Annotated in this window: 47 protein-coding genes and 1 pseudogene (1 of these 48 cut by a window edge); 32 read left to right on the top strand and 16 right to left on the bottom strand. The window is 64.0% G+C overall.

The window, feature by feature from the left end; translation table 11 throughout:
- The 3 genes from ACFY9W_RS13230 to ACFY9W_RS13240 form a co-directional block, all read right to left on the bottom strand.
- Positions 1-265, bottom strand: a 265-nt coding sequence (locus ACFY9W_RS13230) for a hypothetical protein (protein ID WP_391130812.1), incomplete at its 3' end; no start/stop codon positions are given.
- 630 nt (positions 266-895) lie between these two features.
- Positions 896-2,389 (bottom strand): CoA-acylating methylmalonate-semialdehyde dehydrogenase, encoded by a 1,494-nt coding sequence (locus ACFY9W_RS13235; protein WP_391130815.1) that lies wholly within the window; start codon positions 2,387-2,389, stop codon positions 896-898.
- Positions 2,390-2,462: 73 nt separating this feature from the next.
- Positions 2,463-3,809, bottom strand: a complete 1,347-nt coding sequence (locus ACFY9W_RS13240) for an aminotransferase class III-fold pyridoxal phosphate-dependent enzyme (protein WP_391130818.1) — start codon at positions 3,807-3,809, stop codon at positions 2,463-2,465.
- 118 nt (positions 3,810-3,927) lie between these two features.
- On the opposite strand from ACFY9W_RS13240, the gene ACFY9W_RS13245 reads away from it, so the two are divergent.
- The 5 genes from ACFY9W_RS13245 to ACFY9W_RS13265 all read left to right on the top strand — a co-directional run bounded on the left by ACFY9W_RS13245 (position 3,928) and on the right by ACFY9W_RS13265 (position 8,280).
- The gene (locus ACFY9W_RS13245; protein WP_391130821.1) at positions 3,928-4,845 is read left to right on the top strand and encodes a LysR substrate-binding domain-containing protein; all 918 of its coding nucleotides are present in this window, start codon (positions 3,928-3,930) and stop codon (positions 4,843-4,845) included.
- A gap of 90 nt (positions 4,846-4,935) precedes the next feature.
- Positions 4,936-5,598 carry a TetR family transcriptional regulator C-terminal domain-containing protein gene (locus ACFY9W_RS13250; RefSeq protein WP_391130824.1) on the top strand — a complete coding sequence of 221 codons (663 nt, stop codon included), beginning with the start codon at positions 4,936-4,938 and terminating at the stop codon, positions 5,596-5,598.
- 9 nt (positions 5,599-5,607) lie between these two features.
- Entirely contained in the window at positions 5,608-6,192 is a 585-nt protein-coding gene (locus ACFY9W_RS13255) for a YigZ family protein (RefSeq protein WP_391130828.1), read from the top strand.
- 367 nt (positions 6,193-6,559) lie between these two features.
- Entirely contained in the window at positions 6,560-7,246 is a 687-nt protein-coding gene (locus ACFY9W_RS13260; RefSeq protein ID WP_391130831.1) for an SDR family oxidoreductase, read from the top strand.
- A gap of 86 nt (positions 7,247-7,332) precedes the next feature.
- Entirely contained in the window at positions 7,333-8,280 is a 948-nt protein-coding gene (locus tag ACFY9W_RS13265) for an adenosine deaminase (RefSeq protein ID WP_391130834.1), read from the top strand.
- A 19-nt stretch (positions 8,281-8,299) separates the two neighbouring features.
- Here the strand turns inward: ACFY9W_RS13265 and ACFY9W_RS13270 are convergent, their stop codons facing one another.
- Entirely contained in the window at positions 8,300-9,013 is a 714-nt protein-coding gene (locus ACFY9W_RS13270; protein ID WP_391130836.1) for a transcriptional regulator, read from the bottom strand.
- A gap of 456 nt (positions 9,014-9,469) precedes the next feature.
- Here ACFY9W_RS13270 and ACFY9W_RS13275 point away from each other — a divergent pair, with 456 nt between their 5' ends.
- The gene (locus tag ACFY9W_RS13275; RefSeq protein ID WP_080640992.1) at positions 9,470-9,667 is read left to right on the top strand and encodes a hypothetical protein; all 198 of its coding nucleotides are present in this window, start codon (positions 9,470-9,472) and stop codon (positions 9,665-9,667) included.
- Here the strand turns inward: ACFY9W_RS13275 and ACFY9W_RS13280 are convergent.
- The gene (locus ACFY9W_RS13280) at positions 9,618-10,799 is read right to left on the bottom strand and encodes a Bcr/CflA family efflux MFS transporter (protein ID WP_391130840.1); all 1,182 of its coding nucleotides are present in this window, start codon (positions 10,797-10,799) and stop codon (positions 9,618-9,620) included. The genes ACFY9W_RS13275 and ACFY9W_RS13280 overlap by 50 nt on opposite strands.
- A gap of 91 nt (positions 10,800-10,890) precedes the next feature.
- Positions 10,891-11,088 carry a heavy-metal-associated domain-containing protein gene (locus ACFY9W_RS13285; protein ID WP_012270354.1) on the bottom strand — a complete coding sequence of 66 codons (198 nt, stop codon included), beginning with the start codon at positions 11,086-11,088 and terminating at the stop codon, positions 10,891-10,893.
- Positions 11,089-11,232: 144 nt separating this feature from the next.
- Here ACFY9W_RS13285 and ACFY9W_RS13290 point away from each other — a divergent pair, with 144 nt between their 5' ends.
- The 5 genes and pseudogenes from ACFY9W_RS13290 to ACFY9W_RS13310 all read left to right on the top strand — a co-directional run bounded on the left by ACFY9W_RS13290 (position 11,233) and on the right by ACFY9W_RS13310 (position 16,588).
- On the top strand, positions 11,233-11,619 hold the full coding sequence (locus ACFY9W_RS13290; protein ID WP_391130844.1) for a hypothetical protein: 387 nt from the start codon (positions 11,233-11,235) through the stop codon (positions 11,617-11,619).
- A 52-nt stretch (positions 11,620-11,671) separates the two neighbouring features.
- The gene (locus ACFY9W_RS13295) at positions 11,672-14,071 is read left to right on the top strand and encodes a heavy metal translocating P-type ATPase (protein ID WP_391130846.1); all 2,400 of its coding nucleotides are present in this window, start codon (positions 11,672-11,674) and stop codon (positions 14,069-14,071) included.
- Complete coding sequence (cueR, locus tag ACFY9W_RS13300; protein ID WP_391130849.1) at positions 14,068-14,478, top strand: Cu(I)-responsive transcriptional regulator; 411 nt, start codon at positions 14,068-14,070, stop codon at positions 14,476-14,478. Before ACFY9W_RS13295 ends, cueR begins: the two co-directional genes overlap by 4 nt.
- A gap of 322 nt (positions 14,479-14,800) precedes the next feature.
- Positions 14,801-15,730, top strand: a pseudogene (locus tag ACFY9W_RS13305) (cache domain-containing protein); the annotation flags it as partial.
- A 129-nt stretch (positions 15,731-15,859) separates the two neighbouring features.
- Positions 15,860-16,588: a methyl-accepting chemotaxis protein gene (locus ACFY9W_RS13310; protein WP_391131145.1), complete on the top strand. Its 729-nt coding sequence runs from the start codon at positions 15,860-15,862 to the stop codon at positions 16,586-16,588.
- Positions 16,589-16,719: 131 nt separating this feature from the next.
- On the opposite strand, the gene ACFY9W_RS13315 is transcribed toward ACFY9W_RS13310, so the two are convergent.
- Together ACFY9W_RS13315 and ACFY9W_RS13320 are read right to left on the bottom strand one after the other, a co-directional pair.
- Positions 16,720-17,499, bottom strand: a complete 780-nt coding sequence (locus ACFY9W_RS13315; protein ID WP_391130852.1) for a helix-turn-helix domain-containing protein — start codon at positions 17,497-17,499, stop codon at positions 16,720-16,722.
- Between the two features lie 208 nt (positions 17,500-17,707).
- Entirely contained in the window at positions 17,708-18,985 is a 1,278-nt protein-coding gene (locus ACFY9W_RS13320) for an acetyl-CoA C-acetyltransferase (protein ID WP_391130855.1), read from the bottom strand.
- Between the two features lie 117 nt (positions 18,986-19,102).
- On the opposite strand from ACFY9W_RS13320, the gene ACFY9W_RS13325 reads away from it, so the two are divergent.
- From ACFY9W_RS13325 to ACFY9W_RS13360, 8 genes are all read left to right on the top strand, one after another.
- Positions 19,103-20,455, top strand: a complete 1,353-nt coding sequence (locus ACFY9W_RS13325) for a 3-oxoacyl-ACP reductase (protein ID WP_391130858.1) — start codon at positions 19,103-19,105, stop codon at positions 20,453-20,455.
- Between the two features lie 2 nt (positions 20,456-20,457).
- Positions 20,458-21,309, top strand: a complete 852-nt coding sequence (locus tag ACFY9W_RS13330) for a MaoC/PaaZ C-terminal domain-containing protein (RefSeq protein WP_391130861.1) — start codon at positions 20,458-20,460, stop codon at positions 21,307-21,309.
- 156 nt (positions 21,310-21,465) lie between these two features.
- Positions 21,466-21,771 (top strand): MazG-like family protein, encoded by a 306-nt coding sequence (locus ACFY9W_RS13335; RefSeq protein WP_391130864.1) that lies wholly within the window; start codon positions 21,466-21,468, stop codon positions 21,769-21,771.
- Complete coding sequence (locus tag ACFY9W_RS13340; RefSeq protein ID WP_391130866.1) at positions 21,768-22,517, top strand: methyltransferase; 750 nt, start codon at positions 21,768-21,770, stop codon at positions 22,515-22,517. Before ACFY9W_RS13335 ends, ACFY9W_RS13340 begins: the two co-directional genes overlap by 4 nt.
- Before the next feature lie 22 nt (positions 22,518-22,539).
- A complete protein-coding gene (locus ACFY9W_RS13345) occupies positions 22,540-23,175 on the top strand; it encodes a DUF4136 domain-containing protein (protein ID WP_391130868.1) in 636 nt (211 codons plus the stop codon).
- A 19-nt stretch (positions 23,176-23,194) separates the two neighbouring features.
- Positions 23,195-23,764 carry a DUF4136 domain-containing protein gene (locus ACFY9W_RS13350; protein ID WP_391130871.1) on the top strand — a complete coding sequence of 190 codons (570 nt, stop codon included), beginning with the start codon at positions 23,195-23,197 and terminating at the stop codon, positions 23,762-23,764.
- A 271-nt stretch (positions 23,765-24,035) separates the two neighbouring features.
- A complete protein-coding gene (locus tag ACFY9W_RS13355; protein WP_391130874.1) occupies positions 24,036-24,506 on the top strand; it encodes a prepilin peptidase in 471 nt (156 codons plus the stop codon).
- Between the two features lie 119 nt (positions 24,507-24,625).
- Positions 24,626-25,399, top strand: a complete 774-nt coding sequence (locus ACFY9W_RS13360; protein WP_391130876.1) for a response regulator — start codon at positions 24,626-24,628, stop codon at positions 25,397-25,399.
- Between the two features lie 138 nt (positions 25,400-25,537).
- On the opposite strand, the gene ACFY9W_RS13365 is transcribed toward ACFY9W_RS13360, so the two are convergent.
- Both ACFY9W_RS13365 and pbpC read right to left on the bottom strand, forming a co-directional pair.
- A complete protein-coding gene (locus ACFY9W_RS13365) occupies positions 25,538-27,193 on the bottom strand; it encodes a POTRA domain-containing protein (RefSeq protein WP_391130879.1) in 1,656 nt (551 codons plus the stop codon).
- A gap of 92 nt (positions 27,194-27,285) precedes the next feature.
- Entirely contained in the window at positions 27,286-29,628 is a 2,343-nt protein-coding gene (gene pbpC / locus ACFY9W_RS13370) for a peptidoglycan glycosyltransferase PbpC (RefSeq protein WP_391130881.1), read from the bottom strand.
- 77 nt (positions 29,629-29,705) lie between these two features.
- Between pbpC and ACFY9W_RS13375 the strand changes: the two genes are divergently transcribed.
- The gene (locus ACFY9W_RS13375; RefSeq protein ID WP_009685776.1) at positions 29,706-29,999 is read left to right on the top strand and encodes a hypothetical protein; all 294 of its coding nucleotides are present in this window, start codon (positions 29,706-29,708) and stop codon (positions 29,997-29,999) included.
- A gap of 135 nt (positions 30,000-30,134) precedes the next feature.
- Here the strand turns inward: ACFY9W_RS13375 and ACFY9W_RS13380 are convergent, their stop codons facing one another.
- Positions 30,135-35,036 carry an MG2 domain-containing protein gene (locus ACFY9W_RS13380; RefSeq protein ID WP_391130884.1) on the bottom strand — a complete coding sequence of 1,634 codons (4,902 nt, stop codon included), beginning with the start codon at positions 35,034-35,036 and terminating at the stop codon, positions 30,135-30,137.
- Between the two features lie 279 nt (positions 35,037-35,315).
- Between ACFY9W_RS13380 and ACFY9W_RS13385 the strand changes: the two genes are divergently transcribed.
- On the top strand, positions 35,316-36,653 hold the full coding sequence (locus ACFY9W_RS13385; protein WP_391130887.1) for an MATE family efflux transporter: 1,338 nt from the start codon (positions 35,316-35,318) through the stop codon (positions 36,651-36,653).
- 159 nt (positions 36,654-36,812) lie between these two features.
- Here ACFY9W_RS13385 and speA read toward each other — a convergent pair whose 3' ends face one another.
- The 4 genes from speA to ACFY9W_RS13405 all read right to left on the bottom strand — a co-directional run bounded on the left by speA (position 36,813) and on the right by ACFY9W_RS13405 (position 41,153).
- Positions 36,813-38,726: an arginine decarboxylase gene (speA, locus tag ACFY9W_RS13390; protein WP_391130890.1), complete on the bottom strand. Its 1,914-nt coding sequence runs from the start codon at positions 38,724-38,726 to the stop codon at positions 36,813-36,815.
- A gap of 151 nt (positions 38,727-38,877) precedes the next feature.
- On the bottom strand, positions 38,878-39,249 hold the full coding sequence (locus tag ACFY9W_RS13395; RefSeq protein ID WP_391130893.1) for a translation initiation factor Sui1: 372 nt from the start codon (positions 39,247-39,249) through the stop codon (positions 38,878-38,880).
- Positions 39,250-39,546: 297 nt separating this feature from the next.
- Entirely contained in the window at positions 39,547-40,083 is a 537-nt protein-coding gene (locus ACFY9W_RS13400; protein WP_391130896.1) for an NUDIX domain-containing protein, read from the bottom strand.
- 2 nt (positions 40,084-40,085) lie between these two features.
- On the bottom strand, positions 40,086-41,153 hold the full coding sequence (locus ACFY9W_RS13405; RefSeq protein ID WP_391130898.1) for a DUF2333 family protein: 1,068 nt from the start codon (positions 41,151-41,153) through the stop codon (positions 40,086-40,088).
- Positions 41,154-41,401: 248 nt separating this feature from the next.
- On the opposite strand from ACFY9W_RS13405, the gene ACFY9W_RS13410 reads away from it, so the two are divergent.
- The 6 genes from ACFY9W_RS13410 (at position 41,402) to accC (ending at position 49,546) form a co-directional block, all read left to right on the top strand.
- Complete coding sequence (locus tag ACFY9W_RS13410) at positions 41,402-42,760, top strand: diguanylate cyclase (protein ID WP_391130901.1); 1,359 nt, start codon at positions 41,402-41,404, stop codon at positions 42,758-42,760.
- 1,426 nt (positions 42,761-44,186) lie between these two features.
- Positions 44,187-44,966: a methyl-accepting chemotaxis protein gene (locus tag ACFY9W_RS13415; RefSeq protein ID WP_391131148.1), complete on the top strand. Its 780-nt coding sequence runs from the start codon at positions 44,187-44,189 to the stop codon at positions 44,964-44,966.
- Between the two features lie 237 nt (positions 44,967-45,203).
- Entirely contained in the window at positions 45,204-46,976 is a 1,773-nt protein-coding gene (locus ACFY9W_RS13420) for a protein-disulfide reductase DsbD (protein ID WP_391130904.1), read from the top strand.
- A 179-nt stretch (positions 46,977-47,155) separates the two neighbouring features.
- Positions 47,156-47,611, top strand: a complete 456-nt coding sequence (gene aroQ, locus ACFY9W_RS13425) for a type II 3-dehydroquinate dehydratase (RefSeq protein ID WP_003255330.1) — start codon at positions 47,156-47,158, stop codon at positions 47,609-47,611.
- Between the two features lie 97 nt (positions 47,612-47,708).
- Positions 47,709-48,173: an acetyl-CoA carboxylase biotin carboxyl carrier protein gene (gene accB / locus ACFY9W_RS13430; protein ID WP_391130908.1), complete on the top strand. Its 465-nt coding sequence runs from the start codon at positions 47,709-47,711 to the stop codon at positions 48,171-48,173.
- 17 nt (positions 48,174-48,190) lie between these two features.
- On the top strand, positions 48,191-49,546 hold the full coding sequence (gene accC, locus ACFY9W_RS13435) for an acetyl-CoA carboxylase biotin carboxylase subunit (RefSeq protein ID WP_198751441.1): 1,356 nt from the start codon (positions 48,191-48,193) through the stop codon (positions 49,544-49,546).
- 174 nt (positions 49,547-49,720) lie between these two features.
- On the opposite strand, the gene ACFY9W_RS13440 is transcribed toward accC, so the two are convergent.
- Positions 49,721-51,574, bottom strand: a complete 1,854-nt coding sequence (locus ACFY9W_RS13440; RefSeq protein ID WP_391130912.1) for a sigma 54-interacting transcriptional regulator — start codon at positions 51,572-51,574, stop codon at positions 49,721-49,723.
- A 284-nt stretch (positions 51,575-51,858) separates the two neighbouring features.
- Here ACFY9W_RS13440 and ACFY9W_RS13445 point away from each other — a divergent pair, with 284 nt between their 5' ends.
- The 5 genes from ACFY9W_RS13445 to ACFY9W_RS13465 all read left to right on the top strand — a co-directional run.
- Positions 51,859-52,914, top strand: a complete 1,056-nt coding sequence (locus tag ACFY9W_RS13445) for an NAD(+)/NADH kinase (protein ID WP_391130915.1) — start codon at positions 51,859-51,861, stop codon at positions 52,912-52,914.
- 22 nt (positions 52,915-52,936) lie between these two features.
- Positions 52,937-53,914, top strand: a complete 978-nt coding sequence (locus ACFY9W_RS13450) for a thiamine pyrophosphate-dependent enzyme (RefSeq protein WP_391130918.1) — start codon at positions 52,937-52,939, stop codon at positions 53,912-53,914.
- Positions 53,915-53,947: 33 nt separating this feature from the next.
- A complete protein-coding gene (locus ACFY9W_RS13455; protein WP_391130921.1) occupies positions 53,948-54,970 on the top strand; it encodes a pyruvate dehydrogenase complex E1 component subunit beta in 1,023 nt (340 codons plus the stop codon).
- A complete protein-coding gene (locus ACFY9W_RS13460) occupies positions 54,967-56,073 on the top strand; it encodes an acetoin dehydrogenase dihydrolipoyllysine-residue acetyltransferase subunit (protein ID WP_391130924.1) in 1,107 nt (368 codons plus the stop codon). Before ACFY9W_RS13455 ends, ACFY9W_RS13460 begins: the two co-directional genes overlap by 4 nt.
- Before the next feature lie 357 nt (positions 56,074-56,430).
- Positions 56,431-57,103: the 5' portion of a C13 family peptidase gene (locus ACFY9W_RS13465; RefSeq protein WP_391130926.1), read on the top strand. 1,061 nt of this gene lie beyond the right edge of the window; the window shows 673 of its 1,734 coding nt (coding positions 1-673); the start codon lies at positions 56,431-56,433; the stop codon falls past the right edge of the window.

Genomic DNA, 57,103 nt, shown 5'->3' on the forward strand with positions numbered 1-57,103 from the left:
TTGTGATGCTGATAATCTTTTTGACTATCAGTCCGTACTCACAAGCACCCACACGAATTGCTTGATTCAATTTGTTAAAGAGCGTTTGGTTAAGAGCTTTTCGTCTCAACCGAGGCGCGCATTCTACGCTTTCCTCAGAGCCTGTCAAGCGTTTATTTTGAAGTTTTTTGCGAGAAACTCGTTTAGCTTCAAACACTTGGCTCGCTGCGATCTCTCGTAGCGGGAGGCAAATCATACAGCGTTTAGAAGCGCTGTCAACCACCATCTTAACCGCTTGCGATCATTCGATCGTAGCCCTCTCAGCGCCTTCCGAATCGGCTAACTCATTGAATCTCAAGGAGTTTGTCGTTCCGTTGTCGCTGGAAGTGGGGCGCATTATAAGGGGATTCGAGAGGGCGTCAACCTTTAATTTCATTTAATTGAAATATAAGGGGAAAAGACCGCATCAGGGCTACCAGGTGCTCGCCACAACCCCTTCGGCGCCTATCAGATCGAGCGCCGCCCGCGCGGCGCATCGCGACGCAAGGCCGCTCCCACATCTGTTTCGGGCCAGTTACTCCTGCCTCCTCCGCACTCGCACCCTGGGTGCATGGCTGGGAATTGCAGAAAAGCAGAGGCGACACCTTCGATATTGAAGGGGACAGACAAAGGGGGCGCGTGCCAATGGCACAGGCAGGACTGGCCCGAAACAAATGTGGGAGCGGCCTTGCGTCGCGATGCGCCGCGCGGGCGGCGCTCGATCTCACAGGCGCTGCATATGTTGTGGCGGACACCTCAAACCCAACACTATCTATAAACAGGCCCATCGCCGTTCTGCCCCAGCAACAGCCAAAAACCCAAAACCCAAAAAACAAAGCGGGGAGGCCTACCGGCCTCCCCGCTTTAGTTACCCGCCTTAAAGGCTAGGGAAGGCAAATTGCGATGCCTCATGGCTGGCCCGCTGCGGCCAGCGCTGGGTAATCGCCTTGCGACGGGTATAGAAGCGCACCCCGTCCGGGCCGTAGGCATGCAGGTCACCGAACAGCGAACGCTTCCAGCCACCAAAGCTGTGATAAGCCACCGGCACCGGCAGCGGTACGTTCACACCGACCATGCCCACTTCGATCTCGTCGCAGAACAGGCGAGCCGCTTCACCGTCACGGGTGAAAATGCAGGTACCGTTGCCATACTCGTGATCGTTGATCAGCTGCATGGCCTGCTCCAGGCTGTTCACGCGCACCACGCACAGCACCGGGCCAAAGATCTCTTCTTTATAGATGCGCATTTCCGGAGTCACCTTGTCGAACAGGGTGCCACCGACGAAGTAACCATCTTCATTACCGGCTACGCGGAAACCACGGCCATCCACCACCAGCTTGGCGCCAGCAGCAACACCGTCACCGATGTAACCCACTACCTTGTCGCGGGCAGCAGCAGTCACCAACGGGCCCATGTCCAGGCCGCACGAGGTGCCAGCACCAATCTTCAGCGCCTTGATCTGCGGCTCCAGCTTGGCAATCAGGGCATCGGCTACCTGGTCGCCCACGCAAACGGCCACCGAAATAGCCATGCAACGCTCACCGCACGAACCGTAGGCTGCGCCCATCAATGCGCTCACGGCGTTGTCCAGGTCAGCATCGGGCATCAGCACCGCGTGGTTCTTCGCGCCACCCAGGGCCTGTACACGCTTGCCGCGCTTGGTGCCTTCGGCATAGATGTACTCGGCGATCGGCGTCGAACCAACGAAGCTCAGCGCTTTTACTTCCGGCGCTTCGATCAGCGCATCCACCGCTTCCTTGTCGCCGTGCACCACGTTCAGGATGCCTTTCGGCAGGCCGGCTTCCAGCAGCAGCTGGGCAATGAACAGCGTCGAGCTTGGATCACGCTCGGAAGGCTTGAGGATGAAGGCGTTACCGCAAGCGATGGCCAGCGGGTACATCCAAAGCGGCACCATGGCCGGGAAGTTGAACGGGGTGATACCAGCGACCACTCCCAGCGGCTGGAAGTCGGACCAGGCATCGATGTTCGGGCCGACGTTGCGGCTGTACTCGCCTTTCAACACTTCTGGCGCTGCACAGGCGAACTCGACGTTCTCGATGCCGCGCTTCAGTTCGCCAGCGGCGTCTTCCAGGGTCTTGCCATGCTCTTCGCTGATCATCTGCGAGATCTTGGCTTCGTTCTGCTCCAGCAGTTGCTTGAAGCGGAACATTACCTGGGCGCGCTTGGCCGGCGGGGTGTTGCGCCAGGCCGGGAAGGCTGCCTTGGCAGAATCGATTGCTTCCTGCACGGTCGCGCGGCTGGCCAGCTCGACCTTGCGTACCGCCTGGCCGGTGGACGGGTTGAAGACATCGGCGGTGCGCTCGCCCTTGGTAACCAGCTCGCCATGAATCAGGTGCTGAACAATGCTCATGCAAAACTCCAGATAAAGAAGGTAGAAGCAGGCGCGCTACATATGCACGCGCCTGGCATCAAAATCGGAAAGATCAGTCGATCAGGTTCAGGTTTTCGCCCACAGCATCAAACAAGCGATCCAGTTCCTGCGGCGTGGTGTTGAACGTTGGGCCGAACTGCAGGGTGTCGCCACCAAAGCGTACATAGAAGCCTGCTTTCCACAACTTCATCGCCACTTCGTATGGGCGGACGATGGCATCACCGTCACGGGCGGCGATCTGGATGGCGCCGGCCAGGCCGTGGTTACGAATATCGACGACGTTCTTGGTGCCCTTCACGCCGTGCAGCAGCTTCTCGAAGTGCGGCGCCAGCTCGGCGGCGGACTGCACCAGGTTTTCCTTCTGCAGCAAGTCCAGCGCGGCGATACCAGCGGCACAGGCGACCGGGTGGGCCGAGTAGGTATAGCCGTGCGGGAATTCCACCGCGTATTCCGGGGTCGGCTGGTTCATGAAGGTCTGGTAGATCTCGCTGCTGGCAATTACCGCGCCCATCGGGATAGCGCCGTTGGTCACCTGCTTGGCGATGCACATCAGGTCCGGCGTAACACCGAAGGCTTCAGCGCCGGTCATCGCCCCCATGCGGCCGAAACCGGTGATCACTTCGTCGAAGATCAGCAGGATGTTGTGCTGGGTGCAGATTTCACGCAGGCGCTTCAGGTAACCCTTCGGCGGCGGCAGTACCCCGGCCGAACCGGCCAGCGGCTCGACGATGACTGCCGCGATGTTGGAGGCATCGTGCAGCTCGATCAGCTTGAGCATTTCGTCCGCCAGGGCAATACCGCCCTCTTCCGGCATGCCCTTGGAGAAGGCGTTCACCGGCAGCACGGTGTGAGGCAGGTGATCGACATCCAGCAACTGACCGAACAGCTTGCGGTTACCGTTGACGCCACCCAGGCTGGTGCCCGCGATGTTCACACCATGGTAGCCACGGGCACGGCCGATGATCTTGGTCTTGGTGGCCTGGCCTTTCAGGCGCCAGTAGGCACGTACCATTTTCAGCGCGGTGTCGGCGCACTCGGAGCCCGAGTTGGTATAGAAGACGTGGTTCAAGTCACCCGGCGTCAGCTCGGTGATTTTCTCCGCCAGCTGGAACGACAGCGGGTGGCCGAACTGGAACGCAGGGGAATAATCCAGGGTACCCAGCTGGCGGGTCACCGCTTCGGTGATTTCCTTGCGGGTATGCCCGGCACCGCAGGTCCACAAGCCAGACAAGGCATCGAAAATCTTGCGCCCCTGGTCGTCGACCAGGTAGTTGCCTTCTGCCGCCACGATCAAACGTGGGTCGCGGTGGAAATTGCGGTTGGCGGTGTAGGGCATCCAGTGCGCATCCAGCTTGAGCTGGCTGGCGATACCGGCTGTAGCGGTTTCGGGCATGTTCATCGGCGGTTCCTCGGAAGACGATTAGGCAACGATGGATCTTGTTGCAGCTAAATTGGCACGCGGATAAAGTCTGAAAAAGCCTACATTTCTAATCTTCAGACAGGCCACGACTAAACTAATGAGCCGACGCCCCGATCCACTCGCCCAAGTCAGCGACTTCGACATCCGCTTGCTGAAGATCTACCGCAGCGTCGTCGAGTGCGGCGGCTTTTCGGCCGCCGAAAACGTACTGGGCATTGGCCGCTCGGCCATCAGCCAGCAGATGAACGACCTCGAACAACGCCTTGGCCTGCGCCTGTGCCAGCGCGGCCGCGCCGGGTTTTCGCTGACCGAGGAAGGCCGCGAGGTTTACCATTCAGCCCTGCAACTGCTCAGCGCCCTGGAAAGCTTCCGCACCGAAGTCAACGGCCTGCACCAGCATTTGCGCGGCGAGCTGAACATTGGCCTGACCGACAACCTGGTCACCCTGCCGCACATGCGCATTACCCATGCCCTGGCCGAACTCAAGGACCGCGGCCCCGACGTGCGCATCCAGATCCGCATGATCGCCCCCAGCCAGGTTGAACACGGTGTGCTCGATGGCAGCCTGCATGTGGGCGTGGTACCCCAGACCAGCCCGCTGTCGGGCCTTGAATACCAGCCGTTGTACAGCGAACGTTCGCTGCTGTATTGCGCCGTTGGCCATCCGCTGTTCTATGCCGATGACCTGCAGATCGATGACGACCGCCTCAACAGCCAGGAAGCCATCACCCCAACCTTCCGCCTGCCGGCCGAGGTTCAAGCCCATTACCAGGCGCTGAACTGCACGGCCAGTGCTTCGGACCGCGAAGGCATGGCGTTCCTGATCCTCACCGGGCGCTACATCGGCTACCTGCCAGACCATTACGCCATGTTCTGGGTGCAGCAAGGCCGCTTGCGTGCCCTCAAGCCTCAACAGCGCTTCTATGACTTGAGCCTCAGCTGGGTAACACGCAAAGGCCGGCGGCCTAACCTGGTGCTGGAAAGCTTCCTCGAGAGCCTGGCAGCGACACGTTGATGCCAGTCTCTGCCGCAAATGCTTGTCACTTCGGCGCAGGCAGGTAATCTTGTCCGACAGCCGCAGCCACTGACCCGTACGGAATCGTCCATGACCCTAGAAGTCCCTGCGCACCGCCTCTCCGCCTCGGGCAAGCCCGCAGGCCGCATTCGCCAGATGAACGAACAGGCCATTATCCAGGCCGCCGAGGACGAATTCGCCCGCCATGGTTTCAAGGGCACCAGCATGAATACCATCGCCCTCAAGGCGGAGTTGCCCAAGGCCAACCTGCATTATTACTTCACCAACAAGCTGGGCCTGTACATTGCCGTGCTCAGCAACATCATCGAGTTGTGGGACAGCACCTTCAACGCCTTGAGCGTCGAGGACGACCCGGGGGAGGCCCTGAGCCAGTACATCCGCACCAAGATGGAGTTCTCGCGGCGCAACCCGCAGGCCTCGCGCATTTTCGCCATGGAAGTGATCAGCGGTGGCACCTGCCTGACCGAGTACTTCAGTGCCGATTATCGTGAATGGTTCCGCGGCCGGGCCGCCGTGTTCCAGGCCTGGATCGACGCCGGCAAGATGGACCCGGTCGACCCGGTGCACCTGATCTTCCTGCTCTGGGGCAGTACACAGCACTACGCTGACTTCGCCACCCAGATCTGCCAGGTCACCGGCCGCAGCCGCCTGACCAAACAAGACATGGAAGACGCAAGCAACAACCTTATCCACATCATTCTGAAGGGCTGCGGCATCAAGCCGGCTGTGTGACCGTCATTTATGCCTTCTACCCTGCTTGACCTCTGCGAATACCGCGAGGAAATCCGCAAAAGCCGCTTCATCACCCTTGCCGGGCCGATCAGCAGTGCCGCCGAAGCGATGAGCTTCATCGAACGCCACAGCGACCTGGCCGCCACCCACAATTGCTGGGCCTGGAAGCTCGGCGCGCAGTACCGCAGCAGCGATGACGGCGAACCCGGCGGCACTGCCGGGCGGCCGATTCTGGCAGCCATCGAAGCGCAGGATTGCGACCAGGTGGTGGTGCTGGTGATTCGTTGGTATGGCGGTATCCAACTGGGTACCGGCGGCCTGGCCAGGGCCTATGGCGGCGGTGCCAACAAGTGCCTGCAGCAGGCGCCCAAGCGGCTGCTGGTGCAGCGTAGCGAATTCACCTGCAGTTGCAGCTTCAGCGAACTGGCACTGGTAAAACTGCGCCTGGCAGAGGTTGACGGCCTGGTGCTCGATGAACAATTCACGGCCAATGGCGTCAACCTGCTGATTGCGCTCGGCGACGCCCACCTGGCACCGCTACAGCAGCAACTGGCCGACCTGAGCCGCGGGCGCATCCTGCTCGAAGCACGCTGAACATTGCCCACAACAACTGTGGGCCCGCCTGTGGATAAGCTTGGGGCAGTCCCTTGCAGCCTGCGTCTTTAAAGGCGCGCAGAGCTTTGAACATATTTTGATCACCGCTTGATGACAACCGCAAACTGCTGAAAGCTCAAGAGTTATCCCCAACACCAAGCCAGCCTGGCCTGCTCGCGTCGCCCTCGGCTTGCACACAATAACTGTGGAACAGCCTGTGGATAACCCGTGCGCCAACAGGCGAAGCGCCCGGCTACAAGCGCTGTGGCAACCTTGATCAATTTTTAGCCACTGATCCGGTGAGCGCACACGCCTGCCGTAACGTATGCTCAATTCCTTTTTCCTACACCGATAAAGGAATGTTCCTATGGCTAATTCAAGAACTGCCCTCATCATCGGCGCCTCGCGCGGGCTTGGCCTGGGCTTGGTGCAACGCCTGCACGAAGACGGCTGGAACATCACCGCCACCGTCCGCAACCCGCAGCAGCCCGGTGCGCTGGCGGACGTACCCGGCGTGCGCATCGAGCAGCTGGAAATGAACAACACCGCCCAGCTCGATGGCCTGAAGCAGCGCCTGCAAGGCCAGGTGTTCGACCTGGTGTTCGTCAACGCCGGCGTCATGGGCCCCCTGCCGCAAGACCTGGAGGCGGTAAGCAACAACGACATCGGCGACCTGTTCATGACCAACGCCGTTGCACCGATCCGCGTGGCCCGTCGCCTGGCAGGCCAGGTACGTGAAGGCAGCGGCGTGCTGGCCTTCATGAGCTCGATCCTGGGCAGCGTGACCATCCCCGACGGCGGTGAAATCTGCCTGTACAAAGCCAGCAAAGCAGCGCTGAACTCGATGATCAACAGCTTCGTCGTCGAACTGCAGCGCCCCGACCTGTGCGTACTGGCCATGCACCCGGGCTGGGTCAAGACCGACATGGGCGGCGAGAACGCCGAAATCGACGTGCTCACCAGCACCCGCGGCATGCTCGACCAGATCAACGCACAAAGCGGCAACGGCGGCCTGCGCTTCATCAACTACAAGGGTGAACCCTTGGTCTGGTGATTCACCGGGTCGCAGCCTGGCCGGGCGCAATGCCCGGCCAGGCCCTGTAGAATGGCGGCAACCGTACCTGATTGAGATACCCCTATATGTATGACTGGTTGAACGCCCTGCCCAAGGCCGAACTGCACCTGCACCTGGAAGGCTCGCTGGAGCCCGAGTTGTTGTTCGCCCTGGCCGAGCGCAACAAGGTCGCCCTGCCCTGGGGCGATGTGGAGACCCTGCGCAGCGCCTATGCCTTCAACAACCTGCAAGAGTTCCTCGACCTTTATTACCAGGGCGCCGACGTGCTGCGCACCGAGCAGGACTTCTACGACCTGACCTGGGCCTACCTGCAACGCTGCAAGGCGCAGAACGTGATTCACACCGAACCGTTCTTCGACCCGCAAACCCACACCGACCGCGGCATCCCTTTCGAAGTGGTGCTCAATGGCATCAATCAGGCGCTGAAGGATGGCCGCGAGCAACTGGGTATCAGCAGTGGCCTGATCCTCAGCTTCCTGCGCCACCTCAGTGAAGAGGAAGCGCAAAAAACCCTCGACCAGGCTTTGCCGTTCCGCGATGCGTTCATCGCCGTTGGCCTGGACAGCTCGGAAATGGGCCACCCACCGAGCAAGTTCCGGCGCGTGTTCGACCGTGCCCGCAGCGAAGGCTTCGTGGCCGTTGCCCATGCCGGTGAAGAGGGCCCGCCCGAGTACATCTGGGAAGCGCTGGACCTGCTGCACATCAAACGCATCGACCATGGCGTGCGCGCCATCGAGGACGAGCGCCTGATGCAACGCATCATCGAGGAACAGATCCCGCTCACGGTGTGCCCGCTGTCCAACACCAAGCTCTGCGTGTTCGACCACATGAGCCAGCACAACATCCTCGACATGCTCGAGCGCGGCGTGAAAGTCACAGTCAACTCGGACGACCCGGCCTACTTCGGCGGCTACGTCACGGAAAACTTCCACGCCCTGCACACCCACCTGGGCATGACGCAAGACCAGGCGCGACGCCTGGCGCAGAACAGCCTGGATGCCCGGCTGGTCTGATTGAACGACGGCGTTGCGTTCAACCGACCTGCAACGTCGCCACGCGGGCGATGCGATTGATCTGCTGGATACCCAGCGCCGAGATATGCAGTGCCCGCGTGTCCTCTGCCTCACGCATCCAGCCAGATTGCAGGAACAGCCTGAACAAAGCCTGGCCCAGCACGCCCCCCAGGTGCGGCGCCTGGTCGTTCCACTCGGTACAGCGGCAGATCACACAGCCGCGTTGCTGGTCTGGCGCCAGGGCATCGATGTAAACCCCGACAAGCGCCAACTGCGCTCGCCCCTCATCACTCACCATCAGTTGCCTGCCGCTGCCCTCCAGCCAACCGGCCACTATCATGCGGTGATACAACTCACCGGCCATCTCACCGCCCAGGTGGTCACCGCAGCGGCGCGCCCTGCGCATCGACATGGGCAGCGGTGAAGCCGGCGCCTTCGCCCGCTCGCCCCTGGTGCTTTCCAGTTGCACGCTGGCCAAGGCCTCGACCGCCGCCCCTACCTGCGGGGTCGCCAGCCGGAAGTAGCGTTTGCGGCCCCGAGCTTCATGCCTGAGCAAACCGGCCGACGACAGCAGCGAAAGATGAGCGCAGGCTGAAGACGACGTCAGGCCAGTCATAATCGCAAGTTCATTGGCCAGCCGTGGCGTACCGTCAATCAATGCCCACAACATGGCACTGCGTTTGGGGTCGGCCATCAGGCTGGCAATCTGGCTGATACTGCTGGCTGCGTTCATGTCCCTGTAACTCCCTGCAAGTTCACGGTGTGGATGCGATGGCCAACCCTGGCAGGGAAGCCCCTCTCGCTGGCACTGGCCTGGTTCGCCAGTATAAGCCGCTAAAAACGCCGCTTAGACGGCCACGCGCCGCAGCCTCTGCAACAAATAACCACTGGGTATGCCTACCCATGGCAAGCAGCGAACAGGTGCCGAAAAGTGGCGCGAGTCCCGGTCAGCCAGCGCGCCGATCGCACATGCCTGCGTGCTGAAATATCTTGATGAAAAAAGGCTTGCTGCAATTTCAGATACGGCCCACAGCCGTCTTCCGCAAATAGCGCGAGATAAAGCGAAGGTTCCGCAGACTTGCGGGCGTTACGCCCTTCGACCGTCAGTCAGGACACCGAGCCAGCTCATGGCAGCCGGGGAAGGCGGCGCTACACTTGAGCGGCTCCCCCCCTCTGGAGGTATGCCGCGATGAAAATTGTCGTCAGTGCATCGAGCCGCAACCCTGCCTGCCCCTGGCAGGTCCAGCTCGATCAACACGTGGTCAGTTTCCGCAGCGAGGCCGAGGCGCGGGCCTTTGTAGCCACGCTGGAAACCCGCCTGCAGGCACCTCACCCGCTTATGCGGGACGCTTGGCCTGCAAGCGCCGGGTCAGCAGCGCGACACTGACCGCCAGTGCCCCGCACAGGCTGATCACCAGCGCCATCGGCACCGCACTGCCATCATGCAGCAGCCCGACCAGCGCCGCCGCGCCTGCGGCAACGCTGAACTGCACACAGCCCATCAATGCCGAGGCGCTGCCGGCCCGTGCACCCTGCCCGCTCATGGCGCATGCAGAGGCGTTAGGGATGATGCAGCCAAGGCTGGCAATGCAGACGAACAGCGGCACCAGCAACGGCCACAACTGCGTTGGCCGCAGCGCCGCCACGCCCAGCAGCACCAGGCCCGCAGCCAGATACAGCCACACGGCACGCGCCAGCAGGAAAGCCGGCCCACGTTTGGCCAGCAAACGGGCATTCACCTGTGCCACCAGGATAAAGCCCGCAGCATTGCTACCGAAGAACCAGCCGTAATGCTCGGCCGGTACGTCATAGAGCTTGATGAACACGAAAGGCGAACCGGCGATGTAGGCAAACATACCGGCGATGGCGATACCACCGGTCAAGGCATGGCCCAGGAACACGCGGTCAGCCAGCAGGCGCAAATACTGGCGCAGCGCACCGGACAACGGCTGACGCGGTATGTGCGCAGGCAGGCTTTCCGGCAGGCCCAGGCTGACCGCCAGCAGGCAGCCTGCACTGAACAGGCTCAGTACCAGGAAGATCGACTGCCACCCGGCCAGGTTGACCAGCACCCCACCCAGCATCGGTGCCAGGATCGGCGCCAGGCCCATCACCAGCATCAGTTGCGAAAACACCTTGGCCGACGCCACCGGGTCGCACTTGTCGCTGACGATGGCCCGCGACAGCACCATGCCGGCACAACCGCCCAATGCCTGGACGAAGCGCGCCAACACCAAAGTGTCGAGGTTAGGGGCGTAGGCACAGGCCAGTGACGCCAGGGTGAACAGGGTCACCCCGAACATCAGCGGTTTGCGGCGCCCAAAGCGGTCAGCAACCGGCCCGTAGGCCAACTGGCCGATGGACAGGCCCAGGAAGTAGGCGGCCAAGGTGGCCTGCACGTGTTTTTCATCGGTAGCGAACGCCTGTGCCATGGCCGGGAAGGCGGGCAGGTAGAAGTCGATCGCCAGGGGCCCGAACGCACTGAGTGCGCCCAGGATGAGCACCATTCGCAGGTTCATCAGGAATCCATAGCAGGCTAAGCAAGTGGGTGATTCTACCTGCTGTGGACCCCTTCAGTATGAAAACATTTGCAACAAACCAGGTAAGTCTTCAGGCAAGTTCGGCCTGGTAACCTTCATCCCGAATGGCCGTAAGAATTTGCTCCTGGGCCAACTCACTCTGTACTCGCACCTGTTTAGCCGCCAGGTCGATCTCGACCTTGGCCGCAGCATCCTGCTCCTGCACTGCCCGGGTCACGGCTTTCACGCAATGGCCACAAGTCATGCCTTGTACATTGAACACTTGCATGGGGGACTCTCCTTCAGGTTTTCAACAAGTCTCAAGCTTGCCATCGGGGCAAGGTCAAGCACTGCCAACAACAGCCGGGCTGGAAATCCGCGACGGCGTCGGCCAAGCTTCGCGTTTGACGATCAGGCAAGCAGGAGACTTTTCATGTTCAGGGCAGCATTGGGCGTCGTCGGGCTATTGAGCGCGCTGGCTGCGGTGCCACCGGCCAGCGCCGAGGGCAACTCGGACTACAGCGTACTGATCATTTCCAGGGAGCGCCTGGAGGTGGCCACCAGTTGCGAAATTGGCGTCTACCTCAACGACCAGCTCTCCGGGCGCGTGTTTCAGGAGCAATCCACCTCGTTCAACCTGCCACCCGGCCCGGTGGATGTGCGCCTGCGCCTGCTACCAGGGCAGATGCCAGGCTGTGCAGCGGGCATCGAAGACCAACGCAGTACACGTTTGAACCTGCAGGCGGGCCAGATCAACAAATACCGCATCGCCATGGGGCAATATGGGCTGGAGTTGAAGCGAGCCGGCCTGGGCTATTGACCTTACCTGTGTGGCAAGGTTGATGCTGGAGGCCTGTCCAAGGAGGAGAGCCATGCCCGCATCCACCACTTACGACCTGCCGATCTCCGGCATGACCTGTGCCAGCTGTGCCGGCCGAGTCGAGCGCGCCTTGCGCAAGGTCACCGGCGCTGAACAGGTCAGCGTCAACCTCGCCACCGAACAGGCCCGGGTCCAGGCCCCGGCCAACAGCCTGCCCGCCCTGGTCGACGCCGTACGCGAAGCCGGCTACGGCGTGCCCACCCGTACCGTCGAACTGCAGATTGGCGGCATGACCTGCGCCAGTTGCGTCGGCCGCGTAGAGCGCGCCCTGGGCAAGCTGCCCGGAGTCGAGCAGGTCAGCGTCAACCTGGCCAGCGAACGCGCGCACCTCGAAGTGCTCGCGGCCCTCGACAACAATCTGCTGATCGGCGCCGTTGAAAAAGCCGGCTACAGCGCCAGCTTGCCGCAAGCGGCCAACGACGACCAAAGCGCTGCCCAACGCCGCCTGCGCAATGAGCGCTTGGCAGTCGGTGCAGCCTTGCTGCTGGCCCTCCCGCTGGTCTTGCCAATGCTGGTGCAACCGTTCGGCCTGCACTGGATGTTGCCGGCATGGGCACAGTTCCTGCTGGCCACGCCGGTGCAGTTCATTCTCGGCGCCCGCTTTTATGTAGCGGCCTGGAAGGCCGTGCGCGCCGGGGCCGGCAACATGGACCTGCTGGTGGCCCTGGGCACCAGTGCCGGGTACGGCCTGAGCCTGTACCAGTGGGCACAGGCCCCCGCCGGCATGGCCCCGCACCTGTACTTCGAAGCCTCCGCAGTGGTCATTGCCCTGGTGTTGCTGGGCAAGTACCTGGAAAGCCGTGCCAAGCGCCAGACCGCCAGTGCCATCCGCGCCCTCGAAGCCCTGCGCCCGGAACGGGCCTTGCGTGTGGTCGATGGCCGTGAGGAAGACGTGGCCATCGCCCAGTTGCGCCTGGGTGACCTGGTCCTGGTCAAGCCCGGCGAACGCTTCCCGGTCGATGGCGTGGTCGAAGACGGCAGCAGCCATGCCGATGAGGCCCTGATCAGCGGCGAGAGCCTGCCGGTGCCCAAGCAACCTGGCGACAACGTAACCGGGGGCGCCATCAATGGCGAAGGCCGGTTGCTGGTGCGCACGCAGGCGCTGGGCACCGAAACCGTGCTGGCCCGAATCATCCGCCTGGTCGAAGACGCCCAAGCCGCCAAGGCGCCGATCCAGAAGCTGGTCGACCGGGTCAGCCAGGTGTTCGTCCCAGCCGTGCTGGTGCTGGCCCTGATCACCCTGATCGGCTGGTGGCTGGCCGGCGCACCGCTGGAAACCGCACTGATCAACGCTGTCGCCGTGCTGGTCATCGCCTGCCCTTGCGCCCTGGGCCTGGCCACGCCTGCAGCAATCATGGCCGGGACAGGGGTCGCCGCCCGCCACGGCATCCTGATCAAGGACGCCGAAGCCCTGGAGCGTGCCCATGCAGTGAACCGCGTGGTTTTCGACAAGACCGGTACCCTTACCTCCGGCAGCCCCCGGGTGGTCCACAGCCAGGCACAGGCGGGCAGCAGTGCCGACCTGCACCGCTTGGCCGGCGCCCTGCAGCGTGGCAGTGAGCACCCACTGGCCAAGGCGGTGCTGGATGCCTGCGCCGAACAAGGGCTGGATGTGCCGAGCGTTATCGACAGCCAGTCGCTGACCGGGTGTGGCATCGCCGGGCGCGTGGAGGGCCGCGAGCTAGCGCTGGGCAACCGCCGCCTGCTCGACGAAAGCGCCCTGCAACCCGGTGACCTGGCTGCCAAGGCCCAGGCCTGGGAAGCCGAGGGGCGCACCTTGTCGTGGCTGATCGAACGCGGCGCGCAACCGCGTGTACTGGGCCTGTTCGCCTTTGGTGACAGCCTCAAGCCCGGTGCCGCGCAAGCCATCGACACCCTGCATGCACAGCACATCAGTAGCCACCTGCTGACCGGCGACAACCGCGGCAGCGCCAAAGTGGTTGCCGATGCCCTGGGCATCGACGACGTGCACGCCGAAGTGCTGCCCGCCGACAAGGCGGCTACTGTGGCCGCGCTCAAGCAGGATGGCGTGGTCGCCATGGTCGGCGATGGCATCAACGATGCCCCGGCACTGGCCGCCGCCGACATCGGCATTGCCATGGGTGGCGGTACCGACGTGGCCATGCAGGCCGCCGGTATTACCCTGATGCGCGGTGACCCACGCCTGGTACCCGCAGCCCTGGAGATCAGCCGCAAGACCTATGCGAAAATTCGCCAGAACCTGTTCTGGGCGTTCATCTACAACCTGATTGGTATCCCGCTGGCCGCGCTGGGGTACCTCAACCCGGTACTGGCTGGCGCCGCCATGGCCCTGTCCAGCGTCAGCGTGGTCAGCAACGCGCTGTGGCTCAAGGCGTGGAAACCCACCAGCAGCAACCAGGAGACACCATGAACATCGGCCAGGCCGCCCGCCGCAGCGGGCTCAGCACCAAGATGATCCGCTACTACGAATCCATCGGCCTGCTAAAGCCTGCCACACGCAGTGACAGTGGCTACCGCCTGTACCAGGCCGAAGACTTGCACAGCCTGGCCTTCATCAAGCGGTCCCGCGACCTGGGCTTTTCCCTCGAAGAGGTCGGCAAGCTGCTGACCCTGTGGCAGGACCGCCAACGAGCCAGCGCCGATGTAAAGGCGCTGGCCCTGCAGCACATCGATGAGCTGAACCGGCGTATCGAGGAATTGGTGAGCCTGCGCGATACCCTTGGCGAGCTGGTTTCGCATTGCCAGGGGGACGACCGCCCGGACTGCCCGATCCTCAAGGACCTGGCCAACGGTGCTGCTGGCAGCTGCTGTCACTGAGCTGTCAGCGGGGTTTGGTATGCCATATACGTCCAAACGCGACCGAATAGTCACCAAGTACGACTTTATCCAATAAATACGGGCGTTTTCCTACATAAAACCCGGATGCTGCCGATGCAGTTGCTACCTGCCTCGTGTGTCGACAATAAAAATTCCGGGAGCGTCGATGAGCATCAAACAGAAACTGACCTGGGCATTCGCGGTCATCGCCGGCTTGCCCATCGTCCTTGTGGCCACCCTGGTGGTCCTCAACCTGCGTGGTGAAGCCCGCGACGGATTCCTCGATGGCAGCAGCCGGGAAATCCGCCAGGTCAGCAACGCGATGAACATCTTCTTCCAGGGTATCAACCAGAACGTCGAGTACCTGGCTGCGCAACCCATGGTCGCCGCCACCGGCAGCAACCTGAACAAGTTCACCAGCGCCAACCCGTCCTACGAACTGGGCGAGCAGGACAAGCAACTGCTGGACTTCTTCACCCGCCTGGCAGACTCGCACCCCAACTACGCCTACGTGTCCTACGGGGTCAGTGACGGCGGCTACGTCGGCTGGCCGGCCGGGCAAAAGTTCGTCAACTACGACCCGCGTCCACGCCCTTGGTACCAGCTGGCCATGGCCAACCCGGGCAAGACCGTGCGCACCGGCGCCTACTACTGGGCCGCCGACGACGCGGTGCTGGTCAGCACCGTGCGCGCCGTAGCCAACCAGCTGGGCAACCCCGGTGGTGTGGTCAACATTGACGTGTCGCTCAAGGGCCTGACTGAAATCGTCAAGCAGATCAAGCTGGGCGAAAGCGGCTACCTGATGCTGGTGGAAAGCAATGGCAACGTGATGGTCGACCCACGCGACGCCGGCCACAACTTCAAGCAACTGGCGAGCTTTGGCGACGGCTATGCCGAGTTGGCCAAGGCCGGCAAAGGCCTGGTCGAGGTCGAGCTCAATGGCGTGCGCTACATGGCCAACGTCTACCCCGACGAGCAACTGGGCTGGACCTTCATCGGCCTGATCGAACAAAGCGAAGTGATGCAGACCACTACCCGGCTGACCTGGCTGATCGGTGCCATCGCCGTAGTGCTGGCCGCGTTGTTCGCCGTGGTCGGAGCTACCTTCGCCAAGCTGATCGTGCGCCCGATCAACAGCGTTACCAACGGCCTGGAAGACATTGCCCAAGGCGAAGGTGACCTGACCCGCAATCTGGAAATCCGTGGCCGCGACGAAACCGCGCAACTGGCCAGCTGGTTCAACCAGTTCCTGGGGGCCATTCGTAGCCTGATTCAGCACATCGGTGCGGCCGCCGGCAAAATCCTCAGCACCTCCACCAGTTCCACCCGTGTCTCCAGCGACATGGCCGAGGCCGCAGGCCGCCAGCGCGAAGCCGTGGACATGGTGTCCACCGCCTTCCACGAAATGGTCGCCACCGCCAACGAAGTGGCTCGCTCCTGCAGCCAGGCGGCGCAGTCGGCAGACAGCGGCCAGCAGCAGGCCCGTGAAGGCCAGCAGCAGATCGATGCTGCGGTAAACAGCGTCGATCGCCTGAGCCAGGAAATCGAACAGTCGGCGCAGTCGATCCAGCAACTGGAGCGCGACAGTAACGCTATCCAGTCGATCCTCGGCACCATCCGCTCGATTGCCGAGCAAACCAACTTGCTGGCACTGAACGCCGCCATCGAAGCCGCCCGGGCGGGTGAGCAGGGCCGTGGCTTTGCCGTGGTGGCAGACGAAGTGCGGGCCCTGGCCAAGCGCACAGCCGACTCCACCGCAGAAATCGACGGCCTGCTGGGCAACCTGGCCAGCCGCACCGCAGAAGTGGCCGAGCAGATGCATGCCAGCCTGGAAGTGTCGCAGCAGTCGGTGAGCCGCATTGGCCTGGCCCGCGACAGCTTCGGGCAGATCCGGGAGTCGGTGGACGTGATCCGCGACATGAACACGCAGATCGCCACGGCAGCCGAGGAACAGCACCAGGTGGCCGAGGACATCAACCGGCACATCAGCCAGATCCACGGGGACGCGCAACTGGTGGCCGAGCTGGCCCAGGCGGCCCGGCACGACTCCGAGAGCCTGGCAGGGCTGTCCAACGAGCTGGATGCGCTTGTGCGCAGGTTCCGTACCTGATTGATGCACTACCTGTACCGGCCCTATCGCCGGCAAGCCAGCTCCCACAGGTACTGCACAGCCCCTGAGGGCAGCGGGGTCCTGTGGGAGCTGGCTTGCCGGCGATAGGGCCGGTACAGGCTGTACAATACCTAGAGTTTCAACTCCCCCGGAGTGGCCCCAAACAACTGCTTGAACGCTGCAATGTAAGCCGAGGTGGAGTCATACCCACACCCCAGCGCCGCCTCGGTCACACTCTCCCCCGCCTCCAGCAACGCCAGCGACGACAGCAACCGCATGCGCTGGCGCCAGTTACGAAAGCTCAAGCCGGTCTCGCGCCGGAACAGCCGCATCAGCGTCTTCTCCGAACACCCCAGCTCCCGCGCCCACTGCTGCAACGTCTGCGCCTGGTCCGGCGAGGCGATCAAACCGTTGCACAGCGCCAGTAACCCCGGATGGCGTGGCAACGGTAGCGAAAACCCGACTTCAGGCAAGGCCCGCAACTGGTCAAGCAGCACCGCCACCAGGCGCGCCTCGGCGCTGTCACCCTCGGGGTAATCCGCCGGGAACAGGCAGAACTGCTTGATCAGCTCGCGCGCCAGCGGCGTCACTTCCAGCACCCGGCATTGCGCCGGCGCCCACGGGCAGGCATCGCGGCGTACGTACAGGCTGCGCATCTCGGCCTGCATCGATGTCACCACTTCGTGCTCGGCATCGGCAGGAATCCACACGCCCCATTGGGGCGGAGCAAAGTAGCTGCCGTCACGGGTGTAAATGCCAAGTACGCCACTGATGGCGTAGGAAAACTGCACCCAATCGTGCTGGTGGCGAGTGGTCCAGGACCCCGCGCCGAGGCTTTCGGCACGGGCATAGAGGGGCCTGGGCAGGTGGTCCAGCGCAGGAATGGCGCGGGGGTGTCCGATGATCGGCATGGCGGCTTCTTGTAGTTCTGAGCAGACAAGCCTAACAGCTCACTTATAGTCAAGTCAGGCGCAGTCCCGATGTGGGAGACTCTTATTCAAAATCTGAAAGCCTGCGCGATCCCTGTGGGAGCGGGCTTGCCCGCGAACACCGGCAAAGCCGGTGCCATCCACTGCGTTGCCTGTTTCGCGGGCGCGCCCGCTCCCACAGGAAATCCGGTCATCGCTCAACGATGACTGTGACCCCCTGCCCACCCGCCGCACAAATCGAAATCAGCCCCCGCCCCTTCCCCGCGGTCGCCAGCAACTTCGCCAGGTTGGCCAATATCCGCCCCCCAGTCGCCGCAAACGGGTGCCCGGCCGCCAGCGAGCTGCCTTTCACATTCAGCTTGCTCCGGTCAATCGCCCCAAGCGGTGCATCCAGCCCCAACCGCTCCCGACAGTAGTCAGCATCTTCCCAGGCCCTGAGCGTGCACAGCACTTGGGCAGCGAAGGCTTCGTGAATCTCGTAGTAGTCGAAGTCCTGCAACGTCAGGCCGTTGCGCGCCAGCAAGCGCGGCACGGCATACACTGGCGCCATCAACAGCCCTTCGCGACCGGTGACGAAGTCCACTGCCGCAGTTTCGCCATCGATCAGGTAGGCCAACACCTCCAGGCCCTGCTGCGCGGCCCATTCCTCGCTACCCAGCAACACCACCGAGGCCCCGTCGGTCAGCGGAGTGGAGTTACCCGCCGTCAGCGTGCCTTGGCCACTGCGATCAAAGGCGGGTTGAAGCCGGGACAATTGTTCAAGGGTCAGGTCGGAACGCAGGTTGTTATCCCGTGTAAGCGACAGAAACGGCGTCAACAGGTCATCCTGCCAGCCCTCGGCATATGCGGCAGCCAGCTTCTGGTGGCTGTGCAGCGCCAGCTCATCCTGCTCGGCGCGGCCAATGCGCCAGGCCTGGGCCATGCGCTCACAATGCTCCCCCATCGACAGCCCGGTGCGCGGTTCGCCATTGCGTGGCAACTCGGGCTTCAGGTGGTGAGGGCGCAATTGCAGGAAGGGTTTCAGCCGCTCGCCCAGGCTCTTGCCACGGTTCGCCGCTAGCAGGATATGGCGCAAACCTTCGCTAACCGCAATCGGCGCATCCGAGGTAGTGTCCACACCACCGGCGATGCCACTGTCGATCTGCCCCAGGGCAATCTTGTTGGCCACCAGCAGCGCCGCCTCAAGCCCCGTGCCACAGGCTTGCTGAATGTCATAGGCCGGCGTCTGCGGCGACAGGCGCGAACCCAGCACACATTCGCGGATCAGGTTCATGTCCCGCGAGTGCTTCAGCACCGCACCCGCTACCACCTCACCCAGCCGCAGCCCATGCAGGCGGTAGCGTTCAATCAGCCCTTCGAGGGCGACGGTGAGCATCGCCTGGTTGCTGGCCGTGGCGTAGGCGCCATTGGAGCGGGCAAAGGGGATGCGGTTGCCGCCCAGGATCGCGACCCGGCGAAGTGAACGCATGTGCTTGTTCCTCCTGAAACATTTTGATCCGTACAGCCTAGGTGTTTTTACCGCATTCGAACGACCTTGCCACAAAGTTGGTCCACACTTTCAAGCTTGCCTTTGCGGAGACCCACTATGAGCGATCGCTACCTCGGTTTTGCCAACTCCAACCTCGGCCGCCGCCTCGTGGACGCCCTTGGCCTGCCACGCCCGGCGCCACTGGAGCGCTGGCAGGCCGGCCGCCTGCGCCCGGTGGAGGGGGCACTGGTACTGGGTGGCGGGCCACTGGCAAGCCAGGTGGAAGCCATCGCCCCACGCCTGACCGACGAGGTTTACCGCTTCAATGCCGACAACCTGCAGGCCGACGCCTGGGTGGCCGGACTGGGGCCGAAAATTCAGGCCGTGGTGTTCGATGCCGGTCATTTGTCCGACAGTGATTCACTGAAGCAGTTGCGCGAATTTTTCCAGCCGTTGCTGCGTAGCCTGGCGCCCTGTGCCCACGTGGTGGTGCTGGGCCGTGCGCCAGAAAGCCTCGACAACCCGCTGGCCAGCGTTGCCCAGCGGGCCCTTGAAGGCTTCAGCCGCTCGCTGGCCAAAGAGCTGCGCAATGGCGCAACGGCCCAGCTCCTGTATGTGGCTCCCGGTGCCGAAAACCAGCTGGAGGGCGCCCTGCGCTTCTTCCTTTCGCCCAAAAGCGCGTTCATCTCTGGCCAGGTACTGCGCCTGGAAGCCTGCACCCAGCAGGTGGAGGACTGGACCCGCCCACTGGCCGGCCGCCGCGCACTGATCACCGGGGCGGCGCGCGGCATCGGCGCTGCCATTGCCGAAACCCTGGCGCGGGACGGCGCCGATGTGCTGCTGCTCGATGTGCCACAAGCCAGCCAAGACCTCGACGCCCTTGCGGCACGCCTGGGTGGCAAGGCATTGCCACTGGATATCTGCGCCAGCGACGCGGCAACGCAACTGCTCGCGGCCCTGCCCGACGGCATCGACATCGTGGTGCACAACGCCGGCATCACCCGCGACAAGACCTTGGCCAACATGACCCCGGAATACTGGGACGCGGTCATGGCGGTCAACCTCAAGGCCCCGCAAGTACTGACCCAGGCGCTGTATGACAACGGCGCCCTGGGCGAAAACGCACGCATCACCCTGCTGGCCTCGGTCAGTGGTATCGCCGGCAACCGTGGTCAGGCCAACTATGCCGCAAGCAAGGCCGGGCTGATCGGCCTGGCCCAGGCCTGGGCACCCCGCCTCGCCGAGCGCGGTGGCAGCATCAACGCAGTGGCCCCCGGTTTTATCGAAACTCACATGACAGCCGCCATGCCCATGGGCCTGCGCGAGGCCGGGCGGCGCCTGAGCTCGCTGGGCCAGGGAGGGCGCCCGCAGGACGTCGCCGAAGCCATCGCCTGGCTCAGTCAACCTGGCTCCGGCGCGGTGAACGGCCAGGTGCTGCGGGTGTGCGGCCAAGCATTGATGGGGGCCTGAGCATGAGCCGACACTGGCACGACCTGCACAGCCCGGCTTCGCGCGCCAGCCTGTACCTGCGTGCAGCCAGCAAGCGCGCGATCAGCGGTGACCGCCTGCCGGACGATGGCCTGCGCTGCTTCATCCGGGTCCAGCCGGGCAACCTGAGCGCCTATCGCAAACTCTGCCACTTTCCCGACGATGGCCGCCTGCCGGGCACTTACCCCCATGTCATGGCGTTCACGTTGCAATTGCAGTTGATGACCGGCCCGGGCTTCCCCTTTCCGCTGCTGGGCCTGGTGCATCTGTACAACCGCATCGAAGTTCTGCGCCCGCTTGGCGGTATCGAAGGGCTGCGTTTCTCGGTGCATGCACACAACCTGCAACCCCATGCCAAGGGCGGCACCTTCGACCTGGTCACCGAAGCGGAGGATGGCATCGGCCTGCTGTGGCGCGAAACCAGCCGCATGCTGGTGCGCGGGCTGAAGCTGGAGGGCGAAGCAGCAGAACCGGCCGACGGTGAGCCTGCGCCATTGCCGCAGGCCTCCCGCTGGTACGCCGACAGTGACATCGGCCGGCGTTATGCCAAGGTGTGCGGGGACTACAACCCTATCCACCTGAGTGCCGCCAGTGCGCGGCTGTTCGGCTTCCCCACGGCCATTGCCCATGGCATGTGGAGCAAGGCCATGGCCCTTGCGGCGCTGCGCGGGCATTTGCCGCACAGTGGCTACGCCTTTGAAGTGGACTTCCGCAAACCGGTGCGATTGCCGTCGGAGGTGGTGCTCAGTGCCAGTGAGGCCGGGGATGCCGGCACCTTGCGGCTGGATGGGCATACGGAGGTGCTGCATTTGGTCGGGCGCTGGGATCGGCTTTAGGGCCTCATCGCCGGCAAGCCAGCTCCCACAGGAGTAGTGCTGGCTCAGGCCTGTGATAATCCTGTGGGAGCTGGCTTGCCGGCGATGGGCCGCAACGCGGCCCCCTTGCTTTGCATCGGGCCTGGGCAGAAGCTATGCAGCATTAGGAGACCCCCGATGAACCTGCAAGAACTCACCCAACGCCTGCACCAGATCCGCGACAATAACGACTGGCGCGGTTTCCACAGCCCGAAGAACCTGGCCATGGCCGCCAGCGTCGAAATGGCCGAGCTGGTGGAAATTTTCCAATGGCTGAGCGAAGACGAATCGCGCCAGCTGCCTGACGACAAACTGGCCCACGTTGGCCAGGAAGTCGGTGATGTAGTGCTTTACCTGTTGCTGCTGTGCAGCGAGCTGGGCCTGGACATGGACCAGGTGGTGCGGGCCAAGCTGGCCGACAGCGAGAGGCGCTTCGCCCGATGAACGACCGTCACTTCGATGAACTGGCCACCCGCTTTGCCGAGAAGATCTACGGCGGCGCCAAAGGTGCAATCCGCCTGGCCGTGCTACAGGCCGACCTGGCCGAGGCACTGCCCGACCGCCCCCTGCGCATCCTCGATATCGGTGCCGGGTTGGGCCACATGGCCTTGTGGCTGGCCCAACGTGGCCATCACCTGACCTTGGCCGAACCCGCCGCCCCCATGCTTGACGGCGCCCGGGCACGCTTCGCCGAGGCCGGCCAGGCCGCCACGTTCATCCAGGCCCCCTGGCAAGACCTGCTTGGCCAGCTCACCGAACCCTACGACCTGGTGCTGTGCCACGCCGTGCTCGAATGGCTGGCAGAGCCCGAAAGCATCCTGCCCGTGCTGCACCAGCTCACGGCGCCCGGCGGGTGGCTGTCACTGGCCTTCTACAACCGCGACGCACTGGTCTATCGCAACTTGCTCAAGGGCCATTTCCGCAAGTTGCGCAGCAACCGGCTGGAAGGTGAAAAGCAGAGCCTGACCCCACAGAAACCGCTTGATCCACGCGAGCTCAAGGCGCACCTTGGCCCTATATGGCAGGTTGAAAGCGAGAGCGGTGTGCGGGTGTTCCACGACTACATGCCCAAAGAGTTCCAGGGCAAGGCCGAGCTGCTCGACCTGCTGGAAATGGAACTGGCCTACCGCCGTCACCCAAGCTTCGCCGGGCTTGGCCGCTACCTGCACTGGGTGTGCCGCCCCCGCTAACCCGCCCCGTCGGGAGGAATACATGCCGTACCGTCTGTTGTGCCTGGCCCTGCTGCCGCTTGCCTTGGCTGGCTGCCAGGGCAGCAACCCCTATGTCGCCAGCAGCCGCCCGTTGCCGCCGGCCCCCGCCCAGGCGGCCAACACCTTCGACAGCAGCGCCTACCCGGCACCCGCCCGGGATTACGGGCGCTACCGCAGCTGGAGCTGGCGCAACGGCCAACTGCCCAGCGGCTCGGCCAATGCCGACCCGGCGCAACTGGCCGATGCCGTCAGCGGCGCACTCGACCAGCATGGCCTGCGCCCTGCCCGAGGGGCATCCGGCGACCTGCTGGTAAGCGCCGACATGCGCCTGGAAAAACGCTTGCGCCAGGTGCGTGACTACGACAGCTACGACCCCTACTACGGCCCCTACCCTTACGGCGGCGTCGGCTATGGCGGTTATCGCCATGGCTACGGGGGTTACGCCAGCGTGCCCATCGTGCGCACCTATGAGGTGGAGGTGATGGTGGTGCGCATCGACCTGTACGACGCCCGCAGCGGCCAGCCGGTGTGGAGCGCCAGCGCCGAAAGCGGCAGCGACAAGGACTCGCCGCGTGAACGCGAAAGCGCCCTGCGCGATTCTGTGCACAAGGCGCTGAGCGGCTATCCTCCCAGTTAACGCTTAACGGAGAACCATCATGTTGCGCCGTCTCGTTCTACTGTCATTCGCGTTATTGCTCGCCGCCTGCTCCAGCAATAACGTCCAGCAGGATTTCGATGCCAGCCGCGATTTTGCCGCCTACCGCAGTTGGGCGTGGCAAGAGCCGGGCCTGCAGTACCGCCCGGACGACCCCCGCATAAAAAGCGACCTCACCGAGCAGCGCATCCGCCAGGCGGTCGCGGACCAGCTCGACCAACGTGGCCTGCGCCCTGTCCAGCCTGGCGCGCGGCCTGATCTGGGCGTGCGCGCGTACCTGATCGTCGAGCAGCGCCAGCAACAGATCACCACCAACTACGGCGGTGGTTGGGGGGGCTACTGGGGCGGGTACTGGGGTGGGCCGATGTACAACGAAACCCGCAGTGTCGACTACAAGGTCGCCACCATTCAGGTGGACATGTTCGACGGGCGTGACGGCAAGCTGGTATGGCGCGGCAGTGCCGAGCAAATCATGAACAACTACCCGCCAAGCCCGGAAGAACGCAACAGCGCCATTCACAACACCGTGACCAAGGTGCTGGCCAACTACCCGCCGGGTAGCAAGAAGTAAAGTTTAAAACTTGATATCGCTACGCGCCGCGGTCCCCTGTGGGAGCGGGCTTGCCCGCGGTAGCAGACGCCGCGGTGGATGGCACGGGCTTCGCCCGTGTTCGCGGGCACGCCCGCTCCCACATGAATGGTGTCAGGAACGACAAAATCGATTTCGACTACGCCTTTTTCCCCTCCCCGACCACTCGTCCGCCGGTTCCCGTCTATCTTCACTTAAGGAAACCTGACTGACCGGGTAGATGTGTTCAACATTTGGGAAAGGCGACCTGCCAATGCAAAGCATTGTTCTCCTGCTGTGGCTTGCCTTGTGCTCCGAACAGGATGTGCGTCAACGCCAGATATCCAACCTGCTGACCTTGGGCGTGGCAACTGGCGCGCTGGTCTGGCTGTTCGCCACCGGCCACAGCTGGATCGGGGCCGATGCCAGCGATGCTGGCTGGGCACTGGCCATCGTCATGCTGCTAACGTTGCCTGGCTACATGCTTGGCCGTTTCGGTGCCGACGATGTCAAGCTGATGGGCGCCCTGGCCCTGGCCACCAGCCCGCAATACGTGCTCGGCACCTTCATCGGCGCCGGCGTCAGCGTGCTGGTGTGGCTCCTTACCCGGCGGCGTCTGTGGACCCTGCTCAACCCTAAAGTGAAGAAGCGCTTGCAGGCCCTGACCGAAGAAATGGGGGACAAACAGGCATTCGTACCCTACGTGTTATCAGGTTTTCTTCTAACTGCCGTATGGATCCAATAGTCACTCCTGTGGTCCGATAGCTTGTACACGCCTTGTACATAATCGCAAAGTAGGACTATTTTTAAGCTGCCAGAGCGTCTGGCCCGGGAGCAGGGCCGCATACGAACAGGGAGTTGATCGTGTCCAGACCGTTCAGTGAAGTGAAGATATTGGTAGTCGATGACCAAGCGGTCATCGTCGAGCAACTGTGTGAATTTCTCGAATCCCAGGGTTACCACGCCCTGCCAGCCCATTCCACCGACGAAGCCATTGCGCGCTACCTGGCCGACGAGGCCATTGGCCTGATCATATGCGACCTGCACATGCCCGAACGCGATGGTATCGAACTGGTCCGCGCACTGAAGGAAGTCCCTGGGCAACGCATGTTCGAAGCCATCATGCTGACGGGCCGTGCAGACAAGCAGGATGTGATCCGCGCCCTGCGTGAAGGCTTTGCCGATTACTACCAGAAGCCCATGAACCTCGAAGAACTGCTGGAGGGCGTACGCCGTCAGGAAGAAGCCCTGCAGGAGCGCCAGCGCAACTTCCGCGACCTGGGCGGGCTGAACCAGCGCTTGCAGGAGCTGGCCGAGTCGGTGGACGAACTGTACCAGGACCTGGAAAAAGCCCGTGGTCAAGGTACCCACCGGCGTGCCACCGATGTGGAAGAGAGCGAGAGCGAGCTACCCGCGGCGTTCGAGAAGCTGTCGCCACGGCAGCTGGAAGTGGCGCGACTGGTGAGCAAGGGCAAGACCAATTACCAGATTGCCTGTGAACTGGGCATTACCGAAAATACGGTCAAATTGTATGTGTCGCAGGTGTTGCGTTTGACCCACATGCACAACCGTACCCAGCTGGCATTGGCGCTGACGCCCAGCTCGTCGCCGGTGCATCTGAGGTTTACTACCCATTGAGGGGTGACTTCGAGATCTTGGGGCTGCTGTGCAGCCCATCGCGACACAAGGCCGCTCCCACAGGTACCGCGCAACCCTCAGGATAACGATGGACCTGTGGGAGCGGCCTTGTGTCGCGAAAGGGGCGCAAAGCGCCCCCTACAGTTGAAAACCCATACTCAGGGTCAGCCGGGGGCCACGGTCCAGGCTATCCAACGCCACATCCGCCAAAGGCTTCGCCAGCTCCAGCGCAACGTTGAACAAGCGCCCATCCCCCAACCGTACACCCAGTGCCACCGAAGCCAGATGGGCATCGTCCACCGGCCCGCGGTTGTGCCAGGCCTGCGCCATATCCACTGCCGCATACGGCTGCACCAGCGCCAGCCCATAGCCTCGCAGGCTGTAGTTCAGCTCATAAGCCACACCCCACCCCTTGTCCCCATCCGCTTGGTCTCGCGGATAGCCACGCCCAAAGCTCTGCCCGCCAAAACCCACCCGTTCGCTGTCGGGTAGCCGGTCATCACTCCAGTACAATGCGCCCGACACCACGCCCTGCAAACGCGCTGACAGCAGGTCACTTTGCAGCCCCGACAACCTGAACCGCAGAAAGTCCATGTCATAGTCGGCATCGCTGCGTGCGCCCAGGTAATCCAGCCCTTGATAGACCCCGGCACTGACAACGCGCAGGCGCCCCGCCCCCACTTTGCGCCAGTCGCCTTCAAATGACAGCGCACGCACAGAGGTGTCGTACTCCCCAGGCGAAGGTTGCCGCTCTTCGACGTGCTCGCTCACCGCATACAGGTGCCCCTGCACGGCCAGCCATTCATCCGGCCTGACAATCACCGGCTGAAGCAAGCCCACCGCATAGCGCTGGCTGTTGCGCTCACGGGTGATATCGCGGCCATCGTCCAGGCGGATACGCGTGCCCGGCTCACTGCGGTAGCGCGAAGCCGACAGCAGCAGTTGGCTGCCGGCAGCGTCCAGGTGCTGGCTGTAGTCCAGGCGCTGGTAATGCACCTGGTCATCACCCGGGGGCAACAACAGGCTGGCCTTGAACTGTTCGGCAAAGCGGGTCTGGGCATTGCTGGTGGCCGTCAGCAGCGCCTGCGCATCGTCACGGTTGGAGTCCGCCACGGTAACAGCGGCGCTGAACGGCTTGCGCCGCGCATGCAAGGTCAACTGGGCTGCACCGTCGGCGGTTTGCGGCATCGCCAGCTCAGCCTCTGTCGACACGCCCGGCAGGCGTTCGGCGAGCCCCAGGTAACGCTCCAGCGTTTCGCGGGTCAGCGGACGCTCGGCTTGCAGCCGCGCCAGCAGCTGATGCAGGTAGTCGCTGGCCGGGCCGATATCGCCTTCCACGCGATAATCCCGGATATAACCTTCGACCAGCACCACGCTGACCCGGCCCTCGGCCACATCCTGGGGTGGCAGGTAGGCGTAGGACAGCAGGTAACCCTCCTGCCGGTAGCGCTGGGTCAGGCGCTGGGTGTACTGCTGCAACTCGCCCAACGTGGTCTTGCGCCCAATCAGTGGCTGATAATGCTCGCGCAGGTCGCTCAAGGGGAACACCGTGCCGCCCTCGAAGCGCACTTTATGCACGACCATGGGGGTGTCCGCAGGCGCCCAGTCGAGGCTGGTGCCATCCGGCCCAGCCCGCCGCAGGCTGGAGCTGACGGGGCGGTAGTGGTTGATCGGCGGGTTGGCCTCGGGCAGGCGGCGTTCGTATTCATGGCTGTCGAGAAAACCCGGCAACAGCTCGGCTCGGGCCACAAGCGCCCAAGGCAGCAATAACAGGGGCACGGCCAGAAGACGCATAGGGCGCTCCATGTTCCCTTGGTTTGCGGGGCGCCAGCCGGTCACTCCCGTTACGTGCAAGCGTAGGTGCTGGCCCCACTGCCGTCGAACGCCTACTCGCTGACCTGGAACGCCACCCGCGCCGTCTCGCCGCTTTCATCCAGCGCACTGAGTTCGGCTTGCCCGGCCTGTGGCAACCGCACCAGCAGGCTGCCCTGCCCTTGGGTTTCGCCCAAAGGCTGGCCATTGAGGAACCACCAGCGCCGCCCGCCACCGCCCAAGGCCGACACATAGAGCTGCAACGGTTCGCTGCTGGTAGCCGGGCGGCGCAGGTTGTCGCCAGGGCGCACGCCAACGATCGACAGCGGCGGCGCGCTGGCGGGCACCTGCGGTGGGCAAGACGGGTCAATCGCCGGCAGGCGCGCGGCACGCTGCTCCACGCGGGGCAGCCAAGGTTCCAGCGGGGCCGGCCACAAAGCGATGTCGCGGGTTCTGGCGCCTGGGCAACTGCCATCCACACGCAGCCCCTGCTCGTTGACCCACACACGTTCGCGCAGGCCCAGGCCCAGCGGCTGGTCGGCGGCTTGCAGGGTTGGCGGCGTAGTGCCGTCCAGGGTCCAGGCAAAACGCTGACGCCGGCAGTTGGGGTCCTGCTTGCTCATCGGCTGGCCCAGCGGCCAGCAGATCGCGGCCACCCCCACATTCGCCGGCACACGCGCCACCGGCACGCTGATGCCGCGCTGGCTATCACGGTTGCTCAGCAGGTCGTGTACCTGCAACATCAAAGGTGCCGCCGAGGCCAGGCCGAACTGGCCGGGTACCGGTGTGCCATCGGGGCGGCCGATCCACACGCCAATCAGGTAGCGCGGGCCCACGCCAATCGACCAGGCATCGCGAAAGCCATAGCTGGTGCCGGTCTTCCAGGCCAGTTGCGGGCGCTGCACCAGCTCTGCATGCGGGTCGCGGTCAGGGCGCGCCTGGCCACTGAGAATGCGCCGGATGATCCACGCTGCGCCCGGCGACAGTACACGATGTTCGACCAACGGGGCCTGCGGTTGCAAGCGCACCTGCGCACTGTTGCCACCCCGCGCCAACGCCGCGTAGCCACCCACCAGATCTTCCAGACGGCTACCGGCACCGCCAAGGATCAACGACAGGTTGGGCTCGGCCAAAGGCGGCAAGACCAGTGGCATGCCCGCCATGCGCAGTTGCGCCGCAAAGCGTTTCGGGCCATAGGCCTCGAGCAGTTGCACGGCTGGCAGGTTGAGTGACAGGGCCAGCGCCGAGCTGGCCGACACCGGCCCACTGAAACCCATGGAGAAGTTACCGGGGCGGTAATCGCCATAGCGCCGCGGCACATCCTGCAGCAACGATTCTGAATGGATCAGGCCATCGTCCAGCGCCATGCCGTAGAGGAACGGCTTGAGGGTGGAGCCCGGCGAACGCAGCGAGCGCACCATGTCGACATGCCCGAAGCGGCGTTCATCGGCCAGATCGATCGAGCCCAGGTAGGCACGCACCGCCATGGTCTGCGCCTCGACCACCAGGATGGCGGCCGACGTGCGCTCCGGCAGCCGCGCACGCCAGCCCAGCAACAAGTCTTCCAGGCGCCGCTGCAGTGCGGCATCCAGCGTGGTACGGATCAGCGGTGGGCTGTCGGCACTGTTCAGCCGGCGCGCCAGCAAGGGCGCGAGGGCGGGTTCCTGACGAGGCGCCAGCACCAGCGGCTCCTCGGCAGCCTCACGGATTTGCCGTGCAGGCCACACCTGGTATTCGGCCAGGCGTTGCAGCACCTTGTCGCGGGCTCGCTGAGCACGCTCGGGGTGGCGATCCGGGCGCAGCCGGCTGGGCGCCTGTGGCAGCACCGCCAGCAGCGCGGCCTCGGCCGGGGTCAGGTGCAGGGGCGACTTGCCCAGGTACGCCCAGCTGGCTGCCGCCACACCCTGCAAGGTGCCGCCGAAGGGCGCGCGGTCCAGGTAGATCTGCAGGATTTCGCGCTTGGACAAATGCCATTCCAGCTGCGCCGTCCGCCACAACTGGCGCAATTTGCCGGCCAGGGTGCGGTCGTGTGGATCGAGCAGCCGTGCCACTTGCATCGACAACGTGCTGCCACCCGACACCACGCGCCCACCCCGCAGGTTCAGCCAGGCAGCGCGGGCCAGGGCGAAGGGGTTGACCCCGGGGTGACGGTAGAACCAGCGGTCCTCGTAGGTCAGCAAGGCTTGCAGGTACAACGGCGACACTTCGTCCGGGCTGACCGGGTAGCGCCACACACCCTCGGCATCGGCAAAGCGCCACAAGGGCGTGCCGTCTTCGGCCAGCACGACCCGGGCCAGATCGTCGCCCGGCAGGGGCAACGGCCACAGGCGGTCGGCAAGCCACAGCAGGCCGCACAACACCAGCAGGGCAATCAGCGTGGCGCGCAATAGCCTGCCAGCACGCGCTAAGCTTGGCATCGGGAACCGACCTGGCCAGGTGATGGCCAAAGGCTTGGGAACGGCAACCTCGCCGAATCGTTCATCAGGAAGCAACTATGCATGTAGAAGGTTTTTTCGAGTGGCTGGGCCAGGCACTGGGGTCGTTGATCCGCTTCATCGTCGACGCATTGAGCGGGTTGTTCAACCTGCTGGCCAATGCCGGCGGCAATTTCATCGACGGCCTGGCGCGCACCTTGGGCATGGACACCTCGCTGGTCAGCATCCTGGCCCTGATCATCGGCCTGATGCTGCTGTACTCGGCCATCCGCGCGTTCATGCGCGCCTCGATCATCCTCGGGATCATCTGGCTGGTGCTGGGGTTGTGGGTGATGAGCTGGGTGATTCACTGACCAATCCCGGGGGCCGCGTTGCGGCCCAATCGCCGGCAAGCCAGCTCCCACCCCGACCGCATCGGCACTCAAGCCATGTGCAGTACCTGTGGGAGCTGGCTTGCCGGCGATGAGGCCGGTAAAGGCAGCACAAACCTAGCGGGCTTTTACGGTCATCTCCCCTTGCCCATCCCCCACTGCCTGCAGGTTCGGCCGGTACATCGACTCGACCTGCGGCGGCGGCACGCGGTAGGTGCCCGGGGTCACCGCCCGCGCCAGGTAGAGCAGATGCGTGGTGCCATAGCCGTCGAGCTTGAGCGCGGCAACATAACGGTCATCACGGTACTCCTGATGCACCACGCTGGCGTTCTGCATCGATTCGCGCCACTCCTTCACCGCACTGCTGGCGTTGTCCAGGCTGGCAGCACTCTGCGCCAGGTTCTGGTTTTCCAGCTCCAGGCCTGCCGGCAGCAAGTCCACCACCAGCGCATCCGGCACGCGGTCTTCGGCATTGAGCGCCAGGTGCACCAGCACCAGGTCGCCACTGCGCAGGTTGTGCAGGTCCAGCGGCTGGCCATTCATGCCCAGGTACTCTCGGCGAATCTGCATACCGTTGCCACCGGCCGCAGGCGCCTGGCGAGGGTAACCAGACAAGGTCAGCTGCTGGTACAGCGTGTCGCTGCCTTCGTTCTGCACACTCAGCGGCGAGGCCAGTAGCGGCCCCTCCAGCTTCATGCCGGCCTCGGCATTGTTGAACTCGCGCACCTCGCCAGCACTGTCCAGGCGTGCCTGCCACTTGCCTTCCGGCTTGCCCAGCAGCCCACGGCCGGCAAGGAACAGCGCGTTGCGCTCCTGGGTCGACAGCCAGCGGTTGGCTGCCAGTTCGTCCGACAAGGCGAACAGGCGCTGGTCGACCTGGCTGCTGGCCAGGTTGCTTTCCTGCAACAGTGCCAGGATCAGCGCCTGGTCACGCAGGGCGCTGCCGTAGTCAGCCATCCAGCCTTTGCCACGGCTGATGCCCAGGCCGGCCTGCAAGGCCTGGTCGGCACGCGGCTTGTCGCCCATCTTGTCCAGTGCCACCGCCAGTTGCACCAACGGCAGGCCAGAGCGAGCATCGGCGCGGCGCTCGAACAGCCCACGCAAGGCCCCCAATGGCGCCTGCTGGCTGCGCGACAGCACCAGCGCCGCGTAGGCCTGCACGGCAAAGCGGGTGTGGTCGGCGTTTTCGCTGTAATCCACTTCGATCAGGTTGCGCTCCTGCAGGTAGCGCAGCAGGCGCTCGCTGGCCTTCTTCAGCGCTTCGGCCGGTACGCCATAACCCTGGTCTCGGGCACGCAGCAGGAAGTCGGTGACATAGGCGGTCAGCCAGTACTCTTCTTCGCTGTCCGAGCTCCACAGGCCAAAGCTGCCGTTGTAGCGCTGCATGCCTAGCAGGTGCTCGATGCCCATCTCTATCTTGCGCTTGCGCACGTCTGCCGGTTCGCCCTTGATACCCAGGCGCTTGAGGCTGTCGGCATCGGCGTACAGCGAGGGGTACAGGCCGCTGGTGGTCTGCTCAAGGCAACCGTAGGGGTAGGCTTCCAGGGCGCGAATCTGCTCGGCCAGGTTCAGCGGTGGCCGGCTCGACAAGGCCAGGCTGGCTTCCAGCCCCGCAGGCTCGAATGCCGCCAGGTCTGCTTCGGGCAGTGTCCATGGCTGGTCTTTCAGGGCCACGCGGTAGTGCTTGAGCATCGCCGGGTAGGCAGGGCGCACGCCCAACGTCCACTCCCGCTCGAACGCGGTGGTCGGCTCGTCTGGCAGTTGCAGGCCCGTGACCCGCACATGCACCTTGCCTTGCCCCAAGCCGCCCTGGGCCTGCACCGGGATCATCAGCGTCGAGCGCTGGCCTTCGGCCAGGGCCACACTCTGCACGGCACTGGCGGCGAGGCTCAGTTGCCCTTCGGTGGTGATTTCAACGTTCAGCTGCTGAGCGCGGCCCGACAGGTTGGCCAGGTCGAGCGCCAGGCTGGTGCGGTCGCCGCCGGCCAGGAAGCGCGGCGCCGACAGTTCGGCAATCAGCGGTGCCGCAACCACGGTCTTGCCTTCGGCCATGCCGAAGTGTTCTTCGGTCCAGGCCTGGGCCATCAGCCGCAGCTCGCCGTTGAAGTCCGGGATATCGACCGTAGCTTGGCCCTCACCCTTATCGTCCAGGGTTACCGGCAGGCTCTGCTGGGCGACGATGGTCACCGTGGTATTGGGGCGCTTGCCCCCCTTGGCCATGGCCGCGTCACCACCAAACGCCAGGCTGGCCAGGCGGCCCTGCCCGGCTTCGATCAGTTGGCCATAGATGTCCAGCTGGTCGGCGCCATAGGCCTTGCGACCGAACAGGCTGGCGAACGGGTCGGGGGTTTTGAAATCGGTGATGTTGAGGATGCCCACGTCAACTGCCGACAACAGCACATGCACTTGCCTGGGCACGCTGCCATCCGCATTGGCGGCCTTCACCTTCACGGTCAGCGGCTGTTTCGGGCGCATCTTGTCCGGTGCCTGCAGGCTTACCGCCAACTTGCGCTCAGCGCGGTCCAGCGGCAGGTGCAGCACGCCTACCGAACGCTTGGGCGTGGCGTTGGCCTTGCGTTCACCCGGGCGGATGACCAGCGCGCTGATGTACAGGTCGTGGCGGGCCCAGGCTTTGTCCAGCTGCACATCGAACGTCTTGCCTTCGGCAGGCACGTCGATTTCCTGCCACCACAGCGGGCCATCGCTGGACTCGATCATCAAGTAGCCGCTACCTGCGGCTGGCGGAGTAACGGTGACCTTGGCAGTAGCGCCGTCGGCGTACGACGGCTTGTCCAGTGCCAGCTTGACCTGGTCCGGGCGCACGGCGCCGCCTTCGGCGTTGTCCTGGGCGCGGTAACCAGCCCAGAAGCGCTCGCTGGACACAATGCCAGTCTGCGGGTCTTCCACCTCGACGCGGTACGGGCCCCACTCCACCTGGAAGCTCAGCTTGGCGGTGGAGCCCGCTTTGACGCTGACCGTCTCTTCGCTCTGGGTGAGGAATTTCTCGTTGTAGGCGTAGCTCCAGCCGTCGCTCTGCGAGTAGTTCCAGTAGTAATCGCGACGTTCGCGGATCAACCGCACCTTGAGGTCATTCGCCGCCAGCTTGTTGCCGTCGCGGTCGGCTACCAGGAATTCGAATTCCACCGGCCCGTCACTGTCGGTTTCCTCGCCATCGAACAGGCCACGCAGGCCCGGCAAGCGCTCGGCTGGCCAGATCGGCTGCTCCAGGCGCCGGGTGATCGGCCGGCCACCCGATTCCTGCAAGCTGGCCTGCACGGTCAGTTGCAGCGGTGAGCGGGCTTCAGCCCAGTGGCTTTCGATATCGATCACCGCCTTGCCCGCCTGATCGAGGGTGACCTCGTCCAGTTCCAGGTCCTGGTTCAACTCGGTTTCGGTAACCGAGCCGAACTGGTAGCCGGGTAGCGCAGGCACCGCCTCGCGCAGGGGGCGCACATAGGCCTGGCCACTCAGGCGATTTCCGGCAGCCGGGGCGCCATAAAGGTAACGGCCATTGACCTGAATGCGCGCATCCTCATCGGGTGGCAACGGCGTGCTGCTGCCCTTCAACTCCAGCGCCAGGCGCTCGGGCAGGAAGTCTTCGACGAGAAATTCATAGACCTGCTTGCGCCCGCCGCCCAGGTCGAGCAGCAGTTGCCAGCGGCCTGTCGGGGCTTCGGTGGCCAGCTGCAATTGGTACTGGTACAGGCCATTGCTATCGGCTTCCCAGACGAACTTGCGGCTTACCTGCTCATCCGGGCGGCGCACTTCCACGCTCACCGGCTGGGCTTTGACGGGTTTGCCGTCCTGGTCGCGCAGCAGGCCGTTGAGCAGCACGGTTTCGCCCGGGCGATACAGGTCGCGCGGGCCGAAGATGAAGAATTGCAGCGGGTTGGCCTGGGGCCCGGTGATGTCGAACTCCGCGAGGTCGAGCGCGGCGGTGTTCAGGCGCAGCAGGGTGGTGTGCACGCCTTGGGTGGCGATCAGGGTATCGGCCTTGGGCGTGATCGGCAGCTGGGCATGGCCTTTGCCGTCGGTGGTGGCCTGGGCCAGCAGCTTGCCCTTCTCGTCATGGATTTCCAGGTTGACGCCATTCATCGCCTTGCCGCCTTCCAGGGCCTGGGCAAACACGTCGAGGCGGTCACGGTAGCGGTGCGCAGACACGCCAATGTCACTGAGGGTGAACAGGGTCGCTGGCTGCGAGTAATCGTAGGTGCCCGACGCACGCATCACTGCCAGGTACACGCCAGGGTCCTGGAGCGGTTTGATGCCAGCAATGGGGAGCAACACGGTCTCGCGCGTGTTGCGGGCGGGGTTCAGGTCGAAGCGGCCGCTATAGACCAGCTCGGCCATGTCCAGGGTTTCCTTGGACTGGTAGTAGTACAGGCTGCTGTTGCGCCCCCAGCTGGCGAGGAAAGTCGAGAGCATTTCCGGCTTCACACGGAAGAACTCGACATCGACCTTGTCGACGTTCAGGGCAATCACCGGCAGGCCTTCGGCTAGGCGCGTGGGCAGCAGCGAGCCACGGCTGGCAAAGCCGATGGTCGGCTGCATGTCGCGGGTTTCAAGGCGGGTGATCGACTCGCTATCCAGTTGCTTGCCGTTGACCGCCAGCAGGCCTTTGTCAACGGTCAGCACCAGCTTGCGCTGCGGCTCCAGGTGGCGCAGGCGCAGTTCCATCTGGTTGTCGGAGAGTTCCCAGGCGCCGTCGAGCTTGCCTTTGACGGTGTCGACCAGGTGCACCTTGGTGGCGAAGTCCTGTTTGGCATCCAGCGGTGCAGAGAAGCTGACCGACAGCGTGGCCGCACCGTCGAGCTGCACTTCCGAAACGTCCAGTACCGAAAGTTCGCGGCCCTCGTAGCGCTTGGCAAGCACGGCCGGGTCCTCGCGCTTGGGCGCGGGAGCTTCAGCGGCCGCGGTGGCAACAGGTTTCTCGGCCGGCACCGGTTTTTCCGGCGTGGAAGAGTCACAGGCACTGAGCAAGGCCAGCGCGCAGGCCAGCAACAATCCTTTGTTGAACATGGAGTAGGAACTCTTTGGCAGCGTGTACGTGAGGGCAGCAACTATAGCTCAACGTCAGGTGCAGCACCCGGGCGTTGCGCGGCAAGTGAGACCATGGTCGCGCGAATTGGTTGCCTGGCCGTTACACTGTGGCATTCGTTAAAGGGGGCCGCTGTGCGCCCCTTCGCGGGCCTGCCCGCTCCCACAGGTTTGGCGCCGGCCGCAAGAGCAACACTTTCCTGTGGGAGCGGGCAAGCCCGCGAAGGGGCGCATAGCGGCCCCAAGCCTCATGGAATGCAAATGCCCCAACTCTCTGCCGACTGGCGTCATCGTCCCACCCACCACAAGGTCTGGGCGCTGGCCGCGCCGATGATCCTGTCCAACATCTCCGTTCCCCTGGTGGCGCTGGTCGACAGCACAGTCATCGGTCACCTCCCCCACGCCCATCAACTAGGCGCTGTGGCCGTAGGCGCCACACTGTTCACCTTCATGGTCGGCCTGATGGGCTTCCTGCGCATGGGCTCCACCGGCTTCGCCGCCCAGGCCGCCGGCCGTGGTGACGGTGCTGCGCTGCGCCAGGTGCTGGTGCAAGGGCTGCTGCTGGCGGTTGGTTTTGCCCTGCTCATCGGCCTGCTGGCCCTGCCGTTCAGCCAGCTTGCACTGCATGCGATGCAACCCAGCGCCGCCCTCCAGCAAGCCACTGAAGACTTCTTCCATACCCGCCTGCTCGGCCTGCCGGCGGCGTTGGCCAGCTATGCTCTGGTGGGGTGGTTCCTTGGTACACAGAATGCCCGGGCGCCGCTGGCGATCCTGCTGACCACCAACTTGCTGAACATCGCCTTGAACCTGTGGTTCGTGCTGGGCCTGGACTGGGGCGTGCTTGGTTCGGCGCGGGCGTCGGTGATTGCCGAATGGAGTGCCGCCCTGCTCGGCCTGGCCCTGACCCGCCCTGCACTGCGCGCTTACCCGGGGCATATCGCGTGGGCAGCGCTCAAGCGCTGGCGGGCCTGGCGCCCGCTGCTGTCGGTCAACCGCGACATCTTCCTGCGCAGCCTGGCGCTGCAAATGGTGTTCCTGCTGATCACCGTGCAAGGCGCGCGCCTGGGCGAAGCCACCGTGGCGGCCAACGCCCTGCTGCTCAATGGCCTGCTGCTGACAGCCTATGCGCTGGATGGCCTGGCGCATGCAGTCGAAGCCCTGTGCGGCCACGCCATCGGCGCCCGTGACCGCGATACCCTGCGCCGTTCGCTGGTGGTGGCTTGTGGCTGGTCGCTGATCACCAGCGTGGGGTTTGCCGGGTTGTTCCTGCTGGGTGGACATTTGTTCATCGACTTGCAGACCGACATCGACAGTGTGCGGGCGGCGGCGTATCCGTACTTGCCGTACCTGGCGTTGCTACCGTTGATTGCGGTGTGGAGTTACTTGCTGGACGGGTTGTTCATTGGTGCGACGCGGGCACGAGAGATGCGCAATGCGATGCTGCTTTCGGTGTTGATTGCGCTGCCCGTGGCGGTGGCCATGAGCGGGTTGGGCAACCATGGATTGTGGTTGGCGTTCCTGGGGTTCATGGGCTTGCGGGCGGTGACATTGGGGTGGGTGGGGTGGCGGTTGCAGCAGAGCGGTGAGTGGATTCGGTAATGCCGAGGCCGCTCCCATCTCTGTGGGAGCGGCTTTAGCCGCGAACACCGGCGAAGCCGGTGTCATCCATCGTGTCGCCTGCTTCGCGGGTGAACCCGCTCCCACGGGTTTCGCCTTGTGTGCAGAAATACTCTATTCCTGTGGGAGCGGCCCCACCAATTACGACGACAGGTACGAAGACCGGGTCAAGCCCAACCGCAACGCATCCAGGAACTGGGTGCGCTCGCGCGCTGTGATCTTGGCGCTGGCCACTTTGTCGCGGTAGTGGGTCATCAACTCCTCCGGCGACAGGTGCACGTAGCGCAGCATGTCTTCGATGGTGTCGTGGGTCTCGATACCGGCGTGGTACACGCTGCCATCGGCGTTCTGGTAGATGTTCACCGAGTCGGTGTCACCGAACAGGTTGTGCATGTCACCAAGGATTTCCTGGTAGGCACCAACCAGGAACACGCCCAGCAGGTAATCCTCACCCTCCTTCACCGCGTGCACCGGCATGCTGGTTTCGATGCTCTGCTCGTCGACGTACTGGTTGATCTTGCCGTCAGAGTCGCAGGTCAGGTCCTGCAGTACCGCACGACGCATCGGCTCTTCGTCCAGGCGGTGCAGCGGGATGATCGGCAGTACCTGGCCGATGGCCCAGGTGTCCGGCAGGCTCTGGAACACCGAGAAGTTGCAGATGTACTTGTCGGCCAGCTTGTCGTTCAGTTCGTCCAGCACCTGGCGGTGCGAGCGCTGGCGGGCTTTGAGCGAATTGTGCAGGCGGCGGCACACGGCAAAGTAGCACTGCTCGGCCAGGGCTTTCTCGCCAAGGGTGATCTTGCCATCGGCATACTGCGCGGCCACATCACCCATGTAGTGCGTGGCGCGCCAGTAAGTCTCGGTGACCATCTCGATGTCGGTCGGGCCCAGCAGGTCGACCAGCCACTGCACGGTCTCGGGCAGGGCTTCCTTGTTCTCGATGGTTGGCACGTCGTCGTTGTGCTTCTCGACGTCGGTAACCTGGATCACCAGCATGGCGTGGTGCGCGGTCAGCGAGCGGCCACTTTCGGAGAAGATGTGCGGGTGCGGCAGGCCCTGCGCGTCGCAGAACTCCTTGAGCATGCCCACCACCACGCCAGCGTAGTCGTCCATGTCGTAGTTGATGGAACTGGCGTTGCGCGAGTGGGTACCGTCGTAGTCGACGCCCAGGCCACCGCCCACGTCGATGTGGTCGACCGGCAGGCCCAGTGCACGCAACTCGCCGTAGTAACGGATCGCTTCCTTGAAACCATGCTGGTAATCGGCCAGGTTGGCGATCTGCGACCCCATGTGGAAGTGCAGCAGGCGGATGCCCTGATCCAGGCCGGCATCGCGGAAGCGCTGCACCACCGAGATCAACTGGGCAGCAGACAAGCCGAACTTGGACTTCTCGCCACCGGTATCGGCCCACTTGCTGGAGGCCAACGACGACAGGCGCACGCGCAGGCCCACCTGTGGTTTCACCTTGAGCTCGGCGGCCTCTTCGATCACCAGAGCCACTTCCGACTCTTTCTCGATGACGATGAACACGTTGTGGCCCAGCTTCTGGCCCATCAACGCCAGGCGGATGAACTCCCGGTCCTTGTAACCGTTGCAGACAATGGTGCCGCCCTTTGGCGCCAGCGCCAGCACCGCCAGCAGCTCTGGCTTGGAGCCGGCTTCCAGGCCGATGGAGACGTTCTGCGTGGCGATGATGTTTTCCACCACGGCTTCTTGCTGGTTGACCTTGATCGGGTACAGCGCGGTGTACTGGCTCTGGTACTCCAGGCGCGCAATATTGGCGTCGAACGCGCCGGTCAGCTGGCGTACGCGGTCCTGCAGAATGTCGGGAAAGCGAACCAGCAATGGCAGCGACAGGCCGCTCTGGCGCAGTTCATCTACCTGTTCAAACAGGTCGATCGGCGCGCTGTCGGGGCCGTTCGGGCGCACTTCGACGCGCCCGGCTTCATTGATGGCGAAATAACCAGCGCCCCAATGGCGGATGCCATAAACACTGCGGCTGTCGGCCACGGTCCATTGGCTACCATCGTCTTTGCGTGTGCGTCGTACGGACATTCAAGTCCCCTATAGATAAGTCGAAAACACTGCCCCGCAGGCAGCGGAGCGAGTGTAAAAGCTGAAAATGACGATTCATCCGTGCTCAGGCATAGACCCTGGCCACGGGAACGAGTTTAGAAAGCGCTAGGCAAAAAATCGCGTGACGGCCTTAGCCGCCGGACTTTTTCGCCTTGAAACCCTGTTTGGTCAGCTCGCCGATCAACAGCTCGACATGGTCGCCCTGGATCTCGATAACCCCGTCTTTCAGGGCGCCGCCGGTGCCACAGCGGCGCTTGAGGGCGGCCGCCAGGTCCTTGAGCTGGTCGGGCGGCAGCGGCACGCCGCTGACGGTGGTCACGGTCTTGCCGCCACGGCCTTTGCTCTCACGGCGCACACGGGCGATGCCGTCGCCTTCGGGGATAATTTGCTGCTTGCAGATGCAGGCATCCACCGGCTGACCACAGTCGGGGCAGTGCCGACCAGCGTCGGTGGAGTACACGAGACCGCCAAGGGCGGAAAAGGAAGAAGCTTTCTTGGCCACTTTTGTTCCTCTGTGCTGAGGACAAAAACTGGTCGTGCCTTGGGGTTGAGGCCGACCGCGAAGCCCCACTCTGGCAGGGGCGGCGCTACTGCCGCAAGATCCTGCGACAGCCCGAAAAGGGCGCGCAGTTTAACGATAAATCTGGCTGTTGCTAAGTACCGGATTGCGGCATTTTGCGAATGTTTTGCGACTATTCGCGGGCACGCCCGCTCCCACAGGGATTGTGCAGCACTCGAGAGCAGCACCGTACCTGTGGGAGCGGGCGTGCCCGCGAAAGGGCCGGCACAGCCAAAGCAACTATTTCAGGCTAGCCTTGTAGCGCTGCAACGCCGCCAAAGAGTCCGGGCAGTAGGGTTTCGTCAGGCTTTCCTCTTCGGCCAACCCAAGGCTGACAAAGCGAGCCTCAATCACCTCTTCCGGCTGCAACCGCAACGGCGCATCCGACACCGCCGAATACACCGCACACCACAAGCGGTTATCGGGCTGGTCAAAGTAGAACCGCTCATGAAACCGCAGTTCCACACCCTCAATGCCCAACTCCTCGGCCAGTTCACGCGCCGCCGACTCGGCATAGCCTTCCCCGGCCGTGACCATGCCACCCGCCGCCACATCCCAGTACCCCGGGTACAGCGCCTTGCTCAAGGTTCGCCGGTGCACGCACAACTCACCGGCGCTATTGAACAGCAGGATGAACGTGCAACGCCCGATCAACCCGCGCTCGCGCAGTTGGGCGCGGGGCAATGCCCCCAGCACCTGGTCGGCCTCGTCCACCCAGCTGACCAGTTCGCGGTCGGAAGCCGCCCGGTGGGCGGCCTCGTTCGGGCCGATAGCCATCATCAACCCTGCGACAGCAGCTGACGCAGGTCGATGACCGCAGCGTTGGCTCGGGAAATGTAGTTGGCCATGACCAGCGAGTGGTTGGCCCACATGCCAAAGCCACTGCCGTTGAGCACCATCGGGCTCCACAGCGGCTCTTGCGAGGCCTCCAGCTCACGGATGATCTGGCGCACGCTGACCGTGGCGTTCTTCTTCGCCAGCACGTCGGCAAAGTCCACCTCGATGGCGCGCAGCAGGTGCGACAGGGCCCAGGCCTGGCCACGGGCTTCGTAGAACACGTTGTCGATCTGCAGCCATGGGGTTTCCACCAGCTCTTCGTCCACCTGCGGCGCCTGGCCGGCAACCACCGACTCGGTCTTCAGCGTGGAGTTCAGCTTCACCCGCCCAACACTGGCCGACAGGCGCTGCGACAGCGAGCCCAGGCGGGTGGCAACGTCACCCAGCCAGTTGTTCAGGTTGTCGGCACGGGTGTAGAAGATCGCGCCCTTGTCGCCAGCCGCCAGACGGGTCTGGTAGCGGCTCAGCGACTTGATGCCCTCTTCGAACTCCGACTCGCTCGATGGCAGGATCCAGCTCTTGTTGTCGAAGTTGAAGCGCGGCTCGGCCTTGGCCAGGTCGGCGTCTTCGGTGGACTGCGACTGCGAACGGGCGAAGTCCTTGCGCAGGGCGCGGGACAGGTCGCGCACCTGCACCAGCACGCCGTACTCCCAGCTCGGCATGTTGTCCATCCACAGCCCTGGCGGGAAGCGGTCGTTGGAAATGTAGCCGCCTGGCTTGTTCAGCAAGGTACCGGCCACGGTCTTGAGGGTTTCGATGGTGGTGTAGCCCACCACCATCTGCTGGCCACCGCGCTCTGCGGCAGCCTGGGCATTCTGCTGCACCGGGAACAGCGCAGGCTCCTGGCTCCAGTACCAGCCTAGGCCGATGCACACCAGCAGGTACAACCCGATCAGGGTCCCCAGGGCACGGCTCCACAGGCCGCCAAGGTAGCTACGGGCGGCAGCGCCGCGGCCATCGACACGCTCGCGGGGCTCGGCTTTGGCCTCGCGGTTTTTCCAGTCCAGCATGGCTTTGTCCTTAATCAGTCACGACGGTTCAGGGGCTTTGACCACAGGCCTGCGCCAGGGTGCCACGGCAAGCCCGCGTGGCAGCACTATAAAGCAGACACCACCGTACGCATAAGCGACCATTCAGTCAGCAACTGAATAATCGTTCTGGCCGCTTTGTTGATGCAGGGCACTCACGCCTTTGAAAAGCTCTGCTAGCATAGAGCCATCATTGCCCCTGCATATCCCAACCTATAAGTAGCCAGGACATGAGCCAAGCAGTCGAGCCGAGCCCGCAGTGCCCCGCCCAGCAGGCGACGCGTAGCGGCCTGCGCAAGGATGACCCGCTCGACCAGGTGCTGCTGCCGCCCCTGCGTAAACCGGTGTATATCCTGCTGCAGGACCACGGGCGTGCCCAGCGCCTGGCCCAGCAACTGGAATTCTTCGGCCTGGTGGTGCAAGCCCTGCCCAGCGCTGCGGCGTTCTGCGCCTCTATCAGCGAATACCCGCCTGCGGCCATCGTCATGGACGTCGACTTCACCGGTGCCGGCCAAGGGCTGCGGCTGGCCGCTCAGGTGCAGCTAGGGCTGGCGCAACCTATTCCGCTGCTGTTCTTCAGCCACCATGACGCCGACACCCCAACCCGCCTGGCCGCCGTGCGCGCCGGTGGCCAGGACTTCCTCACCGGCAGCCTGGAGGCTTCCAGCCTGCTGGAAAAGGTCGAACTGCTGACCAACGCCACTGCGCAAGACCCGCTACGCGTGCTGATCATCGACGACTCGCGCACCCAGGCCCTGCATACCGAGCGTGTGCTGGCCAGCGCCGGCATGGTCACCCGCAGCCTGACCGACCCGATCCGCACCATGGCAGAGCTTGCCGACTTCCAGCCCGACCTGATCATCCTCGACCTGTACATGCCGGCCTGCACCGGCCCGGAACTGGCCAAGGTGATCCGCCACAGCGACCGCTATGTGAGCGTGCCGATCATCTACCTGTCTGCCGAGGACGACCTGGACAAGCAGCTGGATGCCATGAGCGAAGGCGGGGATGACTTCCTGACCAAGCCGTTTCGTTCACGCCACCTGATCACCACCGTGCGCAACCGCGCCGCCCGCGCTCGCCACCTCAAGGCGCGCATGGTACGCGACAGCCTGACCGGGCTGTACAACCACACACACATCCTGCAACTGCTGGAAGACTGCAGCTTCCGCGCACGCCGTGAGCAGCAGCCGTTGAGCTTTGCCATGCTCGACATCGACCACTTCAAGAAGATCAACGACCGCCACGGCCACCCCATGGGCGACCGGGTAATCAAGAGCCTGGCGCTGTTCCTCAAGCAGCGCTTGCGCAAGACCGATTTTATCGGCCGTTATGGCGGTGAGGAGTTCGCCATTGTCATGCCCAACACCGCCCTGGATGGGGCGCACAAGGTACTGGACGAGATTCGCCGGCGTTTTGCCGAGATTCTTTACCCGGCGCAGCCGCGGGACTTGCAGTGCACCTTCAGTGCCGGGGTGGTGCAGCTGGATGAGGGGCTGGATGCGCTGACCATGGCCAGTGCAGCGGACGAGGCGCTGTACCGGGCCAAGCATGCGGGGCGTAATTGCGTGGTGCGCGTAGAACCCTGAGTTTTCTGTCGCCTGGACGGGCCTCTTCGCGGGCTCGCCCGCTCCCACAGGGATAACACAAACCTCAAGGTTGTCGTTGTACCTGTGGGAGCGGGCAAGCCCGCGAAGAGGCCAGCACAGCTCTTCACCAATACAGGCACTGTGCCACTTTTTTCTGGCGCCAAGCCCCTGTCGTCATCACCCCGTCACAAAATCGCAATAACTTCAGGCGCCTACCTCTCCCCTGCGCAGGAAGTTCGCAGCTATGCGCCTGAAGTGGCTGACCAATTTCAACACCCTGTTGCTGGTGACCGTGTGCCTCGCCCTGGGCGCCACCTTATGGTGGTCGCAGCGAGCCCTAGAGCGCCCCTACCAGATGATGGAACACTACCTGGGCCTGTCCCAGCAGTTCCAGAACCAGGCAGCCCGCAACATCCAGGCTTACCTCGGCAGCGGTGACGCACTTCGCCATGCAGCCGCCATGGAGGGCAACCAGCAACTGCAGGCCGCCCTGGCCGAATGGCCCGTTGAGCTGGCCGACAAACTGCGCCCCAGCCTGGGCAGCCTGCAGGCTTTTACGGCCAATGAACTGCTGGCAGCCGGCAAACTGGCCGGTGATCCACAAGCCTTGCTGTTGCAGGCCGAGCGGGAGCTGGGGGCCAACTTCGAGCAACTGGCCGGCTACGCCCGCAGCAGCGCTAGCGCCGATGCCAACCGCTACCTGTTGCCACTGCTCGACGCCACTGTGCACCTGAGCCGCCTTTCGCTGGCCCGGGACAAGCTGGTCAGCAGCGGCCGCCCGGAGCTGGCCGACGAGGTCGAACGCGAACTGCAACTGATCCGCGCCCAGGCCCAGGCCATCGACGCGTTGCCCTTGCTTGGCGTAACCCGCGCCGCCGAATCCGGTGCAGACGACTTCGCCGCGATGATGGGCCTTGAAACCCAGGCCAATGCCCAGCAGGAAGACATCGCGGTTGGCCTCAAGCGTGAACTGCAAAGCCTGCTAAGCCGCTACCCGGCTGAATTGCAGCGCACCCGCGAACAGATCGAACGCCGCGGCGCCCTGGCCGCCAGCACCAATCAACGCCTGGAAGCCGTGCAGCTAGCCATTGCAGCGTTGGAGCCCGAAGTACGTGGCCAGCACGGGAAAATTGCCGCCGAGGTGCGCATCATCCAGGGTTTGATGATTGGCTTGATCCTGCTGATCGCCTTGTTGATCGACACCTTGCAACGCCGCCTGACGCGCACCCTCACCGGCCTGGCACCAGCCCTGTCGCGCTGGGCCGAGGGTGACTTCGCCCAGCCAATCGACCTGGGCAAGACCAACCGCGAACTGCACGACATCCAGGAGTCGCTCAACCGCCTGCGCCAGTACCTGGTGGAACTGGTGGGCACCATCCGCCACAACGCCGAGCAGGTGGCCGGCAGCAGCCATGCCCTGGCCGGCATGAGCGCCGCCCTGCACGACGGCGCCGAACGCCAGGCGGGCGATACCGGGCAGATCCGCGATGCACTTGGCGAACTTGAAGCGACCATCCAGCAAGTAGCAGGTGATGCCAGCGCCGCCGCCGATGCCAGCCGCGATGCCGGGCGTGCGGTGGAACAGGGCCAGGCGGTGATCGGCCAAAGCTTGTCGGGTTTGCGTGAGCTGGTCGATGAAGTGCAAGGCAACGCCCGCATGATCGAACAACTGGCGGAAGAGTCGGCGACCATTGGCGGAGTGCTGACAGTGATCCGTTCGATTGCCGAGCAGACCAACCTGCTGGCGCTCAACGCCGCGATCGAAGCGGCCCGTGCGGGCGAGATGGGCCGGGGGTTTGCTGTGGTGGCCGATGAAGTGCGTTCGCTGGCGCAACGCACCACCGGGGCTACTGGCGAGATTCAGGCACTGATCGACCGCTTGCAGCAGGCCGCCAGAAGCTCGGTGACCGGGATGCGAGCGCAACTTGAACATGCCGAAGCCACCGCCAGCCAGGCGCAGGCGGCGGACGGGGCGCTGGACGAGATTGTCAGTGCCATTCGCACCATTTCCGATACGGCGGTGCGGATTGCCGATGTCACGGCGCAGCAGAGTGGCGCGGTGAGTGAAATCCGGGACCACAGCGAGCGGATTCATGAGCTGGGCGAAGACAACCTGCTGCGTATTGGCGAGGGGCGTGAGCAAGGGGAGCAATTGCTGAGCCTGGGTGGCGAGCTGAACCGGGCGGTGCGTGCGTTCAGGGTTTGATCGGGCCTGCACGATACCTGTGGGAGCCGGCGCGCCCGCGAAACAGGCAACGCAGTGGATGGCACCGGCGTTGCCGGTGTTCGCGGGCTCGCCCGCTCCCACAGAGATTGTGCAAGCTTGAAGATTTTGAATAAGACAGTTGCTCCCAAAAGGCCGGCGCACGCCTTCATGATGACGGAGGCCAACCCACAACAGTTCCGTTATCATGGCCGGCACGTTCCACCTCGCGAGTCCGCCATGCACCGCCTGTTTTTCCTGCTGTTCCTGCTGCTGGCCAGCCCTGCATTCGCCACGGGCCTGCTCGACAACCGCCCCAGCGCCACCCTCGGCGCCGCTTCGCTGGCCAACAATGCCGACTTCCTGCCAGTGCACGAGGCCTTCAAGCTCAACCTGGTCAAGGCCGATGCACAAACCATCAGGCTGCGCTTCGTCGCCACCGAGGGCTACTACCTCTACCGACACCGCTTCCAGTTCCACACAGAGCCTGCCGACATCGCCCTGGGTACGCCCAGCATCCCCAAGGGCGAGGCCAAACACGACGAGTTCTTCGGCGACGTCGAGGTTTACCACGGCGTGGTCGACATCGAATTGCCGCGCACCGACCCGCGCGGCTTCACCCTGCTGGTGGGCTACCAAGGCTGTGCCGACAAGGGCCTGTGCTACCCACCGGAAACCGCACGGCTAAGCATCGATGGCGAAGGCGGCGCTAACGCGCCCGCAACCGCTGAACACGGCTGGAACTGGAAATCGCTACTGCTGTTCTTTCTCGCCGGGGTCGGCCTGACGTTCACGCCCTGCGTACTGCCAATGCTGCCGATCTTGTCTGGCGTGGTGCTTCGTGGCCAGGTCGGCGGCCTGCGCGGGCTGTCGTTGTCGCTGGCGTACGTGCTGCCAATGGCCGCCAGCTTTGCGGCGCTTGGCGCACTGATGGGCCTGTTCGGCGCCGGCCTGAACCTGCAGGCACGCCTGCAATCAGCTTGGGTGCTGGTACCCTTCGCACTGTTCTTCGTGGCGTTTGCCCTGGCCATGTTCGGGCTGTTCGAACTGAAGCTGCCACAGGCCCTGAGCAACCGCCTGGATAACGTCGCCAGCCGCACCAAAGGCGGGTCACTGCTGGGCGCGGCCGTGCTGGGCGTGCTGTCCAGCTTGCTGGTTTCGCCGTGCGTGTCGGCGCCCCTGGCCGGTGCCCTGCTGTACATCAGCGCCAGCGGTGATGCTTTGGGGGGTGCCCTGAAGCTGTTTGCCCTGGGCCTCGGCATGGGCGCGCCATTGCTGCTGGTAGCCACCGGTGGCGCAGCCTGGCTGCCGAAGAGCGGCCCCTGGATGAATACCGTGAAGAACGCCATCGGCGTGCTGCTGCTGGGGCTGGCCATCGGCTTGCTCAGCCGCGTGTTGCCGGGCCCGGTGACCTTGCTGTTGGTCGGCTTCCTCGCCGCTGGCGTGGCGCTGTTCCTTGGTGCCCTGGAGTTCGTCGTCAAGAGTGCACGCCAGCGCCTGGCCCAACTGCTGGGCCTGGCCCTGCTGGTGTACGCCCTGGCTTGCTGGTACGGCGCCCTGAGCGGCCAGGGCGACCCGCTGCGCCCGCTGCCGGTTGCAACACTGGCGGCCAGCAGCAACAGCCCTGCGGCAAAGGCGGATGCCTGGCAAACCATCACCACCCCCGCCGCACTGGACGCGGCGCTGGCCCAGGCCAAGGCGGCAGGCCAGCCCGTGCTGCTGGACTGGTACGCCGACTGGTGCATCAGCTGCAAGGTGATCGAGCATGAAGTGCTGAACGCGCCACAGGTGCAAACGCAGCTGACCGGCTTCAAGTTGCTGCGTTTCGACATCACCGAGAGCAATGCCGAGCAACGCACGCTGCTTGATCGCTATCAGCTGTTCGGCCCCCCCGCCCTGCTGTTCTTTGCCGCGAACGGCAGCGAAATGACCGCCGATTGGGTGATTGGCGAGATAAACGCCGGTGAATTTGCGCAAATTCTGACACGCGTGCGCGGCAAAGTCGGTCTATAACTTCCCGCGTGCCGGGAAAAATCCTGAAACGAGTGACCAGATTTAATTATTTGGTCACATACTTCGCGCGAATCTCGGACATCGTGCTGGCTACTGCCGGGAACTGGACACCTGCTGTCGCTTTGCGGCACACTCGCCGCGCTGTGTCGAATTGCCCTACAAATCCAAGGAATCCGCAGATGGCAACGCTACTGGTGCTCCACGGCCCCAACCTCAACCTGCTCGGTACCCGCGAGCCAGGCCACTACGGCGCCGTGACCCTGGCCCAGATCAACCAGGACCTGGAGCAACGTGCCCGCGCCGCAGGCCACCATCTGCAGTACCTGCAGAGCAATGCCGAATACGAACTGATCGACCGCATTCACGCCGCACGCAACGAGGGTGTGGACTTCATCCTGATCAATCCGGCTGCTTTCACCCACACAAGCGTCGCATTACGTGACGCATTGCTTGCGGTGAGCATCCCATTCATCGAAGTGCACCTGTCCAACGTGCACAAACGCGAACCGTTCCGTCACCACTCCTACTTTTCCGATGTTGCCGTAGGAGTGATCTGCGGCCTGGGCGCCAGCGGTTATCGCCTGGCCCTGGAATCCGCGCTGGAACAACTGGCTGCCAACGCACAGCCCAAATGATGAAACCCTGGCCTCAGTGGGCCAGGGTTCGATAGAAACGTATCGATACGTTTTTTGTATTTCGCCCCCTGACCGAACCTTTGGGAGTTGATGATTAATGGATATCCGTAAAGTCAAGAAACTGATCGAGCTGCTGGAAGAGTCTGGCATCGACGAACTGGAGATCAAGGAAGGCGAAGAGTCGGTCCGTATCAGCCGTCACAGCAAGACCCCAGCTGCCCAGCAGTTCTACGCACCTGCACCGATGGCTGCCGCACCTGTTGCTGCTCCGGTCGCTGCTGCCGCTGCACCGGCTGCCGAAGCTGCCGCTGCTGCCCCAGCCCTGAAAGGCACCGTGATTCGTTCGCCGATGGTAGGTACCTTCTACCGCAAGCCTTCGCCGACCTCGCCAAACTTCGCTGAAGTTGGCCAGTCCGTGAAGAAAGGCGACACCCTGTGCATCGTCGAAGCCATGAAGATGATGAACCACATCGAAGCCGATGTTGGCGGTGTCATCGACGCCATCCTGGTAGAAGACGGCCAGCCGGTTGAGTTCGACCAGCCGCTGTTCACCGTCGTTTGATTCGCGGAGAGCCAACGATGTCTGGGAAGCTGGAAAAAGTCCTGATCGCCAACCGCGGGGAAATTGCCCTGCGGATCCTGCGTGCCTGCAAAGAGCTGGGCATCAAGACCGTCGCCGTGCACTCCACGGCCGACCGCGAACTGATGCACCTGGGCCTGGCAGACGAGTCGGTCTGCATTGGTCCTGCTTCGTCCAAAGATTCGTACCTGCACATCCCGGCGATCATCGCCGCGGCTGAAGTGACAGGCGCTACCGCCATTCACCCAGGCTACGGCTTCCTCGCGGAAAACGCCGATTTCGCCGAGCAGGTGGAAAAGTCCGGTTTTGCCTTCATCGGCCCGAAAGCCGACACCATTCGCCTGATGGGCGACAAGGTTTCGGCCAAGGACGCGATGATCAAGTCGGGCGTACCGACCGTACCGGGCTCTGATGGCCCACTGCCGGAAGACGAAGAAGTCGCCTTGGCGATTGCCCGTGACGTCGGCTACCCGGTGATCATCAAGGCCGCCGGTGGCGGTGGTGGTCGCGGCATGCGCGTGGTGCACAAGGAAGAGGACCTGATTGCCTCGGCCAAGCTCACCCGTACCGAAGCCGGTGCTGCCTTCGGCAACCCGATGGTGTACCTGGAGAAGTTCCTGACCAACCCACGCCACGTGGAAGTGCAGGTACTGTCCGACGGCCAGGGCAACGCCATCCACCTGGGTGACCGTGACTGCTCGCTGCAGCGCCGTCACCAGAAGGTACTGGAAGAAGCGCCAGCCCCGGGCATCGACGAGAAAGCCCGCCAGGAAGTGTTCAAGCGTTGCGTCGATGCGTGCATCGAGATCGGCTACCGCGGTGCCGGTACCTTCGAGTTCCTGTACGAGAACGGCCGTTTCTACTTCATCGAGATGAACACCCGCGTGCAGGTTGAGCACCCGGTGTCGGAGATGGTAACCGGTATCGACATCGTCAAGGAGATGCTGAGCATCGCCGCTGGCAACAAGCTGTCGTTCCGCCAGGAAGACGTGGTGATTCGTGGCCACTCGCTGGAATGCCGTATCAATGCCGAAGACCCGAAGAAGTTCATCCCGAGCCCAGGCAAGGTGAAGCACTTCCACGCTCCGGGCGGTAACGGCGTACGTGTTGATTCGCACCTGTACAGCGGTTATTCGGTTCCGCCGAACTACGACTCGCTGATCGGCAAGCTGATCACCTACGGCAAGGACCGCGACGAAGCCATGGCGCGCATGCGCAATGCCCTGGACGAGATCGTCGTCGACGGCATCAAGACCAACATCCCGCTGCACCGCGACCTGGTGCGTGATGAAGGTTTCTGCAAAGGCGGCGTCAACATTCACTACCTCGAACACAAGCTGGCCAACGAGCATTGATCGAGTAGTGTGATGTACCAGAACCCCGGCCGTGTGCCGGGGTTTTTTATTGCTTGCCAGGGCCTCATCGCTGGCAAGCCAGGCTCCCACAGGTATTGCATATGGCTTGAAGCCTGTGCGGTCAAGGTGGGAGCTGGCTTGCCGGCGATGGGCTGCAAAGCAGCCCCAATGGCCCTACCCCTTCATCCTCGGCATCTCGATGCGGTGCTCATGCACCCGCCGATACAAGGTCGCCCGCGAAATACCCAACGCCCGCGCCGCATCAGCGGGTTTCCAGCGATGGCGAATAAGCGCATCCAGCAACAGCTGCCGAGCCGGGCAAGACATCCCGCCTTCCGCCGTTACCAACGCTTCACCGCGTACCTCCTGCGGCAAGTCCTGCAACTGCACCTGCCCACCTTCGCTCACCGCACAGGCATAACGCAGCACCTGCCGCAACTGGCGCAGGTTCCCCGGCCAACGGTAAACCAGCAATGCTTGCAGCGCATCATCTGCCAGCATCACCTCGACAGCACACGCATCGGCCTCTTCGGCCAGTAGCTGATGAATCAACCCCAGCCGATCCTCGCGCTCGCGCAGCGGCGGCAACTCGAACCGGGCATTGGCCAGGCGGAAATACAGGTCCTCACGAAAACGCCCTTGCTCAACCATCGATGCCAGGTCGCGATGGGTGGCGCAGATAACCTGGATATCCACCCGCTCGCGCCGCGCCGCACCCAATGGTGCCACTTCACCCTCGGCCAGCACCCGCAACAGGCGCGTTTGCAGGTTCAGCGGCATGTCGCCGATTTCGTCGAGGAACAGCGTGCCGCCATCGGCCTGCTGCAACAGCCCCTGCATGCCTTTGCTGGAAGCCCCGGTGAAGGCCCCGGCCACGTAACCGAACAGCTCGCTCTCGATCAGGCTCTCCGGGATAGCGGCGCAGTTCAGCGTGACAAAAGGGCCGTCACGACGTTGGCTCTGCCGGTGCAGCTGGCGGGCGAACACTTCCTTGCCCGCCCCGGTCTCACCCTGCACCAGCACCGCCAGGTTGCAGTCCTTGACGCGGGTGGCCAACCGCAGGTGCTGCTCGATACGCGCATCCTGAGCCTGGTGCACGGCCTGCGTGCGCTGGCGCTGCTGCGGCGCGCTTACCCGGCCGTACAACCCGCCCAAGCCAGGCAGGCGCTGGGCGGACGCAGCATTCACGCGGCGCAACTGGCCCATGTCGAACAGTTCACCAATGTGCTCGGGCAACCGCCCCAGGCGCTCCACCAACCGTTGCCGCGCGAGGCTGTTGATGGCCTGCAGGCGGCCATCGGCATCCCAGGCCAGCAGGTAGTCAGGCTGGCTTTCCACATAGCCCGGCGTGCCGTGGGCGCGCATCACCCAGTGGCCCTGGGCGCTGTGCATGAAGAAGGCGTTTTCGATTTCACGGGCGGTCTGCTCGACCAGCTGGCGGATCAGGTGCTGGCTGCGGCGGTCATCCGGGGACTGCAACGCCGAAACATCCACCACGCCCAGCAACTCGCCCTGTGGGTCGAATACCGGCGCCGCGGTGCAGGTCAGGCCGATGAAGGCAGCGCGAAAGTGATCGCGCTTGTGCACCGTGACCGGCGCCTTGCTGGTCAGCACCGCCGCCACGCCGCAGGTGCCTTCTTCGCCCTCCGACCAGCAAGTACCCAGGTACAACCCGGCCTTGCGGCAGTCGTTGCGTATGGCCGACTCGACCCGGTAATCGATGGTGCGCCCCTGGGCATCGGTCAGCAGCACGCAATAGTCGGCGCCGCGTACGCGCTCGTGCAAGCGCGCCACGGCATCGCTGGCGATGCGCAGGAACAGTTCGGCGCGTTCGCGGCATTCGTTGAGCAGGCTTTGGGAAAGGATACGCGGCCCCTGCTGGGACCCGGGGTCGAGGCGGTACAGCTCCATGGAACGGCGCCATGAATCGAGGATCAGCGGTGGCACCGGCGCCTGTGGCAGGCGGTCGGCATTCTTCAGCACCCGGCTGACGCAGTCGACATGGGCTCGGGAGTTCGCGGCAAGCATTCAGGCCCTCCGGTTCTCGTTGCTGTTTTTATCGTTGTCCGGCCATTAAGCGCTTCCAGGCATGCCCCGACAAGCGCTGCGTGATTACCGGCTGGCTTGAGACGCTCCGTCTCAGCGTCTCGCCCAGGTTAGCCCAGCGCTGGCACCCCGCGTCTCGCTCGCGCTGCCAATGGCATCTGCCGTGGAACGCAGCAGCTGCTCTGCCAATGGCTTTTCAGCCAGTCACAAGAAAGCTGGCACCGCGCTTGCTCCTGCTCTGGCAAACAAAAAATACGAGGTGCGCCATGCCGCTACCCGCCCCGATTGTCGGGATCATTGCCAACCCTGCCTCTGGCCGCGACCTGCGCCGCCTCACCGCCAATGCCGGGCTCTATTCGAGCACCGACAAGGCCTCGGCAATCCAGCGCCTGCTGGCGGCCTTCGGTGCCACCGGTATCGGCCAGGTGCTGCTACCCAGCGACATGACCGGCATCGCCGCCGCCGTGCTCAAGGCCGGCCAGGGTCCGCTCGCCGCCGACCAGCACTGGCCGGCCATCGAAATCCTCGACCTGCCGCTGACCCAGACTGTTGCCGATACCCGCCTGGCCACCCGCCGCATGGTCGAACGCGGTGTGGCGATGATCGCCGTGCTCGGCGGCGACGGCACCCACAAGGCAGTCGCTGCCGAGGCCGGTGACGTGCCGCTGCTGACCCTGTCCACCGGCACCAACAATGCCTTCCCCGAACTGCGCGAGGCCACCAGCGCGGGCCTGGCGGGTGGCCTGCTTGCAAGCGGCCGAGTACCGGCCAGCATCGGCCTGCGCCGCAACAAGCGCCTGCTGGTGAAGGTGCCAGAGCAACAGCTTGCCGAATGGGCCTTGGTGGAGGTGGCGGTATCGCCCCAGCGCTTCATCGGTGCCCGTGCACTCAGCCGCAGCGAAGACCTGTGTGAGGTCTTTGCCTGTTTCGCCGAGCCCCATGCCATTGGCCTTTCAGCCCTGTGTGGCCTGTGGCACCCGGTGTCGCGCCAGGACCCGCATGGCGCCTGGGTACGCCTGAACCCCGGTGCCGAGCAGGCGCTGCTGGCGCCACTGGCGCCCGGCCTGCTGCAAGCCTGTGGCATCACCGCCAGCGGCCCACTGACGCCCGGCGTGGCCCACCGCCTGAGCCTGGCCAGCGGCACCCTGGCCCTGGACGGCGAACGCGAGATCGAGTTCGCCGAGCACGACACACCCACCATCACCCTCGACCACCAAGGCCCGCTAAGCGTGGATGTCGAGGCCGTACTGGCGCATGCCGCCCGCCATCACCTGCTGGCCGTACCGCGCGGCCACCGGCTGCACCCTGCATACCCGCGTTGAGACAACCCTGGAGAACAACAAGATGTCCAATCAACTCAGCACCGAACAACTGCTGCATGCCTATGAAGTGATGCGCACCATCCGTGCATTCGAAGAACGCCTGCACGTGGAGTTTGCCACTGGCGAGATCCCCGGCTTCGTCCACCTGTATGCCGGCGAAGAGGCCTCCGCAGCCGGGGTCATGGCCCACCTGCGCGACAGCGACTGCATTGCCTCCACCCACCGCGGCCATGGCCACTGCATCGCCAAGGGCGTGGATGTGTACGGCATGATGGCCGAGATCTACGGCAAGAAGACCGGCGTGTGCGGCGGCAAGGGCGGCTCGATGCACATTGCCGACCTGGAAAAAGGCATGCTCGGCGCCAACGGCATTGTCGGTGCCGGCGCGCCGCTGGTGGCCGGGGCGGCGCTGGCGGCCAGGATCAAGGGCAATGACGATGTGTCAGTGGCCTTCTTCGGCGATGGCGCCTCCAACGAAGGCGCGGTGTTCGAGGCCATGAACATGGCGTCGATCATGAATCTGCCCTGCATCTTCGTGGCCGAGAACAACGGCTACGCCGAGGCCACCGCCTCCAACTGGTCTGTGGCCTGCGACCATATTGCCGACCGCGCAGCCGGCTTCGGCATGCCTGGCGTCACCATCGACGGCTTCGACTTCTTTGCCGTGTACGAGGCCGCTGGCGCTGCCATCGAACGTGCGCGTGCCGGGCAAGGGCCCTCGCTGATCGAGGTCAAGCTCAGCCGCTACTACGGCCACTTCGAAGGTGACGCACAAACCTACCGCGCGCCCGATGAAGTGAAGAACCTGCGCGAAACCCGCGACTGCCTGATGCAGTTCCGCAACAAGACCACCCGTGCCGGCCTGCTCAGTGCCGAGCAACTGGACGCCATCGACGCCCGCATCGAGGACCTGATCGAAGACGCCGTGCGCCGCGCCAAGTCCGATCCCAAGCCACAGCCCGCCGACCTGCTCACCGACGTGTACGTCAGCTACCCCTGAGCCGCGGATTACAAGAACAACAGGAGAACCACCATGGCAAGAAAGATCAGCTACCAGCAGGCCGTCAACGAAGCCCTGGCCCAGGAAATGCGCCGCGACAACACGGTGTTCATCATTGGTGAAGACGTGGCCGGTGGTGCCGGCGCGCCCGGCGAGGACGACGCCTGGGGAGGCGTGCTGGGCGTGACCAAAGGCCTGTACCACCAGTTCCCGGGCCGCGTGCTCGACGCGCCACTCTCGGAGATCGGCTACGTCGGCGCCGCCGTCGGTGCCGCCACCCAGGGCCTGCGCCCGGTGTGCGAACTGATGTTCGTCGACTTCGCCGGCTGCTGCCTGGACCAGATCCTCAACCAGGCCGCCAAATTCCGCTACATGTTCGGCGGCAAGGCGGTCACCCCGCTGGTGATGCGCACCATGTACGGCGCCGGCCTGCGCGCTGCCGCCCAACACTCGCAGATGCTCACCTCGCTGTGGACGCACATCCCCGGCCTGAAGGTGGTCTGCCCTTCCTCGCCCTACGATGCCAAAGGCCTGCTGATCCAGGCGATCCGTGACAACGACCCGGTGATCTTCTGCGAGCACAAGCTGCTGTACAGCATGCAGGGCGAGGTGCCGGAAGAGGTGTACACCGTGCCGTTTGGCGAGGCCAACTTCCTGCGCGATGGCGACGACGTGACGCTGGTTACCTATGGCCGCATGGTGCATGTGGCCCTGGAAGCCGCCAACAACCTTGCCCGCCAGGGCATCGACTGCGAGGTACTGGACCTGCGCACCACCAGCCCGCTGGATGAAGACAGCATTCTGGAAAGCGTGGAAAAAACCGGCCGACTGGTGGTGATCGACGAAGCCAACCCGCGTTGCTCCATGGCCACCGACATCAGCGCGCTGGTGGCGCAGAAGGCCTTCGGCGCGCTCAAGGGCCCCATCGAAATGGTCACTGCCCCGCACACCCCGGTGCCGTTCTCCGACGCCCTGGAGGACCTGTACATCCCGGACGCGGCGAAGATCGAAGCGGCCGTGCGCAAGGTGATCGAAGCCGCAAGGAGCGCCGCATGAGCCAGATCCATACGCTGACCATGCCCAAGTGGGGCCTGTCGATGACCGAGGGCCGGGTAGACACCTGGCTCAAGCAGGAAGGTGACCAGATCAACAAGGGCGACGAGGTGCTGGACGTCGAGACCGACAAGATCAGCAGCAGCGTCGAAGCCCCTTTCAGTGGTGTGCTACGCCGCCAGGTGGCCAGGCCGGATGAAACCCTGCCGGTCGGCGCGTTGCTGGCAGTAGTGGTGGAAGGCGAAGCCGAGGAATCCGAGATTGATGCGGTGGTACAGCGCTTCCAGGCCGAGTTCGTTGCCGAAGGGGGCGCCGATCAGGCACAGGGGCCGGCCCCGCAGAAGGCTGAAGTGGGCGGCCGCCTGCTGCGCTGGTTCGAACTGGGCGAAGGCGGCACGCCCCTGGTGCTGGTGCACGGTTTTGCTGGCGACCTCAACAACTGGCTGTTCAACCACCCTACATTGGCCGCAGAGCGCCGCGTGATCGCCCTCGATTTGCCAGGGCACGGCGAATCGGCCAAGGCCCTGCAACGGGGTGACCTGGATGAGTTGAGCGAAACCGTGCTGGCCCTGCTCGACCATCTGGGCATTGCCAAGGCGCACCTGGCCGGCCACTCCATGGGCGGCGCGGTCAGCCTGAACGTGGCGCGCCTGGCGCCCGAGCGGGTGGTTAGCTTGAGCTTGATCGCCAGTGCCGGCCTGGGGGAGGCGATCAACGGGCAATACCTGCAAGGCTTCGTCGCCGCCGCCAACCGCAATGCCCTCAAACCGCAAATGGTGCAGTTGTTCGCGGACCCCGCACTGGTCACCCGGCAGATGCTGGAGGACATGCTCAAGTTCAAGCGCCTGGAGGGTGTAGATGACGCTTTGCGCCAACTGGCATCCGCCATTGCCGAAGGTGAGCGTCAGCGCCACGACCTGCGCGGGGTGCTGGGGCAGCACCCGGCACTGGTGGTGTGGGGCGGCAAGGACGCGATCATCCCGGCCAGCCATGTCGAAGGGCTGGAGGCTGAAGTGCTGGTGCTACCGGAGGCCGGGCATATGGTGCAGATGGAGGCGGCTGAGGAGGTGAATCGGAAGATGGTGGAGTTTTTGCGGGGGCGTTGAGGGAGATGAGGTGTATGCCTTGGGGTGGCGTTGGGGCATGGAGGTGCATGCCCCCACCCAATCCCTCGACATGCCCCTCACCGCCATCACGCGATCTGTATTGAGGTTGAGCCGACCGGCCTCATCGCCGGCAAGCCACACAGGTACTACACAAGCCCCAAGGGCAGCACAAATCCTGTGGGAGCGGGCATGCCCGCGAAGCAGGCGACTCGGTGTATGGCACCGGCTTCGCCGGTGTTCGCGGGCATGCCCGCTCCCACAAAAAAGCGCTGGCGCATGACCCATTGGCTTATGCCATATCTGTCTCAGCCCCCCATTCTGCGTCATACTCGGCAGACTTATTGCCCGGTCCTCGCCATGCGTCCACTGCTCCCCATCACCCTGGTCCTGCTGCTCGCCGCCTGTGGCGATGGCGAATCGCTACTGCCTCCAGACGCACGCCTGCCTGACGGGGGGCGTTACCGGGGCGAGGTGGTCGATGGCCTGCTGCAGGGCGAGGGCCGTATCGACTACCCCAACGGCAGTTGGTACGCCGGCGGCTTCAAGGATGGCCAGTGGCACGGCCAGGGCGAGTGGCACGGCCAGAACGGCGAGGTGTACCGCGGCCAGTTCGCCGAGGGGCTGTTTCAGGGGCTGGGCGACCTGACCACACCCGGCAGCCACTACGCGGGCACCTTCAGCCATGGCCGTCGCGACGGCGAAGGCACCCTCAAGCAAAGCGACCAGACCTACCGCGGCCAGTTCAAGGACGACCTGTACGAAGGCGCGGGCGAACTGGAACTGGCGGACGGCAGCCGCTACCAGGGCCTGTTCGCCAAAGGCAAACCCAACGGCGCCGGGGTGCGCAGCGATGCCAGCGGCAACCAGTTCAGTGGCCGCTTCGTCAACGGCCAGTTGCAGGGCAGCGGCACCTACGACAGCGTTGACGGCGAGCAATACATCGGCGAGTTCAAGGACAACCGCCTGGAAGGCCGTGGCCGCTATGAAAACGTCGATGGCGATGTGTGGATCGGCGAATTCAAGGACGGCT

Source organism: Pseudomonas sp. NPDC008258 (genome assembly GCF_042956345.1).
Classification (GTDB): domain Bacteria; phylum Pseudomonadota; class Gammaproteobacteria; order Pseudomonadales; family Pseudomonadaceae; genus Aquipseudomonas.

Excerpts from the sequence above, each read along its gene's own strand:
- ACFY9W_RS13235 (WP_391130815.1), bottom strand. The coding sequence starts at position 2,389 with ATGAGCATTGTTCAGCACCTGATTCATGGCGAGCTGGTTACCAAGGGC.
- ACFY9W_RS13240 (WP_391130818.1), bottom strand. The coding sequence starts at position 3,809 with ATGAACATGCCCGAAACCGCTACAGCCGGTATCGCCAGCCAGCTCAAG.
- ACFY9W_RS13245 (WP_391130821.1), top strand. The coding sequence starts at position 3,928 with ATGAGCCGACGCCCCGATCCACTCGCCCAAGTCAGCGACTTCGACATC.
- ACFY9W_RS13250 (WP_391130824.1), top strand. The coding sequence starts at position 4,936 with ATGACCCTAGAAGTCCCTGCGCACCGCCTCTCCGCCTCGGGCAAGCCC.
- ACFY9W_RS13255 (WP_391130828.1), top strand. The coding sequence starts at position 5,608 with ATGCCTTCTACCCTGCTTGACCTCTGCGAATACCGCGAGGAAATCCGC.
- ACFY9W_RS13260 (WP_391130831.1), top strand. The coding sequence starts at position 6,560 with ATGGCTAATTCAAGAACTGCCCTCATCATCGGCGCCTCGCGCGGGCTT.
- ACFY9W_RS13265 (WP_391130834.1), top strand. The coding sequence starts at position 7,333 with ATGTATGACTGGTTGAACGCCCTGCCCAAGGCCGAACTGCACCTGCAC.
- ACFY9W_RS13270 (WP_391130836.1), bottom strand. The coding sequence starts at position 9,013 with ATGAACGCAGCCAGCAGTATCAGCCAGATTGCCAGCCTGATGGCCGAC.
- ACFY9W_RS13275 (WP_080640992.1), top strand. The coding sequence starts at position 9,470 with ATGAAAATTGTCGTCAGTGCATCGAGCCGCAACCCTGCCTGCCCCTGG.
- ACFY9W_RS13280 (WP_391130840.1), bottom strand. The coding sequence starts at position 10,799 with ATGAACCTGCGAATGGTGCTCATCCTGGGCGCACTCAGTGCGTTCGGG.
- ACFY9W_RS13285 (WP_012270354.1), bottom strand. The coding sequence starts at position 11,088 with ATGCAAGTGTTCAATGTACAAGGCATGACTTGTGGCCATTGCGTGAAA.
- ACFY9W_RS13290 (WP_391130844.1), top strand. The coding sequence starts at position 11,233 with ATGTTCAGGGCAGCATTGGGCGTCGTCGGGCTATTGAGCGCGCTGGCT.
- ACFY9W_RS13295 (WP_391130846.1), top strand. The coding sequence starts at position 11,672 with ATGCCCGCATCCACCACTTACGACCTGCCGATCTCCGGCATGACCTGT.
- cueR (WP_391130849.1), top strand. The coding sequence starts at position 14,068 with ATGAACATCGGCCAGGCCGCCCGCCGCAGCGGGCTCAGCACCAAGATG.
- ACFY9W_RS13310 (WP_391131145.1), top strand. The coding sequence starts at position 15,860 with ATGGTGTCCACCGCCTTCCACGAAATGGTCGCCACCGCCAACGAAGTG.
- ACFY9W_RS13315 (WP_391130852.1), bottom strand. The coding sequence starts at position 17,499 with ATGCCGATCATCGGACACCCCCGCGCCATTCCTGCGCTGGACCACCTG.
- ACFY9W_RS13320 (WP_391130855.1), bottom strand. The coding sequence starts at position 18,985 with ATGCGTTCACTTCGCCGGGTCGCGATCCTGGGCGGCAACCGCATCCCC.
- ACFY9W_RS13325 (WP_391130858.1), top strand. The coding sequence starts at position 19,103 with ATGAGCGATCGCTACCTCGGTTTTGCCAACTCCAACCTCGGCCGCCGC.
- ACFY9W_RS13330 (WP_391130861.1), top strand. The coding sequence starts at position 20,458 with ATGAGCCGACACTGGCACGACCTGCACAGCCCGGCTTCGCGCGCCAGC.
- ACFY9W_RS13335 (WP_391130864.1), top strand. The coding sequence starts at position 21,466 with ATGAACCTGCAAGAACTCACCCAACGCCTGCACCAGATCCGCGACAAT.
- ACFY9W_RS13340 (WP_391130866.1), top strand. The coding sequence starts at position 21,768 with ATGAACGACCGTCACTTCGATGAACTGGCCACCCGCTTTGCCGAGAAG.
- ACFY9W_RS13345 (WP_391130868.1), top strand. The coding sequence starts at position 22,540 with ATGCCGTACCGTCTGTTGTGCCTGGCCCTGCTGCCGCTTGCCTTGGCT.
- ACFY9W_RS13350 (WP_391130871.1), top strand. The coding sequence starts at position 23,195 with ATGTTGCGCCGTCTCGTTCTACTGTCATTCGCGTTATTGCTCGCCGCC.
- ACFY9W_RS13355 (WP_391130874.1), top strand. The coding sequence starts at position 24,036 with ATGCAAAGCATTGTTCTCCTGCTGTGGCTTGCCTTGTGCTCCGAACAG.
- ACFY9W_RS13365 (WP_391130879.1), bottom strand. The coding sequence starts at position 27,193 with ATGCGTCTTCTGGCCGTGCCCCTGTTATTGCTGCCTTGGGCGCTTGTG.
- pbpC (WP_391130881.1), bottom strand. The coding sequence starts at position 29,628 with ATGCCAAGCTTAGCGCGTGCTGGCAGGCTATTGCGCGCCACGCTGATT.
- ACFY9W_RS13375 (WP_009685776.1), top strand. The coding sequence starts at position 29,706 with ATGCATGTAGAAGGTTTTTTCGAGTGGCTGGGCCAGGCACTGGGGTCG.
- ACFY9W_RS13380 (WP_391130884.1), bottom strand. The coding sequence starts at position 35,036 with ATGTTCAACAAAGGATTGTTGCTGGCCTGCGCGCTGGCCTTGCTCAGT.
- ACFY9W_RS13385 (WP_391130887.1), top strand. The coding sequence starts at position 35,316 with ATGCCCCAACTCTCTGCCGACTGGCGTCATCGTCCCACCCACCACAAG.
- speA (WP_391130890.1), bottom strand. The coding sequence starts at position 38,726 with ATGTCCGTACGACGCACACGCAAAGACGATGGTAGCCAATGGACCGTG.
- ACFY9W_RS13400 (WP_391130896.1), bottom strand. The coding sequence starts at position 40,083 with ATGGCTATCGGCCCGAACGAGGCCGCCCACCGGGCGGCTTCCGACCGC.
- ACFY9W_RS13405 (WP_391130898.1), bottom strand. The coding sequence starts at position 41,153 with ATGCTGGACTGGAAAAACCGCGAGGCCAAAGCCGAGCCCCGCGAGCGT.
- ACFY9W_RS13410 (WP_391130901.1), top strand. The coding sequence starts at position 41,402 with ATGAGCCAAGCAGTCGAGCCGAGCCCGCAGTGCCCCGCCCAGCAGGCG.
- ACFY9W_RS13415 (WP_391131148.1), top strand. The coding sequence starts at position 44,187 with ATGAGCGCCGCCCTGCACGACGGCGCCGAACGCCAGGCGGGCGATACC.
- ACFY9W_RS13420 (WP_391130904.1), top strand. The coding sequence starts at position 45,204 with ATGCACCGCCTGTTTTTCCTGCTGTTCCTGCTGCTGGCCAGCCCTGCA.
- aroQ (WP_003255330.1), top strand. The coding sequence starts at position 47,156 with ATGGCAACGCTACTGGTGCTCCACGGCCCCAACCTCAACCTGCTCGGT.
- accB (WP_391130908.1), top strand. The coding sequence starts at position 47,709 with ATGGATATCCGTAAAGTCAAGAAACTGATCGAGCTGCTGGAAGAGTCT.
- accC (WP_198751441.1), top strand. The coding sequence starts at position 48,191 with ATGTCTGGGAAGCTGGAAAAAGTCCTGATCGCCAACCGCGGGGAAATT.
- ACFY9W_RS13440 (WP_391130912.1), bottom strand. The coding sequence starts at position 51,574 with ATGCTTGCCGCGAACTCCCGAGCCCATGTCGACTGCGTCAGCCGGGTG.
- ACFY9W_RS13445 (WP_391130915.1), top strand. The coding sequence starts at position 51,859 with ATGCCGCTACCCGCCCCGATTGTCGGGATCATTGCCAACCCTGCCTCT.
- ACFY9W_RS13450 (WP_391130918.1), top strand. The coding sequence starts at position 52,937 with ATGTCCAATCAACTCAGCACCGAACAACTGCTGCATGCCTATGAAGTG.
- ACFY9W_RS13455 (WP_391130921.1), top strand. The coding sequence starts at position 53,948 with ATGGCAAGAAAGATCAGCTACCAGCAGGCCGTCAACGAAGCCCTGGCC.
- ACFY9W_RS13460 (WP_391130924.1), top strand. The coding sequence starts at position 54,967 with ATGAGCCAGATCCATACGCTGACCATGCCCAAGTGGGGCCTGTCGATG.